Raw genomic sequence first — 57,671 nt, forward strand, 5'->3', positions numbered from 1 at the left:
AATGGTACTTGGACCGCAGGGTCCTGGGAGAGTAGGACGTCGCCAAGCACGAGGAACCAACCGCATGTGATGCGGTTGGTTTTTTGTTGTGCGCAGAAGCGGCGACTTATCTCTCCCAGACGGATAAGGTTAAAGTAAATGCTAACGAACCCTACAAACCCTAATTGTCCTAAATAAGCTTATCTGAGCATGCTAAAGAACTTTGATAGCCTTATTGGTCTTCTGAGTTCCTTAATTTACTTTAAAGCTAGAGAATAGCTACCTCTAGATTCATTAAGTACTCAACTGAGTAGAAAACCGATGAATAGAGATACCTGGATTCGTTAGCCAGAAAGGGGACCAAATGTCCCCGGGGCATGACATGAACTAACGATGATAATACGAGGCTTCCTTGGAGTCGAGCCTTACAACGCCGTCCTTGCGTTGCTTGCGAAGGGCGAAGGATAACATTAGCCTAGGTATCAGAAGCCATAGATGCCAGCATACGATGCTAATCATTAGCGATTCGTTAATCCACGGATACAAGAGGCCGATGATGCAGAGGCCTAGCCAGAACATTTGACGATGAACGCGCCGGTAGACCAGCAGTGTAATATCGCTAGCGGGCTTGAAACCAATCCACGGCGGGTTGATTCTCCAGATCCATTTGCGATCGGCAGCTTCCTCTACTTTAATAAACGTGAGCAGCATAATAACGATATGCAAGACTTGTACGACGGCGAAGCCGAATAGCCATGAGAAGAGCCCGTCTATTTGATACATGAGCATTTGGAAAGCGAGCAATAAGCCTGATATAAGTAGGTGGCTCATGATAAGCTCAGGTCGAATAACCTGGCGTTTAACGAGCATATACTGATAAATTGTAGCGTTTCGTTGATCAGTTAACGATTGGCGCATTCACGAACGTCCTTTCGGTGCGAATCATACATTCTCGTTATTATATCGGCCTTTTGCGCGCGTATATGGAGAGCGAGCATTAAACATTTTTGACTGAGTGGCGGAACCATCTGCGGAGTGGGCGCATACGATATATAAATATTTGAAATGGGCTATGAAACAAGTATAAAAAGATAGATTATGCGACATAATAGTAGCTATATAGGCAGGCATCAGAAAGCGGGGATTATAATGAATGATAATCGCGATCTTCATTGCATTATTTGCGGTCAACATAAGGCCGAGGGCGAAGGAATTCGAATTGTATCCGAATTTATTTGTACCGACTGTGAGAACGAAATGGTGAGAACAGACGTGAAGGATGCGAAGTATCCTTTCTTCATTCACCAGATGAAGCAAATCTTTATTGAAAAAAATGCATGAGCAGTCTCTTTCTACAGAGAGTTGCTCTTTTTTTTGCGTACCGATAAGCTACAATAGAGCGTATAGAGCATTTTAATCGAACATCTTTGAATGGAAAGGATCGTCTTATTATAATGAAGCCATTTATTGCGCCTTTATTTGAAAATTTAAGGAAGCATGCCAATACAGATCCTGTCAGTCTGCACGTTCCCGGACATCGGGGCGGCAAAGCGATAGCTGGGATGATTAATAGCGATGAGAATGATCAGTCATATATAGCTTATTATAATGAAATAATGAAGCTCGATGTGACGGAGCTATCCTCTACCGATGATTTGCATCATCCTGAGGGTTCTATTCAAGAAGCGCAGCAGCTTGCAGCGAGTTGCTTCGGCTCGGAGGAGACATTCTTTCTTGTAGGAGGCAGTACGTCTGGCAATATAGCGCTGTTGCTTGCTATTTGTGAACCGGGCGATGAAATCATCGTTCAGCGCAATGTACATAAGTCTGTTATAAATGGGTTGAAGCTTGCTGGAGCAAAAGCGATCTTCCTGACGCCGCAATATGAGCAGTATTCTGCTCTAGCAGTAATACCTTCTCTCCAAGATGTTGAACGGGCGCTTCAGCAATATCCTGACGCAAAAGGTGTGTTTCTGACTAATCCGAACTATCACGGGATGGGCGTAGATTTAAGCGCTTATGCTGAAGCTGTACATCGCTGCGATAAGCTGTTAATCGTCGACGAAGCTCATGGAGCGCATTATGGATTGCATCCTGAGCTTCCTTCTTCGGCGATCGCTGCTGGCGCTGACGCGGTCGTGCAATCCACGCACAAGACATTGCCTGCGCTTACGATGGGGGCGATGCTCCATGTACAGGGGGAACGTTTGCCTAGGAAAGCATTAAAGCAGTCGCTGGCGATGATTCAAAGCTCTAGCCCATCGTTTCCAATCCTATCTTCGCTCGATATTTCCCGAGCAATGATTGATCGTTTCGGCCCTTCTCTATTCGCAGGGGCGCTGGAACAAGCTTTGTTATTCCGTAGCTGGGCGAGGGAATATGGCTCTCCTATAGAAGTATTGGATGTATTGACGGATAGAGATCCGCATACCGCTACAATAAGCTATAGCGACCCTCTTAGAATCGTTATGTACGATCGCAGCGGCACTTTGACCGGATTCGAGCTGCTGAAGCAATTGGAGCAGCATGGCTGTTGGGCTGAGATGGCCGATCCGAGACACGTAGTCCTTATTTTCGGTATTCATATCTCTCATGAGCATACGAGCAGGCTGAAAGAGGCTATATCAGCGATTGCCAAGCTGTGCAAGCTATCCTTACCCGATGACGATACAGATCATAAGAAGCCCGACACACCGCCTAACAGCGTGGTGCATACATCTGATTCGGCCGAACGTATCTCACTACCGGTTTCATTGGCAAGATCAATACCTAAGCATGCGAAGCAAAAACGTATATCGTTAAGCGAGGCGGAGAACTATAGGGCAGCGGAGATGGTCATTCCCTATCCTCCAGGTATTCCTATTGTATATCCCGGGGAGAAGCTTACAAGAGCGTTGATCGATCAGATAGCGAAGTTGGCGACTGCAGGAGCTAAGTTTCAAGGTGCGGTTGATCCGGTTATGAATACAATAGGCGTATATGAGTAATTGTTCATTGTACTGGCTGGAACGCTTTGTTAGAATGGAAGGAAGCGGACAATATGCCGCTGTTAGGATAAACAATATTATTTTATGGTTAGGAGAAGCCTTAGATTGAAACAAGGTGTATTCATTACAATAGAAGGCGGCGAAGGCGCCGGCAAGACGACACTGATTGAACGGCTGGCGCATACGATGCTGCAGAGAGGGAAGGAAGTCGTCATTACGCGCGAGCCTGGCGGCATCCCGATAGCCGAGCAGATCCGCACCGTTATTTTGGACCGGAGCAACGTAGCGATGGATGCAAGAACGGAGGCGCTGCTTTACGCAGCAGCCCGTCGTCAGCATTTGGTGGAAAAGGTGCTGCCAGCGCTTGAAGCAGGCAAGGCCGTCATCTGTGATCGGTTTGTTGACAGCAGCCTTGCGTATCAAGGCTACGCACGGGGACTTGGCGTTGACGAGGTATGGAACATTAACCTCTTCGCTATTCAAGATTTGATGCCGCATTTGACGGTGTACATGGATATCTCTCCGGAAGTAGGTCTAGCACGGATCGCGCAATCGGCGGAGAGAGAAGTGAATCGGCTCGACCTGGAGAAGCAGTCTTTCCATGAACGTGTACGCGAGGGATATATGCAGTTGTTGCAGAAGTACCCGGATCGTATGGTGCGAGTGAATGCCGAACAAACGCCTGAAAATGTGTTTATGGACGTTTTGGATGTCGTTGATCGTCGTTTTGAAGGATTTTTTGCAACCGATGTCAAACTTTAAGAAGATCAATAAGTATGAAATAACGTAATCTAATAGTAATCAAGGGGGAATGAAGATGAAATTAGTTATTGCGGTTATTCAGGATAAGGACAGCAATCGACTGTCGAATGCTCTTGTTCGTGAAGGCTTTAGAGCGACGAAGCTGGCAAGTACGGGTGGATTCTTGAGAGCGGGCAATACGACATTCATGATCGGTATCGAGGACGAGCGTGTTCATGAGGTGCTGCAGGTCATTGGATCGAACTGTAAGGTGCGCGATCAGTTGGTTACGCCGGTATCGCCTATGGGCGGCTCAACGGATTCTTACATCCCATTCCCTGTTGAGGTACAGGTTGGCGGCGCAGCAGTATTCGTCATACCGGTCGAGCGATTCGAACATTTCTGATTGGGCGTGATTAAACGATGAAGATAGATCATGGATTCCGACCCGTCGGACAGAATCGAACGAATGCGGACCAAACTTCTAAGCCGGTGCAGGCGAAGAGCTTCGGTGATGTGATGGTGCAGCAGAACGACCAGCGCACGCAAGAGCAGATGCAGCAGAAGCTGCAGGACATTCATCGCCAAGGCGAGCGTCTTGCTAAGCTAATGACAGTGCGGGAGCTCAAGCTTTACCGCCAGATGGTGAAGTCATTTCTAGAGGATACGGTCAGACGCGGAGTCGTGTTGAAAGAAATTAAAGGGTTCGATCGCAGAGGACGCGTGAAGCGATATAAGCTTCTCGACGAGATTGATGAGTCTCTGATCGCGATGGCCGAAGAGCTGCTCGAAAGCGAGGAAGGACGAATTGATCTTCTGAGTAAGATCGGCGAGATTCGCGGTATACTGATTAACCTGTTGTTCTAATAGAAAGGTAAGGAGTCGTTATGAGTCTTGATCAAATGAGCGACCAATGGAAAGCGCTGCGTATTCTAAAGCATGCCCTAGGGAGCGGTAAAATATCGCATGCGTATTTGTTCCACGGACCGTCCGGTACGGGACGCATGGCTATGGCTCGCGCCTTCGCCAAAGCGCTATTCTGCACGTCAGACGGAGATGATGCATGCGGACTATGCTTGGAATGCCGTAAGTTCGAGCATGGCAATCAGACGGATCTCATTACGATCGCACCGGACGGTCAATCCATTAAGATTGAACAGATTCGCGAGTTGCAGCGTGATATGTCGTACCGCAATAGCGGTACTAAGTGGAAGATTTATATGATCGAGCAGGCAGATAAGATGACGCAGGCGGCTGCTAACAGCTTGCTTAAGTTTCTTGAAGAGCCGGTATCGCCTGTTGTGGCCATATTAATAACCGATAATGGACAAGCCGTATTACCTACGATTCGCTCACGGACGCAGTGGGTTCCTTTTCTACCTATGTCACCAGAGGCTATGCTGGAAGCACTAGTTGCGGAAGGGGCGCCTGCTCTGCTTGCGCGGACGGCTGTTCAGATGAGCTCTGGACTTGACGGCGCTAGACAATTTCTCCAGCAGAATCAGTTTGCAGAAATAAGAAATCTAGTGATACAATTAGGCAAGGAGAGTTCAACCCGATTCACCACGGCGATGATCACTGCCCAGCAACAGTTATTTAAGACAGAACTTACAGAGCATACACAATTGCTGCTGTCGATGTTTGTATTATGGTTTAAAGATTTGATACAGTTCCAAGCCGGAAGGCAAGGAAATATCGTTTTTATAGATCAGTTGGATTGGATTGGCAAGAATGCTTTTCATCGATCATTTGCAGGCTGGGTGTCCTGCATTGAGCATACGCTTGAAGCGAGCAAGCGTATAAGAGCGAATGTTACGCCTCAGCTCGCGTTTGAGCAACTATTGGTAAACCTACAGGAGGGCTAATCCTTGTATAATGTCGTCGGTGTCCGCTTCAAGAAAGCGGGCAAGATCTATTACTTTGATCCGGTCGAGCATCCCGTGAACAAGGACCAGCATGTTATTGTTGAAACAGCGCGGGGGATCGAATACGGTAAAGTGGTGGTGGGACAGAAGCAAGTTGGTGAATCGGATGTCGTCCTTCCTCTTAAGAAAGTGATACGCGTTGCTAACGATGTCGATGCCAAAGTCGTCGACGAGAATCGTGCAGCGGCTAAGAACGCATTCACTACGTGCCTGGACAAGATCAAAGGCCATCAGCTTAGAATGAAGCTGGTTGACGTAGAGTTCACTTTCGATCGCAACAAAATTATTTTTTACTTTACGGCAGAAGGCAGAGTGGACTTCCGTGAACTCGTTAAGGATCTCGCAAGCGTGTTTCGCACGCGAATCGAGCTTAGACAAATCGGTGTCCGCGACGAAGCGAAGATGCTTGGCGGCATCGGTCCGTGTGGACGAGTTCTATGCTGCTCCTCTTGGCTAGGCGATTTCGAGCCTGTATCCATCAAGATGGCCAAAGACCAGAACCTATCGCTCAATCCTACGAAAATATCCGGATTATGCGGTCGCCTCATGTGCTGCTTGAAATATGAGCATGACAATTACGAGAGTGTTCGCGAGGAGCTGCCGGCGATAGGGAAAATCGTCATTACCTCACTTGGTGAAGGAAAAGTAACAGGCATTAATGCGCAAGCGAAGAGTGTATTCGTAAGTTTGTTTGATACACCGGGCAAGCCGAAGGAACTGCCGTTTGACGATGTCGTTATTAAATAGAAGGCATAGGCTGCCAGGGATGCTTATGCTGGAAGCTCTGGGGTGGGAACTTGGAGAAGAAAGATATAATCGTACAGATCGATGAGTTGGATACAAGGTTCGCTAAGTTCCATGAAGAGCTGAATGATCTGAAGCAGAAGATGAAAGAGCTGCTGGAGGAGAATAAACGCTTAAGCATGGAGAACCACCAGCTCCGTAAAGTATTTAAGCGCGAAACTGCGCCAGCGCGAGAAGCGCTTCTGAAGCCTGTCGGCGCTGAACGTGAGCCTGTACTCTTCGAGTCGCAGACTGCCCATGAGGATGTTCTAATTGCGGCAGGCAACGCTGTAGGAGAAGGCCACGATAATTTAGCGCGGCTGTATCATGAGGGCTTCCATATTTGCAATGTGTATTACGGGCATTTGCGGACCGAGGGAGATTGCTTGTTTTGTCTATCCTTTCTAAATAAATAATGCAATCCGTATTGACAAGCCGTCCTTACCGCAAAGGGCGGCATTTTTATTACCACATCCGAATGAGTACTTTAAATTTTAAGGGTTAATAAAGGAGAGGCATTGACGTGTCTGAATCTGTAATCTTGGCGTCTAATGAGCGTCTAGATGATTTAATGACGGAGAATGGGTTAAAAATTATACAGAGCAGAGAAGTGTTCAGCTTCTCGCTTGATGCGGTGCTGCTGTCACGCTTCGCCAATATTCCGAAACGAGGCAAGATTGTAGACCTGTGTACAGGTAATGGCGTTATTCCGATGCTGCTAAGCACACGGACGAAAGCACAGATCGATGCAGTCGAAATTCAGCCGCGATTGGCTGATATGGCAAGGCGGAGTATAGAGATGAACGGGCTGCAGGAGCAGATTCAGGTCATCGAGCAGGATTTGCGGATGTATGCGAAGGAAGCGGGTAATGGCGTCTACGATGCGGTTACGGTCAATCCGCCGTACATGCCTGTAACAGCAGGTGACCAGAACGAGAATGAGCACTATGCAATTGCTAGGCATGAAATTCATTGCACGTTGAACGATGTGATGAAGGCGAGCGCCAGGCTGGTGCGCCCTGGGGGCAAGGTAGCGATGGTACATCGTCCATCAAGGCTGCTTGATATTGTAGAGACGATGCGCAAGTGGAAGCTGGAGCCGAAACGGGTACAATTCGTCCATCCTCACGCGAATGCGGAGGCGAACATGATATTAATAGAAGCAATGCGTGACGGGAAGCCTGATATTAAGCTTTTGCCGCCGATAATGGTGTATGAGAACGGAGTGCAGATCGTATGAACGTACAGAAGAGCTTTGGCACGGACAGTGCCAAACGGCCTTATGGCAGCTTATATCTCGTAGGTACGCCAATCGGCAACTTGGAGGATATGACTTATCGTGCAATTCGGACGCTGAAGGAAGTACAGCTTATTGCAGCCGAGGATACGAGGCAGACGCGAAAGCTTCTAACGCATTTCGAAATCAGCACACGAACGGTAAGTTACCATGAGCATAACAAAAACGCGAGCGGACCGGAATTGATCCGACTGTTACAGGATGGACAGTCCATTGCGCTGGTCAGCGATGCAGGGCTGCCCGCCATATCCGATCCAGGCGCCGATCTTGTGCGCGACGCGATCGATAATGGTATAGCGGTAATTCCGATTCCTGGCGCTAATGCTGCGCTCTCGGCGCTTATTATGTCCGGGCTGCCGACGGACAGCTTCACATTCGCCGGGTTTCCTCCGCGTGACCGCAAATCGCTTACGAAGTGGCTGCAGGAGCGGGGCGGTAAGCGTGACACACTGCTGCTCTACGAATCTCCGCATCGCGTTACGAAGACGCTGGACGTCATATTGGACAGTCTTGGTGATCGACAGATTGCATTAGTTCGCGAATTGACGAAGCGTCATGAAGAAGCAGTGCGTGGAACGGTGAGCGAATGTATAGATTGGTTCGCAGAGCATCCGCCGCTCGGTGAGTTCGTAATCGTTATTGCAGGTTTAAGCGAATCTGAGGCGAGTGAACAAGAAGCAGAAGGCGCTTGGTGGTCTGAACTTGATATTGCCGCGCATGTTGCGCATTATGAGAGAGACATGGATCGCAAGGAAGCGATTAAGAGAGCGGCTGTCGATCGCGGCTTGCCGAAGCGGGATGTCTATAACGAGGTTAATCGCTAGAATCGGGACTGTGGATAAGTGGACAAAAAAAGACCTTCCTGGCCGGGTTCTAGCGCAGGAAGGCATCAAGGAGTATAAAAAGGTTAGAATTAACATGTGGATATAAATGATTATAACCTATTTTTTTTATTTTGTCACAGGAGAAGGCATTTCTGATAAACAAATATGGCAAACTATTTTTCCTTTGAAGTAAGATACGTTCTCTGCATTGCCACAGAAGATACATGCAGGCTCGTATTTCTTCAACATGATGCGCTCTCCGTCCACGTAAATCTCTAGCGCATCCTTCTCTCCGATTCCTAGCGTACGGCGCAATTCAATCGGAATAACAACTCGTCCCAATTCGTCCACTTTACGGACAATCCCTGTTGATTTCATCATGATCTATCAATCCCTCTCTTAGATAAATTGTTTCGCCATCGTTCGACATGTTTCTTAGGTTTATGTCTATAATAATACCAACGATTCCCAAAATAGTCAACCTAAAAATTTACTATAAATATCCGTAATTACGGGCATTTGACTACGAAATGGGGGCATACTACTCTGTAATAGAATACAACAGCTTCGACAATTTGGAAACTATTAAACGACACTATTCGACATTAATTCGACATTATGTGTCGAAAATATGAACGAAGGAGATGATCATAAAATGAGAGAGCCGCTTCAGGAAGAGAAGGTATTCAAGGATCCCGTACACCATTATATATACGTACAAGACCAAACGATTTGGGACCTTATTAACACCAAAGAATTTCAGCGTTTGCGCCGAATTCGGCAATTAGGGACGTCCTACTTAACATTCCATGGCGCAGAGCACAGCCGTTTCTCCCATTCGCTGGGCGTATATGAAATTACGAGAAAAATTATTTCACAGTTCGAACGCAATAGCTTCCATGACTGGCCGAAGGAGGAGCGGCTCGTATCATTATGCGCGGCGCTGCTTCATGATGTCGGTCACGGTCCGTTCTCCCATTCGCTTGAAGAGGTATTCGATACCGATCATGAGGAATGGACGTGCAAAATTATACTCGAGGATACGGAAATCAATCGAGTGCTGCGAGCCGTATCCGAAGATTTTCCGAGCCATGTCGCTGCCGTCATTCAGAAAAAATATCCAAAGCCGATTGTTGTCAGCTTGATATCAAGTCAAATGGATGCGGATCGAATGGATTATTTGCTCCGAGATGCTTATTTTACGGGAGTAAACTACGGAAATTTTGATTTGGAGCGCATTTTGCGTGTGATGCGGCCTTACAAAGGGCAAATTGTGGTTAAGGAAAGCGGCATGCATGCGGTGGAACATTATTTGATGTCGCGTTACCAGATGTATTGGCAGATTTACTTCCATCCGGTTACGAGGAGCTCGGAAATCATTTTGAGGCAAATTTTCCGCCGGGCGAAGGAACTGTACGAGAAGGGTTATTCCTTCTTATGGATGCCAGAATCGGTCAAGCGGCTGCTCGATAATACGATGGCCGTCAGCGATTATTTGAAGCTGGATGAAGCGCTTGCGCAGACGGCATTCATGCAATGGGCCGAAGAGGACGATTCACTGCTGGCCGACCTATGCGACCGCTTCCTGAATCGTCGATTATACAAGTACATAACGATCAATGATCCTGAGCCTACTTTATTAGAAGAAATACGTTTGCTGTTCCTCTCGATCGGCATGAATCCGGAGTACCATATGGAGCTCGATTTCCCATTCGATCTGCCTTACGACGTTTATCGTCCCGACAGACAAGAGGGAGAAAAGAAAGAAAAAGCGCCGATTTTGTTGCTGGATCATCAGGACGAAATAAGTGAAATATCGGCTAAATCCGACATTGTTAGATCGATCACCGGCTTGCATCAGGGACAGTATCATTTGTATTTTCCAGAGGAGCCGCTAAGGATGAATATTTCGCGGATTAGTCCTCATCTGAAACAACTATTTCAGCTTAATGAAGGAGTATAACATCAACATGACATACTTATTTGATACGCATACCCATCTAGACTCACATAAGTTCGACGAGGACCGTACAGAGGTAATTGAGCGAGCGAGAGAAGCGGGCGTTGATCTGCTGCTCAATATCGGTTTTAACAGGGAGACGATCCCTACAACGATTGCACTTGCGGAAGCTTATGACTTTATCTACGCAGCAGTTGGCTGGCACCCTGTCGACAGCATCGATATGACGCCAGACGACTTGGAATGGATCGAACGGCTATGCGATCATCCGAAAGTTGTCGCAATCGGCGAGATAGGCCTTGATTACCATTGGGACACTTCTCCTAAGGATGTGCAGCATCGTGTATTCCGGGAGCAGATTAGACTGGCTCGAAAGGTGAAGAAGCCGATCGTCATCCACAATCGGGATGCGCATGAGGATATCATTACGATCTTGCGCGAGGAGAATGCTGCAGAGGTTGGAGGCGTCATGCACTGCTATTCCGGCAGTTGGGAGACGGCCAAAGCCTGCCTCGATATGAACTTCTATATCTCGTTCGGGGGACCGGTTACATTCCAAAATGCACGTGTGCCAAAAGAGGTGCTGAAGCAAGTTCCAATGGACCGATTATTGATCGAAACGGACGCCCCTTATTTGACCCCTCACCCGTTCCGAGGGAAGAGAAATGAGTCCGCTTACGTCTCTCTTGTCGCCCAGTCGGCAGCCGAGCTATTGGGCAAATCCGTGGAAGAAATAGCCAAAATCACGACCGAAAACGGTAAAAAATGTTTTGGTATTGTTTAAAAACGGTAGGAAACGAGAGATCCAATGACCTTTTGGGCGATAAAACTGGATTTTGTTCAAGAAATCTATAAACTTTTCCGACTTTAACCAGCTTTTTCGCTTAAATCGTCTTTTATCGCTTCTTTACAACAGACCGTCCGTGAAGGTATGATTCATTTCAGAGTTATTACTTTTTGTATTGGATTTCCAGTTTGCGCTTAATCTCCGGAAGGAGAACGGGGGACCCAAGTGCGGGTATTTGAAGGACCGCGCTTTGATCTTTTCAGGGGTGAATTTCGAAGCCATTGCCATGAGCATTGCGATTTCGAATAGGGCAGCTCTCTTGCCCGAATCCGACAGCTAACCTCGTAAGCGTTCATAGAGAGCGATCAACCTCGTGCACCCATTTTTATGATATCTCGTGTAGACACCCGAGAAGCCACGATACAGATCCTCTGTCGACGGCTTCTTTTTATTTTCGAATAATCGGGAAATCGTCGTCATAGGGTTAGTCATGGAGGTGAGAGGATCGAGAAAAGAAGTAGAATTACTGGATTGCGTGCTCGCACGCCAATATACTATAGTCGCGTCAGTTGTAATCATGCGTAACACTTGGCGGCGGGGCTATGAAGGAGGACCGATGAAATGGGCACAATCCAGGTAAAGGACACCCATGGGAAACGATCATCCAGCATGTCTTTCGCAATGCGATGGAAGCATGAAAATTTGCGTTTGATACTACTCAGTGCTATTATCTCAATCGCTATGACTTTCATGTTACTGGTGTTGTTGTACGGAACGGCTGTCAAAAGCGTCTCCGTAGTAGTGAATGGACAAGAAACCGTTGTAGAAACAAAGCAATGGGTCCTGCAACGCCTACTGGATGAACAAGCTATTACGATTGGCGAGCATGACGAGGTTTCGGTGCCTCTGAATGCAGCCATTAAAGACGGCGATCGCGTTGAAATTAATCATGCGGTGGCGGTCAATGTAACGGCGGATGGCAAGACATCAACGGTGTACACGACAGAAGGAACTGTGCAAGCGGCGATCGAGCAATTAAATATTTCTGTTCGTAATCATGATAAAGTAGTACCGTCGCTTAACTCATCTGTCGAAGAGGATATGTCGGTAACCGTTGTACGCGTCGATACGAAAGTATCGGAGAGCGAGCGGGCGATGCCATTCTCTATCGTGAAGAAAGAAGATCCGACGCTGGAGGTCGGCAAGGAGAAGCTGATCCAGACCGGGAAGCAAGGTCTTATCGTTGAGCATATTCAGAAGCAGTACGAGGATGGCGTGCTTGTTTCTAAGCAAATGGTCAGCAAAGTAATCGAGACCGCTGCAGTCGATCAAGTCGTGGCAGTCGGTACGAAGAAGCCTGAACCGAAGGTAACCGTGCTCTCTAACAGTAGTCCTACTGTGGAGACGTTGACGAAGAACGGTGTAACGCTTAAGGCGAAGAGCATCTTGAAGAACGTCACGTTAACTGCGTATTCTGCAGGCGTGGAATCGACGGGCAAGGACGAGAGTCACCCGCAATACGGCATTACGGCGTCCGGAACGAAAGTGACGGAAGGAAGAACGATCGCGGTTGATCCGAAGGTAATCCCGATCGGCTGGTGGGTCTTCATCGAAGGCATCGGATTCCGCCGGGCAGAGGATACGGGAAGCGCAATAAAGGGCAATAAGATCGACGTGTATTTCGGCAGTCAGAAGACTGCGGAGAAGTTCGGACGCAAGAAGGGTTACACCGTGTACGTTATTGGACCGAACAAACCGTCATCCACTTAGTGCTTTATCGGCAGCTAACTGTTTATCATCATCTTATCGTAATGTACAATTAAATATGCCATCATAAGAAGAGGCTTAGCCTCTTCTTTTTGTAGTTTTATTGACGCAATTCAGGCAGCAATTGTTGCAGCTATTTAAAATATAGGAAAGTATAAAATTCACACTTATACTAGGCCTATATTTAACCGCGAAACGTTTGCTTATTGCCGCTTAGGATGGCGATAGCCGTTTACGCTTGAGTAAATGAGGAAGGGAATGATCTTAGTGATTAAGGAGATCATTGTCGTAGAGGGCAAGGATGATACTGTTGCGGTGAAGCGCGCTGTAGAAGCCGATACGATCGAGACGAACGGCTCGGCGATCGGCGATGATGTGCTGCGCCGTATAGCGCTGGCGAATGAACGCCGCGGCGTAATTATATTTACGGATCCCGATCATGCGGGGGAACGCATCCGTAAGATTGTGGCTAGGCATGCGCCGGGCTGCAAACATGCGTTCCTGCCGCAGGAGAAGGCGCTGTACAAGGGCGATATCGGCATTGAGAACGCAAGCCCCGAAGCTATTCGTCAGGCGCTCTCCGAGCTTCGAACGGAGACGACGGATACGGCTGGCGAGGTGACCTGGGAGCACTTAATGGAAGCGGGATTGATCGTGCATCCCGATGCGGCGAATCGCAGATTGCTGGTAGGCAAGCTGCTTGGCATTGGCTATGCGAACGGCAAGCAATTTTATAAGCGTTGTACAAGCTTCCGCATCTCGAAGACAGAGTTCGACGAAGCTATGCGCGAGATGGAACAGCAACTGGAGGGATAGCGATATGAACGGACAAGAAAATACCGCGGCGTCAGGCAGAGCGGCTATTGAAGTGGCAACACCGAAGCGGACGAAGGAAATTATTGCGAAGTACGGCTTCTCGTTCAAGAAGAGCTTAGGTCAGAACTTCCTGATCGATCAAAATATATTAAATAAGATTGTCGAGGCAGCAGAGCTCGACAAGACGAAGGGCGCGCTAGAGATTGGCCCGGGTATCGGTGCGCTCACGCAAAGGCTAGCCGCTTCTGCGGGTACTGTAACGGCAGTCGAGATCGACAACCGTCTTATTCCGATTCTGCGTGACGTATTGTCAGAAGAGACGAATACGGAGGTTATTCACGGCGATGTGCTGAAGCTGGATCTAAAGCAAGTATTTCAGGATCGCTTTAGCGATGTAAGCGGCGTTAGCGTCGTTGCTAACCTGCCTTATTACGTGACAACGCCGATTTTAATGAAGCTGCTCGAGGAGCGCCTGCCGCTGGAGCATATCGTCGTTATGATTCAGAAGGAGGTCGCCGATCGGATGGCTGCCAAGCCTGGCGGCAAGGAATATGGCAGCCTCAGCGTAGCCGTGCAATATTACTGCGTGCCGAAGGTCGTATGCATTGTGCCGCATACGGTATTCATTCCGCAGCCGAACGTCGATTCGGCGGTCATCAAGCTGTCGTTGCGCGAGAAGCCGGCTGTTGACGTGCCGGATGAGGATCATTTCTTCCGCGTCGTTCAAGCCAGCTTCGCACAGCGCCGCAAGACGCTGTTCAACAACTTGACCGCTTTCGTTGGCAAGGACAAGCGTGAGGCGCTGACGGCGCTGCTCACAGGTATTGGAATTGACCCAACGCGCCGCGGAGAGACGCTGTCCTTGGAGGAATTCGCAAGCGTTAGCCGCGCGATGCTGGAAGCGGGCTGGAGAGGCTAAGCCTCTCTCCTGATCTGTCGGCCTCAGCGCATAATAATACTCACCATTCGCCCTGTCTGCCCATAGGATAGACGAAGAGGTGATTTACCCATGAAGCAAGGGGACCTGGTCGTCCGCAAATCGTATGGCGGTGACGTGCTGTTCCGAGTTGAAGCTGTTCGAACACATCATGCCGTCCTGAAAGGCACGGACTACCGATTGCTTGCGGATGCGCCTATTCCCGATCTGTCGGTCGTTCGCGATCCGGAGTCGACAAGAGCGGTTCAGCAAGTTCGTATCAAAGTTAATGATTCGCTGCAGCGCATGCACAATCAGAGAGAACGCCAGGCGGTCGAGACCGTCGATAATATCCGGCTTGCAACGCAGGAGAGCCAGCCCTTCTTCGAAGTGCCCGGAAAGGTGCTGCACCTGGATGGGGACAACAACTACTTGAAGAAGAGCATGCAGCTTTATAACACGATGCATGTGCCCTCACATGGTCTGCACGTCCATGAATCTCAGATGGCTGACGTGCTGTACCGACTGCTTCCCCAAGTGAAGCCGGACATCGTCGTTATAACCGGCCATGACGGCGTGCTTAAAAATCGGATGCAAGAGGACCTATATAGTCTAGGCAGCTACAAAAACTCGCAAAATTTCGTAAATGCCGTTCGCGTCGCGCGGGAATACGAGAAGAACCGCGACGGCCTTGTTGTTATTGCCGGGGCATGCCAATCGCACTTCGAGGCGCTGCTGCAGGCAGGCTCGAACTTCGCAAGCTCTCCCGGCCGCATATTGATTCATGCGCTCGATCCGGTCTATATCGCGATCAAGGCGAGCTATACATCGATACGCGACACGGTTAATCTGTCCGATGTCATACACGGCACGATTAGCGGCATAGACGGCGTAGGCGGCATTGAGACATTAGGGCGTTTTCGCGTTGGCTTGCCGAAGCCCAAGATTACTTCTGTCGGAGCGACATTGAACCCATAATTTTTTTCTTCACGGCGATTTTTGAGGCATATTTCTGATGCGCAGCGTTTACGACAACTTCTTAATATGGATAAAACCAAATAATTTATGCATGGATTTTTAAAAAATGGGTGAAAACACCGTTGACAAGTAAATAATGAGGCTGATATAATATTTTGCTTTGTTTGACAAACCCTCTTTTTTTGGTTATAATGGACAAGGAAAGAGGTGGTAGTGGACAATGGCAAAAAATGCGCTATTGGATATAAAACGCAGTTTGGAAGCTCATGTTGGTTCCAAAATCCGTCTTCGAGCTAACGGTGGCCGACGAAAGACCATCGAACGAACCGGAACGTTAGAAGAAATCTACCCTTCTGTTTTCATTGTCAAGCTGGATGAAGAACAGCACGCGTTCAAGCGTGTCTCATACAGTTATGCGGATATTCTGACCGAATCGGTTGAAGTGACCGTGTGCAATGATGAAGGCCTAGGTCAAGTCCGAATCGCTTATCTTCAACAATAGATTGATATATCTACGCCGTAATCGGCTAGTTGACGCAGATCACATCTGCGTCTTTTTTTTGCCTACTGTTTTATGGACGATGGACAGGCGCTCTGTATGCCGAATGAGCTTCAGCCGTTTGAAGCATACTACTGTCGTAACGCGGGACGTTATTGGAGTTCATCATATTCACAACTTGGAGGGGTAGCGAATGAGCCGCAGAAGACGCAGCGTCATGTCGGAGGAACTGAAATATGAGCTGGCGAAGGATTTGGGCTTCTACGATACGGTACAGCAGGAAGGCTGGGGAGGTATCAAGGCCAAAGATGCGGGTAATATGGTCAAGCGGGCCATTCAGCTTGCGGAGCAGGCTGCTGCCAAGTCCAATCGGCCGTAATACGCTTCACGCCCCGGTTAAAGCTAAGCCTCCTGCGGCCAGTCTATGGCTAGCTTAGAGAGCTTAGCTTTTATTGCGTTCGTTTGCTATAATGAGGGATAAGCTTACGAACGAACGGAGAACGCACCTTTATGAAAATATATGAGAAGGCTTCTGCTAAAATAAACTTAGTGCTCGACGTGCTTCGCAAGCGCGAGGACGGCTTCCACGAGGTCGAGATGATTATGACGATGGTCGACCTTGCGGACCGTTTGGAGATGGAAGAGCTCCCGCGCGATACGATCATCATATCAAGCCAGGTTGGCTATATACCGCTAGATGAGAAGAACCTTGCCTTCCAAGCGGCAAGACTGATTAAAGACCGTTATGACGTGCGTAAGGGCGTCTATATTCATCTAGATAAGAAAATACCGGTTGCTGCAGGGCTCGCCGGCGGCAGCAGTGACGCAGCCGCTGCACTGCGCGGGCTGAACAGGCTATGGAAGCTCGGGATCTCCGAGCAGGAGCTGCGCGAGCTGGGTGCAGAGCTTGGCTCGGACGTGCCTTACTGCGTAACAGGCGGAACGGCCATAGCCCGCGGTCGAGGCGAACTGCTCGAGCATATCGACAACCCGCCGCAATGCTGGGTCGTACTGGCGAAGCCTCCGATTAACGTATCGACGGCTGATGTATACGGCAGGCTGAGAGCGAATGAGCTGAAGGTCCATCCCTCGATTCCGAATATGAGAGATGCGCTTGCTAGAGGCTCATTTAATGACATCTGTGAAGGGCTTGGCAACGTTCTGGAGGACGTGACGCTGGAGGTTCATCCGGAAGTACAACAAATTAAAGAAAGCATGATTCGTCTTGGTGCGGACGGCGTGCTGATGTCGGGAAGCGGACCGACCGTATTCGGACTCGTATCGAAGGAAGCTAAGCTTCCTCGTATCTATAACGGCTTGCGCGGATTTTGCAAAGAAGTCTATGTGGTAAGAATGCTTACATAGGGTTGACGTTCTTCTTGATTAAATCCGTATAAAAATGTTATATTGACATTATATTATTCGGATTTAGTGGGGGGAGATGTGTTTGAAGAAATTGAAACGTAGCGCAAGATTGGTAGAAATGACCCAATACCTGCTAAGTCGTCCCCACACGTTAATTTCGTTGACAGCTTTCGCTGATCGTTATCAGTCGGCGAAGTCATCGATAAGTGAAGACTTAGCCATTATTAAAGAAGTGTTCGAAGAGGAAGGTTTCGGCGAGCTGCATACGCATGCCGGGGCTGCAGGCGGCGTGAAGTATACGCCCAAGATGAAGGAAGAGACCGCTTTATCGATTATGAATGGTATTTGCCGTCAGTTGGAACAACCCGAGAGGGTATTGCCCGGCGGCTATTTGTATATGACGGATATGCTCGGACAACCGGAGATGCTGGCTGACGTTGGCAGAATGTTCGCAACAGCGTTCGCCGACCGCAGAATCGATGTCATTATGACAGTCGAGACGAAGGGGATACCTCTCGCTTACGCGACGGCATCCTGTCTCAATATTCCGGTTGTAATCGTTAGACGCGACAACAAGGTTACGGAAGGGTCTGCTGTTAGTATTAACTACGTATCGGGCTCGACGAAGCGTATTCAGACGATGTCGCTTGCCCGCAGAGCGCTCAAGGAGCAATCGCGCGTGCTTATTATTGACGACTTCATGAAGGCGGGAGGCACGATCCAAGGAATGATGGATCTGCTCTACGAGTTCAAGGCAACAGTAGCCGGTGTCGGCGTATTCGTTGAATCAGGCGAGGTTGAGCTCGAGGAACGGCTGCTCGAAGACTATGTTTCCTTGGCGAAGCTGACGGCTGTGGATATGAAGACGAAGCAGACGACGGTTCTTCCGGGCAACTATTTCAAATAACGGAGAGGCTGTGACAAGCGTGACTGCAAAACAAGTACCGCAAGTAGTAGCTACTGATAAAGCTCCTGCGGCGATTGGCCCTTATTCGCAAGCGATCAAGCTAGGGGGACTATTATTTACTTCCGGACAAATTCCTCTCGATGCGTCCGGCCAATTGGTCGAAGGCGGTATTGAGGAACAGGCTCATCAAGTGTTCCGCAATCTTGAAGCGGTGCTCGCAGCTGCTGGAGCAACGTTCAATGATGTAGTGAAAGCGACCGTATTTATGAAGGACATGAATGATTTTGCAACGGTCAACGGCATCTATGCTTCGTATTTTGGCGACCATAAGCCAGCGCGTTCGGCCGTAGAAGTGGCGCGGCTTCCAAAGGATGTTCTTGTCGAAATCGAAGTCATTTCATCGACAAATGTCGAATGACAACGAAAAACATTCATGTACAAAAAAATATTTTTAAATTAGCATGATTTTACCAAAAAAATAGAAGGATTTTGCACAAAAACGTGGAAGTATACACCAAGTCTCTGATAGGCAAAGGTGGTGAACACAAGTGCAAATTACTGATGTCAGACTCCGCCGTGTAAATTCCGAAGGGCGTATGAAGGCAATCGCTTCCATTACCATTGACAATGAATTCGTCGTTCACGATATCCGCGTGATTGATGGCAACAATGGTATGTTTGTCGCAATGCCAAGCAAACGTACTCCGGACGGAGAGTTTCGGGATATCGCTCATCCGATCTCTTCAACCACCCGGGAGAAAATCCAAGCTGCCGTATTGGCTGAATACGAGCGTGCAGCAGAGGAAGTTGTTATTGAAATCGAAGAAGGCGCTTAATCAAGGGGCTTCACAATTAATATTTTTTTTGGAGGAGAGGGCCATACGGCTCTCTTCTCTTTTGTATACTAGCCGTTCTAATTGTCGGATTGGATTGTGAGCGATAGTTGTCGGCATTCGTATAATGGGATATAGTCATAAAAGAAGTTTGTTAATGAGGCTTGGGAGGTTGTTTACGTTGAAGGTTATGGCGATTGTGCTTGCTGCTGGTCAGGGCAAACGTATGAAATCGAAATTATATAAGGTGCTCCATCCGGTATGCGGCAAACCGATGGTAGGACATGTCGTTGATGTAGTAAAGGCAGCTTCCTGTGAGCGGACGGTTGTTATTGTTGGTCACGGCGCGGAGACCGTAAAGTCGTATCTAGGCGATGCGGCTGAATACGTGCTGCAGGAGCAGCAGCTTGGCACAGGACATGCGGTTCGTCAGGCTGAAGCGCTGCTTGGCGGCGAAGAAGGCACGACGATCGTCATCTGCGGCGATACGCCGCTCGTGAAGGCGTCTACGATAGAAGCGATGCTGGAGCTGCATGCGTCGTCCGGCGCAGCGGCAACGGTGCTGACGGCTTCCTTCGACGACCCGACAGGCTATGGTCGGGTTATTCGCGCCGAAGATGGCGCCGTACAGCGCATTGTGGAGCAGAAGGACTGTTCGCCGGCTGAAGCGGCAGTGAAAGAAATCAACACGGGGACGTATTGCTTTGACAATCGCAAGCTGTTCGATGCGCTGTCTAAGGTAACGAGCAACAACGCGCAAGGCGAATATTACTTGACTGATGTGATCGGTATCTTCCGCGAAGCGGGACAGTCGGTGCAAGGCTACTGCACGACTGACTTGGCGGAAGCCATCGGCGTGAACGATCGCGTGGCGCTTGCCGAGGCTGAAGGCTACATGCGTTCGCGAATTAATCGTGAGCACCTTATTGGCGGCGTAACGATTATCGACCCAGCTTCGACGTATATTGAGGCTGGCGTTCAAATTGGCGCGGATACGATTCTATATCCAGGTACGATGCTGCGCGGCAATACGGTCATCGGTGAAGACTGCGTCATTGGACCGCAAGCAGACATTACGAATAGTGTGCTAGGAAACGGCGCAGCGGTAAAATATTCGGTAGTTGCCGATTCGGTTGTAGGCGATGAGAGCACGGTTGGCCCTTATGCGAACCTGCGTCCCGGCTCGAAGCTTGGACGCGGCTGTAAGATCGGCGACTTCGTCGAGCTTAAGAACGCGACACTGGACGACGGAAGCAAAGTATCGCATCTTAGCTATGTTGGCGATGCGAAGGTCGGCAAGGACGTTAATATCGGCTGCGGCGCGATTACGGTTAATTATGACGGCTTCAACAAAGCGGTTACGGAGATCGCCGACAATGCGTTCGTTGGCAGCAACGTGAACCTTATCGCTCCTGTGAAGATCGGCGAGGGAGCTTACGTCGTCGCCGGCTCGACGATTACGCATGACGTGCCTGCTGGCGATCTGTCTATCGCAAGAGCGCGCCAGGAGAATAAGCCGGGTTATGCGGAGAAGATTCGTTCGCGCGCGAAAGCGAAGAAGGAACGCTCGCAGAAGTAATTTCTCCGGAATGAAACGCGCTGCGCCGCCAAAGGATGGCGACAGCCGTTTCACCTTGACGTATAGGAAAGTATATGAGTTTGCCCATACTTTCTCTATACGTTTCGACGATACGATGGCGTCTATAGAAAAGACGCCGTCAAGCGTTTCTTCTTAGTGATTAATATACGGCATGAATGGGTAAAGCTATATGGAATATCCATTTTAGGAGGATACCCATATGGCGATAGCAATGAAGGCAGACCAAAGGAATATTTCCACGAAAGGCGAGTTGCGCGAGCTGCGGCAGCAAGGTAAAGTCCCAGGCGTTGTCTACGGCAAGCAATTGAGCGCTTCTGCACTTGTGGCGGTTGATGAGAAGGAGCTGCACGGACTGCTTCGCACGCATCCGAATGCGGTTGTGGAAATTGAGATTGGGGCACAAGGCAAACATTCCGTGATGATCTCCGAAGTGCAGAGAGACTCTCTGAACCGTCAATTGCTTCACGTCGATTTCCATCAGGTCAACATGAATGAGGACGTAAGGGCTCATGTCCGAATTGAAGCCGAAGGCGATTCTACGGGTGTTCGCGAAGGCGGCATTCTGCAAGTCATTCTTCATGAGCTAGAGGTGCAATGCTTGCCGGGAGATATTCCGGAGACGATTACGGTTGATATTTCGTCGCTTGGCGTAGGCGAGAGCTTGCTCGTACGCGATCTGCAGCTTCCGCAAGGCGTAGAGGCGAAGTCTGAGCCGGAGATGGTCGTTGTGACCGTCCTTGCGCCTCAGAAAGAGCTAAGCGAGGAAGAGAGAGAGGATGCGGCGGTCGAACTGGCCGAGGCGGAATCGAGATCGAAGGAAGCGCAACTGGAGGATTTGAAAACATTCTAGTTGTTTACGGCTTCAAGAAGCTGTCCTGGGGTAATGCTCAGGGCAGTTTTTTCATGCGCATAGAAAGCTTAATGAAATAGTAAAACGATACGATAGCTTGCGTAAACGTGAAAATAATCTTATGATTCGTTTAAAAGGGCCGTTTACGCTGGGCTATCGCTATTATGGTTTCGAGATAAAGGAGTACAGCTAACGATGAAGTGGATCGTAGGACTAGGCAATCCTGGAACGCAATATCAAGGGACACGCCATAATGTCGGTTTCATGGCTATCGATGAACTGGCTAGACGCTGGGGAATCTCAGTCACGACGAACAAATGCAGGGCGTTAATCGGAGAAGGTAACGTGCAAGGCACGAAGGTTGTGCTTATTAAGCCAATGACGTATATGAATCTGTCAGGGGAGTCGGTACGGGGGTTCCTTGACTATTTCAAGGCCGATCCGGCAGAAGGATTGATTCTGTATGATGACCTGGATACGGAGATCGGCAAAATTAGGCTTCGCTATCAAGGAAGCGCAGGCGGACACAACGGCATTAAGTCGCTTATTCAGCACTTGGGCACACAATCATTCAATCGAATCCGCATGGGCGTATCGCGTCCGCAGCCAGGAATGAACATTGCCGATTATGTGTTGTCCAATTTCCCGAAGAGCGAGCAAGATAAGCTGGCAGCGATGATTGAGCAGACCTGCGATGCTGTTGAGTTCGGGCTTAAGGCTCCCTTCGAGGAGACGATGGCAAAGTTTAACCGCTAGCCTGTTAGAATCTGCCCCTGCTGGGCATACTGAAGGGTAATAACGACTCTTCAGGAGGCATACATATGGCTGTAAACTATATTTGCCGGCATTGCAAAACATCGATCGGCACCATATCGACGGCGGAAATAACGGAGCAGCAGCTCGGTTTCCATTTCTTGACCCCCGAGGAGCGCAGCGATATAATAGCGTATGACCCAAGCGGGGATGTAACCGTTAAGGTCGTATGTGATTACTGCCGGGAGGCGCTTGATGCTAACCCGGAGCTTTCTCTCGTAACGAGCCCGCTGCAATAATGGGTTGGCTGATTGGTTGTAGATGAGACAGACAAGAGCCTTGACCATGGTTAAGGCTTTTTTTTGAAATATTTTTCGTCTTATAACCAGACTTATATTTTCTGGTCATGACGTCAATGGCAATTGTCGTTGATGCTCCATATTCAAGACAATCACTTCGCCGCCTATATGACGGCGAAGTCATTTAGGGTTGAATTCATGTTGAGCGCTTGTAGAGACGGCTGCAGCTGTCATCTACTATAGATGCGTACTCATTCCTTGCAAGTCTGCTGTGTTAATGCAATCGGAGGTTTGAAGCAGGTTGAGCGGATCACGTTCCTCTCAGCGCTTCATGGCCAGCCGATCGCGTATAGAAACGGGGTGCCGCAAACGTTGAAAGCGCTGATTAAAGCTTTTGCCGCGGATTCGGATGTACAGTCAATTATTTCCGGTATTCGCAAAGGCATGCGCGAACAGATGATTTCGGGGCTAGCCGGATCTTCCCGTCAGGTGCTCATTGCAGCGCTGCAGGAAGATGTGGGCCGCCCGATGCTGGTCGTGACACATAATATGTTCTCCGCTCAGAAGATTGCGGAGGATCTGCAAGAATGTCTCTCGCAAGAACAAGTATTGTTATATCCCGCGAATGAGCTTATGGCTGCCGAAGCAGCGATCTCGAGTCCCGAGACGCTGGCGCAGCGCATGGATGTGCTGATCAAGCTGTCCAAAGGCTATCGCGGGATTGTTGTCGTGCCATTCTCCGGCGTTCGCCGCTACTTGCCGATCAGCAGTGTGATGGCTGAAGCGCAAATAGAGGTTAAAGTAGGAGATTCAATTCCTCTTGAGGCGTTCCTGCGTCAAATGATGTCGCTCGGTTATGTGCGCGCCGATCGCGTAGAGTCGCGCGGCGAGATGAGTGTACGCGGCGGTATTGTGGACTTCTATCCGCTAACGACCTCCCAGGCGTACCGAATTGAATGGTTCGGGGACGATATTGATTCGATCCGTACGTTCGATCCCGCAGACCAGCGCTCACAGGATCGGCTGCAAGCGTTTATCGTGCCGCCTTGCCAAGAAATATTGGCGGACGATAAGCGGATGGAAGCGGCGGAGCGCCATGCGCAAGGGCTGCTTGAGCAGCAGCTTGCTAAGATGACTGACCGTATGGCGAAGGAACGTCTGCGCGCGGAGATTGGCGGCGAGCTGGAGCGTCTGCGCGAGCATGTGTATTTCCCTGAAATTTATAAATATATTTCGTTATTGTACCCGGAACGTCAGACGATTCTTGACTATATGCCAAGCGATACGCTGCTATTGCTAGACGAGCCGACGCGGTTAATAGAGACGGCTAAGCAGCTCGAGCGGGATGAGGCGGAATGGTCGCTGCATCTGCTGCAGAACGGCAAGTCGTTGCCTGGCCTTTCGCTTGCGCGCGCTACGGAAGAGATTCTTCATACCCGTCCGTTCCCTACCTTGTTCTTATCGCTGTTCCTGCGCCAAATTCCGCACACGCAGCCGCAGAACATTTTGAATATGACGAGTCGTTCGATGCAGAATTTCCACGGTCAGATGAATGTGCTGAAGGCGGAGATGGATCGCTGGAAGAAGACCGGTGCGAACGTGATTATGCTTGCCGGAGGCGCCGAGCGGATGGATCGCATGCGCCGCGTGCTGCAAGATTACAGCATTGAGCCGCCGATGCTCATTGAGGGCAACCTGCAATCGGGCTTCGAGCTGCCTTCTTCGCATTTGGTCGTCATTACAGAGGGCGAGATGTTCTCGCAGAAGCAGCGCAAGGCGCGCCGGATTGACAAGAAGGTAGACAACGCCGAGCGGATTAAGAGCTATACAGAGCTTAAGGTCGGCGACTATGTCGTTCATCAGAATCACGGGATAGGCAAGTACGTTGGCATCGGCACGCTTGAGATTGCCGGCATTCATAAGGATTACCTCCATATTCTATACGCTGGCGGCGATAAGCTGTCTGTTCCGATTGAGCAAGTAGATATGATTCAGAAGTATGTCGGCTCGGAGGAGCGGGAGCCGAAGGTTAATAAGCTTGGCGGCAGCGAATGGACGCGTGCGAAGAATAAAGCCAGAGCGTCGGTGCAGGATATTGCCGATGATTTGATCAAGCTGTATGCGCAGCGTCAGGCAGCGCCTGGTTATTCCTTCGGACAAGATACGTCTTATCAGCAGGAATTCGAAGCGATGTTCCCTTATGATGAGACGCGCGATCAGCTCCGAGCAATCGAAGAGATTAAGAAGGATATGGAGAAGAGCCAGCCGATGGACCGTCTTCTGTGCGGCGATGTCGGATACGGCAAGACAGAGGTTGCGATCCGCGCGGCGTTCAAAGCGGCGATGGACAGCAAGCAAGTCGCTGTGCTTGTTCCGACAACGATCCTCGCTCAGCAGCATTACGAGACGTTCAAGGAGCGCTTCTCCGGCTATCCGATCAACGTACAGGTTATGAGCCGCTTCCGTTCCCGCAAGGAGCAGAACGACACGATGAAAGGGCTGAAGGACGGCCGAGTCGATGTCGTGATCGGGACGCATCGCTTGCTGTCGCAAGATGTAATCTTCAAATCGCTAGGCTTGCTTATCGTCGATGAGGAGCAGCGCTTCGGCGTGTCCCATAAGGAGAAGCTGAAGAAGCTTAAGACGAATGTGGACGTGCTAACGCTGACTGCGACGCCGATTCCGAGAACGCTGCATATGTCCATGCTTGGGGTGCGCGATCTGTCGGTCATCGAGACGCCGCCTGAGAACCGTTTTCCGGTGCAGACTTATGTTGTCGAATACAGCCCTGCCCTTGTGCGGGAGTCCATCGAGCGCGAGCTTGCGCGCGGCGGGCAAGTCTATTATCTCTATAATCGTGTACAAGGCATCTATCAGATGGCTGAGCAGATTAACGCGCTTGTGCCGGATGCTAGAGTGGCAGTCGGCCATGGACAGATGTCCGAGCAGGAGCTGGAGAAGACGATTCTCGACTTCCTTGACGGGGAATCCGACGTGCTGGTAAGCACAAGTATCATTGAGACAGGCGTCGACATTCCGAATGTCAACACGCTTATCGTGCATGATGCGGACAAAATGGGTCTATCGCAGCTGTACCAGCTGCGCGGACGTGTAGGCCGATCCAATCGAATCGCTTACGCTTACTTTACTTATCAGCGCGATAAGGTGCTGACGGAAGTAGCGGAGAAGCGCCTGCAGTCCATCAAGGAGTTCACCGAGCTTGGCTCGGGCTTTAAGATCGCGATGCGCGATTTGTCGATTCGCGGAGCGGGCAATCTGCTAGGTGCCGAGCAGCATGGCTTCATTGCATCGGTCGGCTTCGATATGTATTCGCAGATGCTGGCGGATGAGATTGCCAAGCGTAAGGCGGAGATGGAAGGCGTTGAGATCGTAGAGGAGAAGCAGGTCAGCACGCTGATCGATGTCAGCATAGACGCGTATTTGCCTTCAGATTATATCTACGACAGCATTCAGAAGATCGAGATCTACAAGAAGGTGGCGACGATTCGTTCCTTCGAGGAATCGGATGATCTCGATGCCGAGCTTGTGGACCGCTTTGGCGACTTGCCGCAGGCTGTTCAGAACTTAATGGCTGTCGCAAGGTTGAAGGTATACGGCAGCCTGTACGGCATTGAGCAGATTAGTCAGAAGGGCGACGATCTGACGCTTAGGTTCGCTGCGAGCGAGAAGCGGCGTATCGATCGGACGAAGGTCGACAAGTTATGTCATACGTTCGAGAACCGCTTCAAGCAAGGCGGGGAGCAGGATGAATATCCGACCGTCATGCTGCGGGGCAAAGGTCTCGCGATGGAGCAGAAGCTTCATATGATGGAACAATTTTTGCAGGCATTCAAGGACGTGCTTCGCGCGCAAGTACAGTTGCAGAATGTGACACCATAGGGGAGAATTCGCTTTTTGAGTTCCTTTTCTGATACAATACAAACAAGTTCATAATTTGAAAGGGGATTCAACATGTTGCAAAGTTCACGCAAATCGGCATGGCGCAGAAGCGCACTGCTCGTTATTTCAGTGGTGCTTGCTACGACGGTTATGGCGGCATGCGGCAAGAAAAACGACGATTATACCTTGGAATTCAAGGGAGCAGGTAAAGGTGACGTAGTCGCAACCTATAAGGATGGCGGCCAGGTTACAGCGGAAGAGTTCGACAATTACTTGTCTGTGTTCAAAATTATGCAGCCTACTTACGCGCAGATCATCGATGCTTACCAGCCGTTCAAGGAGCAGCTGCTTGAACAATTCGTATCGTACAAGATCATTGCTTCGCAGGCTTCCGAAGACACGCTTAAGAAGGCTCGCGAAGATGTCGCTACGCAAATGAAGGATTATGAGACGGCATTGAAAGATAATCCGGATCTAAAAACCGCTATCGAAGAGCAAAAAGTTTCCGATGACGATATGTCCACATACGTAATGTTGACGGCTACCGTTGTCTCTCATATGAATTCCAAAGTAACGGACGAAGAGACGAAAGCCGAGTATGAGGCGAATACGGCTGATTACACGACGATCAGCGCTCGTCACATTCTAGTGGCTACAACGACGCAGGATCAAACGACTGGCGAGGAGAAAGAGCTTCGCACGAAGGAAGAGGCGCTTAAACGCGTTAACGAAGTGAAAGAGAAGCTTAAAGCTGGCGGAGATTGGACTGCGCTTGCGAAGGAATATTCCGACGATCCCGGTTCTAATCAAACAGGCGGCCTGTATGAGAACGAGGTTGCAGGCAAATGGGTAGAGCAGTTCAAGGAAGCGGCGTTCAAGCAAGAGATTGGCGTGCTTGGCGAACCGGTTGAGGTTGAATACGGCTACCACCTGATCCAAGTTGAGAAACGCGATGTGAAAACATTCGACCAACTGGACGAAACAACGAAGGACTCCGTGAAGAACGCTGTCGCATATGCGCATATGGACAAGTTCATGACGGATGAATTGCCTGGCTACGAAGTGAAGGTAACTCTTCCTGAACCGCCTGCGGCAAGCGATGCTCCTGCAACGAGCGACGCTCCAGCGGCAAGTGACGCACCGGCAGCAACGGATGCTCCGAAAGCAACCGAAGCTCCAGCAGCGAAATAATAATGCAATAGAATAAGCCACATAGAGCTGTTCCATGATTTCATATCATGGGGCAGCTTTTTTTTGTGTGGCTGTATAGGAATGAGCGCTTACAAATACACGATCGTTCGGAATTTGATCATACAACCACGACTGAAGTCATATATATGTTAGTTAATATTACACAAACTAAGCATTTCATTAGCAATCAGCACCCTTTTTTGGTAACTTGGACTCATTTAAAACTTTTAATGTAAACTATATTGACATCAAAGCTGAGGCCATATTATGATAAGGATGCGAACGATGGAAATCAAATCCATGGAAACGTTCGGAAAATAGAGAAAAATTAAAGAGAACTGGGGAGTGGAGAGATGAAAAAAAGGTTGTTTTATCAATTCGGCTTATTATTAGTGGCATTGACGTTGGTGCTGGCAGGATGCGGCAATAACAATGAGCCGGCTGCGACGAATGAAGGGTCGTCGGAGGGTACGAATGCTCCGGCTGCGGCAGAGGATGGCATTAAAGTTGGTATTCTTCACTCCCAGAGCGGCACGATGGCAATAAGCGAAGTTTCGGTAATCGACGCAGAAATGATGGCAATCGATGAAATCAATGCAGCAGGCGGAGTACTAGGCAAAAAAATCATTCCCGTTCTTGAGGACGGCGCATCCGATTGGCCGACCTTTGCAGAGAAAGCCCGCAAGCTCATCTCAGAAGATAAAGTAGCAACCGTATTCGGCGGGTGGACATCGGCAAGCCGGAAAGCGATGAAGCCGGTATTCGAGGAGCTTAACGGACTTCTCTGGTACCCGGTGCAATACGAAGGTCTTGAAGCTTCTCCGAACATCTTCTATACAGGGGCTACGACGAATCAGCAGATCGTACCATCGGTATCGTGGCTGCTCGAGAATCGCGGCAAGAAATTCTACTTGCTCGGCTCGGATTATGTATTCCCTCGCACGGCAAACCTCATTATTAAAGAGCAATTGAAAGCAGAAGGCGGAGAGCTTGTAGGCGAAGAGTATACGCCGCTCGGCCATACGGATTATGCAACAATCATCAGCAAGATTAAGGAAGCGAAGCCGGATGTCGTGTACAACACGCTTAACGGCGACAGCAACGTAGCTTTCTTCAAGCAGCTTAAGGATGCAGGCATTACATCGAAAGATATTACAACGTTATCCGTATCGGTCGCTGAGGAAGAGATTCGCGGTATCGGCGTCGATGTGCTGGAAGGCCATCTGGCTGCTTGGAACTACTACCAAACGACAGATACGCCAACGAACAAAACGTTCGTTGAGAACTACAAAAAGAAATACGGCGACGAGCGCGTAACAGCGGATCCGATCGAAGCGGGATACACAGCCGTTTACCTGTGGGCAGCAGCGGTTGAGAAAGCAGGCTCAACTGACGTAGCCAAGGTCAAGGAAGCGGCGAAGGATCTGGAGTGGGATGCTCCGGAAGGTAAAGTGAAGATCGACGGTGAGACGCAACATATTTACAAAACGGTGCGGATTGGCGAAGTTCAGTCGGATGGACAGTTCAAGGAACTGTGGAACTCGGGCGAAGCGGTTAAACCGGATCCATACCTGAAAGGCTACGCTTGGGCCGCAAGCATACAACCTACCGAATAGGGTATCAGTAACGTCTTCTATGCTTAGACGCAGCAGTACACGGGGGAGTATTCGGAAGCTTCGAATGCTTCCCCTCTGTTTTTAATAACCAAGATGACAACCAAGGGGCGGTATTATGGATGTGTATCTTCTGCAGTTATTCAATGGGCTGAGCATCAGCTCGATTCTACTGCTGGTCGCTCTTGGGCTCGCGATTACGTTCGGCCTTATGAAGGTCATTAATATGGCGCATGGCGAGCTTATAATGATCGGCGCTTATTCCACGTATTTAACCCAAAATCTCTTCAAGGATTATCTCCCTTCGTCGATGTTCGATTGGTACTTCGTGCTTGCCATTCCGATAAGCTTCGCAATCGCATTCGTATTCGGCCTTATTCTCGAAATGTCGCTTATTCGCTTCCTATATGGCAGGCCGCTCGATAGTTTGCTCGCTACATGGGGTGTCGGCCTCGTGCTGCAGCAGCTCGCTCGCTCGATCTTTGGCGCGCCGAATGTTGCTGTAACGAGCCCTTCCTGGCTCGATGGAGGATTGCAGATTATGGACGGCACGCTGTTGCCGTACAAGAGGCTGTTCATTATTGGGCTCGTTATTGCCTGCCTCGTCGCCATGTACTTCTATATTTATCGCAGTCATGAAGGCAGAAGAATGCGAGCGGTTATGCAGAACCGCGATATGGCTGCCTGTCTCGGCGTATCGACCCGCCGTGTAGATGCGATGACATTCGCAATCGGTTCGGGTATTGCTGGCATTGCAGGCTGTGCGCTCACGCTGATGGGCTCGATTGGGCCTTCCCTCGGCACGTATTATATCGTCGATGCTTTTATGGTCGTCGTCCTTGGCGGCGTAGGCAAGCTGGTCGGCACGGTGCTCGGTGCAATGGGAATAGGCATGTTCAATACACTGTTCGAATATTGGACCAACGCATCGCTAGGCAAAGTGCTCGTGTTCGTCTGCATCGTAGCTTTCCTGCAATGGAGACCAATGGGATTCGTCGCTATGCGCTCGCGCTCACTCGATTAAATACGGATAGAAAGGCGGAAACCATATGCTGCAGCAAAAATGGACACCTCAGCGCATTTGGTTATTAGTCGGATACGCAGCAGCGGCAGCGGCGTTATTCTCTGCTCCGATGTTCGCAAGCGATTTTCGACTCAACTTACTGGCGAAATTTCTGGCCTTTGCGATTGTGGCGCTCGGCCTTGATCTCATATGGGGCTATACCGGCATCTTAAGTCTCGGTCACGGCATTTTCTTCGGTCTTGGCGCTTATGCGATGGGCATGTACTTGAAACTGGAGGCAAGCGGGGGCAAGCCGCCTGACTTCATGGGATGGAGCGGCCTGCGAGAGCTTCCGTTATTTTGGAAACCGTTCGAGAACTTCGGCTTTGCGGTCGCCATGGGCATACTCATTCCATCGGTTCTTGCGCTTGTGCTCGGCTATGTTACCTTCCGTAATCGGATTAAAGGCGTGTACTTTACGATTCTGACCCAAGCGCTCGTTATTATTACGACGACGTTGCTCGTGGGACAACAAGCCTACACAGGGGGTACGAACGGGATTACGGGTTATTCGACGATTCTGGGCGCATCCCTTGGATCTGCGGATACGAAGCGTGTGCTGTATTGGATTACGGCAGCCGTGCTGATCGCTGTATTTATCCTATGCCGTTATATTGTCGGCAGCCGCTTCGGTAAGGTGCTGCGCGCGATTCGTGACGGTGAGAACCGCGTACGGTTCATCGGTTACAATCCGGCTATTTACCAAATGGTTATCTTCACGATCTCTGCGGGCATCGCAGGTATTGCAGGTATGCTGTTCATCCTTCATGTCGGCATTATTTCTCCGTCCATGCTTGGCATCGTGCCGTCGATCGAGATGGTGCTATGGGTAGCTATTGGCGGTCGGGGCACCTTGATCGGTGCTGCGCTGGGAGCTATCGTCATGAACTGGGCAAAAAGCGAATTCAGTACCGCATATCCGGAAGGCTGGCTGTTCTTCATGGGTGGATTATTCGTTATCGTCGTCGTATTTATGCCAAAAGGCATTTCGGGCTTAATCAGCCAAATAAAATTCCGCAACAAAAGGAAGGAGAAGGAGCATGAAGGAGTCCGCAATCCTGCAGTGTGATGATGTGACGGTGGAGTTTGACGGCTTCAAGGCGATTCAAGGAATGGACCTCAAGCTGGAGAAGGGAGAGCTTCGTTTCTTGATCGGGCCTAACGGAGCGGGCAAGACGACGATGCTGGATGTGATCTGCGGCAAAGTTCGCCCGTCCAGCGGCAAGGTGACGTTCGACGGCAAGGTCGACATTACGAGGAAGAAGGAACATCAAATTGCCGAGCTCGGCATCGGGCGCAAGTTCCAAGCGCCATCGATTTTTCCTTCCATGACGGTGCACGAGAATTTAGAGATCGCGATGCGCCAGAGACGATCTGTGTTTGCAACAATGTTCGCGAAGATGGGCGATGACGAGCGATCGCGGATCGATCATCAATTAGAGATGATCGGTCTGCAGAGCAAGGCGTCCTGGCGTGCCGGGGGCTTGTCGCATGGAGAGAAGCAGTGGCTGGAGATCGGCATGATGCTGCTCCAAGAGCCGGAGATTTTGCTGCTTGACGAGCCTGTAGCCGGAATGACCGATAAGGAAACGGATAAGACGGGCGAGTTGCTGCATGAGATTGCCCGCATGCGTTCAATCGTAGTTGTAGAGCACGACATGGAGTTTGTCCGCAACTTCGCCAGCAAGGTGACGGTTATGCACGAGGGCAGGCTGCTCAAGGAAGGTTCGATGGATGAGGTACAGCGCGATGACCGGGTAGCGGAAGTGTATTTAGGGAAAAGGCGGGATGCCGATGTTAGCCGTTCAACAGCTTGAGGCGGGTTATGGCGAAAGCATTATTTTGCGCAATGTGACGCTTAAGGTTAAGCCGGGGCAAGTTGTTTGTCTGCTCGGCCGCAACGGCGTCGGTAAGACGACACTAATGAAGAGCATTATGGGGTTGTTAAAAGCGCGCGGCGGCTCTGTTGCCTATAATGGAGCGGATCTGACGAAGCGTGCGCCCGGGCAGCGGGCGAAAAGCGGCATTGGCTACGTTCCGCAAGGCCGTGAAATATTCGCGCAGCTATCGGTGTATGAGAATCTGCTGCTTGGACTGGAAGCGTCGAAGACGAAGGTGACGTCGATTCCCGAAGAAGCGATTGCGAAATTTCCGATATTGCCTACCATGTACACGCGCCGCGGCGGCGATCTAAGCGGCGGACAGCAGCAGCAGCTTGCGTTCGCAAGGGCGCTGGCCTCTAAGCCGGAAGTGCTTCTGCTTGATGAGCCATGCGAGGGTATTCAGCCGTCAATCGTCGATGATATTCGCGACGTTATCCGCTCGATCAAGTCTGACGGCAAGACAGCTGTGCTGCTCGTGGAGCAGAGCTTGGAGTTCGTCAAGAGCATCGGTGACTACTTCTACATTTTGGAGAAGGGCGCTATCGCTTGGGAAGGCGGACTGGATGCTTTGAATGACGAGGTTGTTCGCAAATATTTGACGGTATAATCATGGTGAGAATAGGAAGAGCGCCGCTCCTTGGATTGGAGCGGCGCTCTTTGTTTTTTTGGGGAAGCTGATCATAAATGCTTGTCGATAATGGCTTGATAGGCAGCTTTCGGCCGCAGCCCAACCAGCTTCTCCATCGGCACTCCGTCTTTGTAGAGAATAACGGTCGGCATGCTCATCACCCCAGCTTCCGACGCGGCGCCGGGTAGATCGTCACAGTTTACTTTTATGATGCGGATGGAATCAGCGTAGGCTACGTCTAGCTCCTCCAATATAGGGATCAATGGTTTGCAGGGCGGGCACCAAGGTGCGTTATAGTCGACAAGAGTAACTCCTTCGTTAATAGTTTCGCGTAGAACGGTTTCATTTTCGGCATTCAGAAGCCCCATTGTAATCACGTTCCTTTCAATAAAAGATGGTTATGTTGTTGTTGTATCCTGCTGAAGCGAAGCGATTCGATCGATCAAATTCGCTTTAATTTGATTAAGCTCAACAATTTGACGCTCGATTTCTTCCAGCTTACGCTGATAGATCGGCATCACCTGTGTGCAGAACGCCTCCTTATTCTGAAGGACGCACGTAAGAAAGCTGGCTATCTGTTCCGTCGACAAGCCTAAATTCAAATACAGCTTGATCGTCTCAACGGTTTGGGCGGTAAGCGGTGAGTATTCGCGATAGCCGTTTGTTTGGCGGATAGGCGTAATAAGCCCTTTTTGCTCGTAGTAGCGCAAGGAACGGATGCTGACTCCCGTCTCACGCGATAATTGACCAATTTGCATCATAAAAAGCCCCCGGGGTATGACGTTCCAAGCAATTAGGCATCTAAAACGCCTCATGCCTGGAATGGTTTAATGTAAGTATAAACGCTGACATTAATGTCAGGGTCAACAGATTTTTTTGCCGGCTATCGGCGTCACTTATTGCACACGAGCTCCCGCTCTGGCTACAATAGCGAAAAACCCTTTCGCTATTTGCACCAATCGAAGCCACTACGCCGAAATAGCGAAACAAAATTTCGCTATTCGCGAGCAACCGAGCTCCAACTACTCACCAAGCCCCCGCCTTGGCCGCAATAGCGAAAAAACTTTTCGCTATTTGCATCAACCGAAACCTCTAAGCCGAAATAGCGAAACAAAATTTCGCTATTCGCGCGCAATCGAGCTCCAATCGCGCTTCCAGCCCGTCCTTGGCTACAATAGCGAAAAACCCTTTCGCTATTTGCACCAATCGAAGCCACTACGCCGAAATAGCGAAACAAAATATCGCTATTCGCGCGTAATCGAGCTCCAACTACTCACCGAGCCCCCGCCCTGGCCACAATAGTGAAAACCCCTTTCGCTATTTGCACCAATCGAAGCCACTACGCCGAAATAGCGAAACAAAATTTCGCTATTCGCGCGCAAACGAGCTCCAACTACTCACCGAGCTCCCGCCTTGGCCTCAATAGCGAAAACCCCTTTCGCTATTTGCATCAACCGAAACCTCTAAGCCGAAATAGCGAAACAAAATTTCGCTATTCGCGCGCAATCGAGCTCCAACTACTCAACGAGCTCCCGCCTTGGCCGCAATAGCGAAAACCCCTTTCGCTATTTGCACTAACCCAAGCCTCTACGCCGAAATAGCGAAACAAAATTTCGCTATTCGCGCGCGATCGATCCCTAACTACTCACCGAGCACCCGCCTTGGCCGCAATAGCGAAACCCCTTACGCTATTCACCAGCAATTAATTTGTTCAACCAAATCATTTGCAACTATTTGTAAAAAGTGATATCATAAAAATATCAAAACAATATGATCACAAGGGGTGGCGCTTTTGAAAGAGAAAAAGTCGTGGTACGTAAGCGGATATATGGCATTGCTGGTCTCGATAATAGCTGTGATTGGCGGCATTGTTCTGTTCGTTAATGAAGCACCTGTCGATGACCCGTCTGAACTGCTGATCGGCATCGGAGTATTTCTTGTTTTTTTTGCGATAATCTGTTTGTCATCTTTAATGATTGTGCAACCGAACGAAGCTAAGGTTGTTACTTTCTTCGGTACGTATAAGGGAACGGTTGTGGAGAGCGGCTTGTGGATGGTACTGCCACTAACGAACAAGAAGAATGTGTCGCTTAAGGTGCGCAACTTTAATAGCCAGACGCTGAAGGTCAATGATGCCGAAGGCAATCCGGTCGAGATTGGCGCAGTCGTCGTCTTCAAAGTACAGGATACGGCGAGCGCGACATTCGACGTCGATAATTACGAGCGCTTCGTCGAGATTCAAAGCGAGACGGCGGTGCGGCATATTGCGGCTCAATACCCGTATGACACCTACGGCACGGATGACGTGTTATCGCTGCGCGGCAATGCGGATGAAGTAGCGGCTGAGCTGCTTAAAGAGCTGCAAACAAGGCTAGTTGTTGCAGGCGTACAAGTGCTGGAGACGAGACTTACGCATCTTGCTTATGCGCCTGAAATTGCAAGCGCCATGCTGCAGCGGCAGCAGGCAATGGCTATCGTAGCAGCAAGGCAGAAGATCGTCGAAGGGGCGGTCGGTATGGTGGATATGGCGCTTAAGCAGTTGGAGGAGAACGGAATCGAGCTTGATACGGAGCGGCGCGCGGCAATGGTCAACAATCTGATGGTAGCGATCGTATCGGATCGTTCGGCTACCCCGGTAATTAATACGGGATCGCTCTACACCTAACGGGCTAATCGAATGGGAAAAGAAAAGAAAGCATTCGCGCTCCGATTAGATCCCGAACTCCATCGCGCGCTTGAGCTGTGGGCTGCGGATGAATTCCGCAGTGTGAACGGCCATATAGAGTTTCTGCTGCGCGAGGCGTTAGGTAAGGCAGGCCGGCTCAAGGCTGTACGTCCTCCTATGCCTCCGAGCGATTCAGATGATGAGCATCAAGCTTGAAATTGAATGAGAAGACAGGTGACCGAAACCTAATCGGTCACCTGTCTTTTTTATTTTCAAATATTGGAGCGGACAAGCATTACATTATTTCCGCATATTGCAAAGGCCCCGCAACAATACTATTTAGGTGTATGTGGGAAACCGAAGTCGACCTAAAGAAAACACACCTCTTATCCTAAGTTCGCGCATTGTAAGGGGTTGCAGATCAGAGCATAATGAACACATCCACAAATAAGGGGGATACACAAATGAACAAAATGAATGGCATATTGAAAGTTGCTATGGCAGGTACGCTGGCACTTAGCCTTGCGGCATGCGGCGCTAACAACGGCAACAACGAAGGCGCGAACACTGGCACGAACGGTGGTACTGACAACGGCGGCGGCAAGAAAGACAACATTACAATCACGTTCCAAAACATTTATCCGGACCCTACCGATCCGAAAAACGGCATGATGAAAAAAATCGTAGCTCAATACGAAAAAGATCATCCGGGCGTGAAGATCGAACTCGACTCGCTAAATACGGACCAACAAAAAGTGAAGCTCAAAACACAAGCAGCTTCGCGTGAAGTTCCAGACATTACGGTCGTTAACCCTGCTGCGCAAATGCAACCTTTCGTAGAAGCGAAGCTGTTCGCTCCTCTGAACGACATGGTAGCAGAGAATGGCCTGAAGGATACGTTCCAAGAAGGTATTCTTGATTTCTACTCGTTCGACGACAACCTGTACGCTTTGCCGGATGGCAACAACATCGGCCTTGTGTACTACAATAAAGAGCTGTTCGACCAAGCTGGCGTAAAAGTGCCAACAACGTTCGAAGAAATGGTACAAGTCGTTAAAGATTTGAAAGCTAAAGGCATTCAGCCAATGGCAATCGGCGAGAAAGACACTTGGACAGGTTCGTTCTTGTTCATGAACGTATTGTTACGTACGAACGGCCCTGGCTTCCTGCAAGAAGTTGTTGACGGCAAGAAAACGTTCGAAGATCCAGCATTCACGGAAGCTGTTGATGCTTTCCAAAGCTTGATCCAAGCTGGCGCATTCCAAGAAGGCGCTACATCGTTCGACTACAATGCCGGCGAGAACCTGTTCAAAACAGGCAAAGCGGCTATGTACTACATGGGCAGCTGGGCAACTGGCGGTATCGAAACTTCGTCCGTTAACGGCAAAGTGGGCGTATTCAAATTCCCTACTGTAAACGGCAAAGGCGATCCTAACGAATTCATGCTTGCACCAGGCAGCGGGTTCGCGATCGCCGCAGACAGCAAACACCTGGAAGAAACAAAAGATTTCTTGAACTACTTCATGCTGAACTTCCCTAAAGAAGCTTTCGAAGTTAAAGGCGCAGTAGGTCTTGCACAAAAAGTAGAAGGCGACTTCAAAGCTGCCGGCTACTCCGACATGGCAATGGAAGTTCTGGGCATGTTCAAAGACGTTAAAGGCGGAGACCTTGCGTTCGATAACACGATGAACCCTGGTACGGCTCAAGGCCACTTGACTAGCATCCAAAACCTGTTCGTTCAAAAAGTGGAGTCCGCAAAAGTATCCAAAGAGCATCAATCGGCTTACGAAAGCAACAAGAAATAAGATTAAGCTTTGAACAAAAAAAGTAGAGATAACGCGGAGCGGAGGGGTTCTTGCTTAAGACCCCCTCCGTTATCGTGTATACACATTTCGCCAGTAAGCGAACCATAACTGTGATGATTGTTTTTGTCATTTTTTTATAAGGAGGAGCGCGAGATGAACGTACTGAAGGTTTCTAAATTTACAATTGCGCTGTTCGTACTGCCATGTTTGCTGCTATACGTACTGCTTGTATTTGTACCCATAATCGTATCGATGTACAGCGGCTTGCTGGATTGGAACGGTATTGGAGAATCGAAGTTCGTTGGCTTGGCCAACTTTAAAACGATGTTTTTTGACGATGCCGTATTCTGGCCGTCTGTGCGCCGCACCTTGATGTTCGCCGTATTCTCCATGGCGGAGATTCCAGTCGTGCTGTTTATTGCTATATTGTTGAACCGTTATGTGAAAAAACCGAATTTCCTCGTATCGAGTTATTTTCTGCCGATTATTTTGTCGGTCGTTATTATCGGGCAGCTATGGAAAACCATCTATAACCCGGCTTCGATGGGCGGTATGCTCAATCAGGTTCTAGAAGCAGTTGGATTAGGCTCTTGGACGCAGGCTTGGCTCACGGATCCGAGCATTGCGATGTACAGCTTGTATTTCGTAGCTTTGTGGCAATACTTCGGCTACCACTTGCTCATTCAATTTACTGGTATTCAGAACATTCCGGCCGATGTGTACGAGGCGGCTAAGATCGATGGCGCCGACGGGCTTAAAGCCGACTGGTACATCACCTTCCCAATGAATATTCCGATCTTTAAGATATCGATCGTTCTTGCATTTATAGGTTCCCTACAAGCGTTCGACTTGACGATGGTTATGACGGGCGGCGGTCCAGCGCATGCGACCGACCTCATCTCGACACACATGTACAACATGTCGTTCCTGTCGATGAAGTACGGTTACGGAAGTGCTATTGCGGCATTCCTCGTGCTTGTCTGCTTGGTCGCAACGTTCATTATCAACTTCGTCTTCAACAAAGTAGAACGGAAATACACGTAAGGAGGGAACAACCATGAGTCAATCAATCGGGGCCGGCGCAATTAAACCACAGGCGAGAGTGAGAGGGAAACGGAGCTTTAGTATCGGCAAAATCGTATCGTATATTTTGTTCGGCATTCTGCTCGTTACCCAGTTGTATCCGCTTCTGTGGCTAGCCATATATTCGCTTAAGAGTAATGAGGAAATATTGGCGGGCAGCTTCTTCGCCCTTCCGGCATCGCCGCAGTGGGTCAACTTCACCAATGCAATTGAATCAGGAAATTATTTCAAATACTTGTACAACAGCTTGTTCGTTACGACCATTACAATGGTCGGGGTATTGCTGTTAGCCTCGCTCGTATCGTTCGCAATTAGCCGCTTCCGTTGGAAATACGGGCAGGCGGTCATGCTGATCTTCTTGATCGGGATGATGATTCCGATGCAAGCGACGCTTCTACCGCTGATGTTGATTTTCAAAAACATCCACATTCTCAATACGCACGCATCGATCATTTTGCCGTATATTGCATTCCAAACACCGATTGCCGTGTTCATTCTCAGCGGCTTCATGAGAACCATTCCTCATGAAATCGAGGAATCGGCCGTTGTCGACGGAGCGGGCGTGTTCCGAATTTTTTGGAACATCATCCTGCCGGTATCGATACCGCCGATGATGACCGTATGTATCTTAACGTTCATCAACATCTGGAACGAATATATACTCGCATCCACATTCATTTCGTCCGAAGCGCTTAAGACGCTGCCGTTCGGGGTGAACAGCTTCGTTAGCCAATATTCCGTCAACTACGGTGCCATCGGGGCGTTCCTCGTACTCGGCGCGTTGCCGGTAATCATTATCTACTTCCTGCTTGCCGACAAGATTACGAAGGGCATGGTAGCAGGTGCGGTGAAGGGTTAATCCCCTTCGCCGTTTTTGTCGTTTCAGCAAGACTGCGAGTCGCACATGTCGTGCGGCTTTCGTGCAAATATAAGATAGTATAAAATTATGTTCAATACGTTGGATATTACAGCAATAGAGAGGGGGAGCGGACATGTTGCGAAGGTGGAACCGGCATTCAATTCGAAGCCGGCTGTTTCTGTTATTTCTCATATCGACGATGACCCTCCTCATCCTCGTATGCGTGCTATATTACCAGAAGACAACCCAAATCATTCATTCCAAGATCAGCGATCTTGCTGAGAAAAATATTTCGCAGACGGTTGGACTGTTCAATCTGCTGTTGGAGGGTTATGACAGCGTCACGAAGTCGCTGAGCAGCAACTCCGAGCTGACACGGCTCATTATGGAGAAGGATAAGGAAGACGTTAACGGCGAGGTTGGCTTTATTAGCGAACGATCGATTACGAATTTGCTCGGGGCGGCGTATTATTCGCGGGATGATATTATCGGCATTCATATTATATCGGCGGGCGGCAAGGTATACAGCTATGAACGCCGATTCGCCGGCATCGTCGATCGGAACTACAGCTCGACCGATTGGTACCGGAAGCTCGTCGAATCGAACGGGAAAATGGTTTGGCTCGGGTTGTCGCAGGGATCGTTGATTAATAGCATTTTGCAGCAGGATACCGTATTCGTTTTTGGTCGTCAGCTGTATGACTTCAACAATTACAAGCCAATCGGCATCCTTCTAATCGAGACCGATCCGAAGCCGATTATGTCTGCCTTGTCTAATGTTACAATCAGTCCCAATAGTAGAGTTTATATCGTAGATCCTGATAATCGTGTCATTGCGACGACCGATCCAGGTATCTCGACCGATGATGATAAGCAGAAGCGGTATCCGTCCTTCAACGGGTTGCCTAGGCCAACCGATAATGAAATCGTCATCGACAACGGAACGGATCAGCTTATTGTATCGGCTAACGCGGCGATGGCTAATTGGACCGTATTCGGATTAACCCCGAAAGCGGATATAAGCGCGGAGCTTGCACAGACTAGACTATATTTATTGATCGTTATAGCGGCCGTCATCGTTCTGTCTACAGTGCTGGCAAGCTTAATCTCCCGCAATATCGCGAGGCCCCTCAAGCTGCTCATTCGTGAGATGAGACAAGTAGAGATGGGGAACTTTCGCGGTGCGGTGAACGTCAATTCGTACGAGGAGATCAACAGCCTCGTATCGTCCTTCAATCGGATGGTGCTGCGGATGGACGAATTGATCGAACGAATAACTCTCTCCTCCATTAGTGAGAAGAACGCAGAGCTGCAGGCGCTGCAGTCGCAGGTGAACCCGCATTTTCTATATAACACGCTTGATATGATTTACTGGATGCTGGACGAGCGCGAGAATGACCTTCTCGGGCGCGTGATTCTTTCTTTGTCGCAAATGTTCCGCTACAGCAGCCACTGGGAGGAAGCATCCAAGACGACACTGCGTCAGGAGCTTGATCAGATGCGTCATTATATGACGATTATAGAGAATCGACTTGAAGGTCGGGTGACGACGGAGATCGATGTCGAGGACCGGTGGCTGGACGCGCCGATGCCGAAGATGACGCTGCAGCCGATTATCGAGAATGCGGTGAAGAGCGGTCTTGAACCGCTTGATCAGGGGCGGCCGGGTATATTGCGGGTATACGCGGAGGCGGATGAGGAAGCTAGAGAGCTGCGCATCGTTATATCTGACAACGGAATAGGCATGAGCGAGGAAACGCTTGAACATATTAGACGATTGATTAAAGAGCCGGTATTCGGCAGAAGTACGCAGAGCGAACCGGGAATCGAGCCGGTAAGGCGGGGAATTGGCCTTCCGAACGTTCATCATAGGCTGGTCATTATGTTCGGCGAGTCTTACGGGCTTCGCATTGATAGCGTACAAGAGGAAGGGACGACGGTTGTAATCGTTATGCCGCTTCCCGTCTTATAGGAAGGAGGATGGTAAGATGAATATTTTGATTGTAGACGACGAGAAGGTGATTAGGGAGGGGATCAAGCGGACGCTTGAGAACCACTTTAAAGAACATGCCGTATTTCTGGCAAGCAACCCGGAAGAAGCGGTGATGCGGCTGCGCAGTAATCGGATCGATGTCGTGCTAACCGATATATTGATGCCGGGCATGTCGGGTCTGGAGCTGATGAAGCTGACTGCAGACAGCTATTCGCATATGAAGTGGGTCGTCATCTCGGCTCATTCCGAATTCGCATATGCCCAGGAAGCGGTTCGGCTTGGCGCAAAAAATTATTTGCTGAAGCCAATCGGTAAAGAAATATTGATTGAGATGATCGAAAAGCTGAGCGAGGAAATTATGCGTGAGAAGGAATTGACGCAGGACGCCGAGCTTCTGAAAGTGAACCGCAACTACTTGCGCGAGGCGGTGTTCCAGCGATGGGCATCGGGACTCGACATTGGGCGTATCGATGTAAACCCGTTCATGGAAAGCCATCCTCACTTTCATCTCATTATGGTGAAGATGGATAGCGAGAAGGTAGTCCACTTGGAGCATTTCATTATCGAGAATGTGCTTAGCGAGCTGATTGGTCGTTACGGTAAGGGTTTCGTGACTATTCATGATAATAAGAGCTTGCTTGGTCTCATTACGCTTGAGGAGGGGCATACGCTGGCCTCGCTGCTCGAGGAATTGCGCTCACACCTCATCAAATACTTGCGCGTGCCTTTCCAGATCATGCATACGGAGCAGATCGAGGATGTGAATGCGATACCGGCCGAGGTGCACCGGATGAGGCAGGCTTCCTCGACACAGGTATATGAGCATTATGCGAGCGGCGGCGATCAAGCCATTGAAGTCGCCCAGCAATATATCCGGACTCATTACCATGCCGATCTGTCGCTGGAGAAGGTGGCGTCTATCGTCTACTTGAATCCGGTCTACTTCAGCCAGCTGTTCAAGCAGAAGACGGGCCTGGGCTTTAAGGAATATGTCATCGGACTGCGAATGGAGCAGGCGAAGCAGCTGCTGCTTAATCGGAAGCTTAAGCTTGCCGACATCGCGGAACGCATTGGATATCAGGATATTCGTCACTTCTCCCAGCTATTCCGCAAGAAATACGGCGAGACGCCTTCGGAGTTCAGGCAGAAAAGCGAGCATGCGGTGCATACGGAATAGCGTAGAGATCACTTAGAAGCGTCCATCGAAGGGAATCGATGGACGCTTCTTTTTGCCGCCAATATTAAGAAGTTCTTCATAATTATTGTGAAGGGATATTAAGAAATCTCGATTACTATTAAAATATGGAAAGAGAATAGCTGCGGGGAAAGCGAGGAAGGGCATGGAGCAGTACGTTGTGCTTGTTGTGGACGATGATCAGGAAATACGCGATGCGATCGAGATTTATTTGAAGAACGAGGGCGTCTCCGTACGCAAGGCGAAGGACGGTATGGAAGCGCTGGATGTAATTAATGAGCATCCTGTTCACCTTATTATTTTGGACATTATGATGCCTAGATTGGACGGAATAGCTGCTACCTATAAGATTCGCGATAAAAAGAATATACCGATTCTTATCTTGAGCGCTAAGAGCGAGGATGTCGACAAAATATTAGGGCTTCACGTTGGGGCGGATGATTATGTGACGAAGCCGTTTAATCCTATGGAGCTTGTAGCCCGCGTAAAGTCGCTATTGCGCAGATATGTGAACTTAGGGGCTTACGAAGGTATACGCAAAGCGATTGAATTGAATGGACTTGGCCTCGATAAGGAGGCTAAGGCAGTGACGGTTCACGGTGATCCGGTCAAGCTGACGCCGATCGAATATAAGATTGTGGAGCTGCTTATGACAAATGCCGGACGGGTTTTCTCCATTAACGAGATTTACGAACGCGTATGGAACGAGCAAGGCTACAATGCTGAAAATACGGTTGCCGTACATATCCGCAAAATCCGCGAAAAAATCGAAATCGATCCCAAAAATCCGAGATACTTGAAGGTGGTGTGGGGAATTGGATACAAAATGGAGAAGTAGATTAACCGTATTTGTCTACGCGCTGTTATTCATTGTCGGTCTAAGCGGACCGTTGACATTGATCTCCTTGAGCGACAACTATGTGTATCGCGATTATTACCATACGCCGGAATTTCAAAAACAGCTGGACGGGTTCGCTCAATTTTTGAACTTGTTCGAGCTGAATGCGGTATCGCCCGAGGATGCGAAGTCGTCTATTGCGGTTAGCGAGGATGAGATTTACGAGTATCGCAACGGGCTTGGTTCGTTCACTGATACGATGGCTAATCTTAAGCTCGAATACGGGCCTCGGATTGAAGAAGCGCTGGCGGCCGACAATCAAGAAGCGGTGGATTTCTACACGGCGGAGCGGGATCAGAGAATAAAAGAAGCCACAAGGGCCTTCCAAGATGACGAGTATGTCAGATCGGTACTCATGAAACAAAAGGAACAAAGGATTGAGTTTTATTATGAGGAGCGGGAAAACTTCCGCGGCGAATATAACGACTTCAAGATGCAGTTCGATTATTTCTTCAAAAATAGCATGAACGGAAAAGTTGTTACGAATCTTGGCATTCTGCAGGAACAACTAGCTAACCGCAAGATGATTGCTGACGATAAGAGGTTCACGACCAGCTATACGGTATCTTCGAATCTATCCTTTCATGAATGGATTTCGAACCATGATCTGATCCAACTCCCACTCGACTCGTATGAAGGCATTGTAGGGGTGTCGGATAAAAGTCGCTTTGTTGACGAAGCAGATCGTTATCGGCAGGAGCAAATCCTATTGCTACTCTATGCCGTATTCGGCTTAGCTGCGTTTATCGGATGTGTCTATCACTTCAAGAAGGTGAAGGCAATTCCGGCAGAGCAAGGAAGCTGGGCGCTCTATTACAGCAAGCTGCCTATCGATGCCAAAGGTCTGCTGCTCTTGGCAACGGGGTTACTCGCAATGGGGCTGCCCGTTGCCGTGTCGGATCAATTCCAAATGATATTCGAGCAGCCATGGATCTACGGCAGGAAGCTTACCGTCATTATCATAATTGCCTCCGTATGCTGGGCTGCTGTAATCATGCAAGCGCAGTTGCTGGCGGCAGAGCGAATGGATAGAGAGAGTGTCAAGCATCAATGGAAGCAAGGCTTGTCGTACCGGATGGGCAAGCATGTGAAATCTTACGTCATACACCTATATAATGGTATGAAAGATGCCTTTCTCATCAAAAGCACAGGCGTGCTGCTCATGATTTTGTTGCTGATTGTATTTGGTTTGGGCGCCGCCAGCAACCTGCTGTTCTATGGCAGCTATTTTAAATTAGATTCCGCGACGGCAACTGTTTATTTAGCTCTGCTTGTGTTCATAGGGATTCCCGTTGTTATTGTTCTCGTGAAGAAAGTAAGCTACCTGAACCGAGTAGCGAGAGCGGCAGACGAGTTGGCAGCCGGCAGCATGGGACAGGAGCTGCCGGTAACCGGAAAATCGATGCTCGCCGCGATGGCTGCCAATATGAACATATTGAAACGAGGCGTTCGGACGCTGCAGAATGAACAGGCGCGGAGCGAGCGGCTTAAGACAGAGCTAATAACGAATGTAAGCCATGATCTGCGGACGCCGCTTACATCGATAATTACGTATACGGGACTATTGAAAGCGGAAGACGTATCGAGCGAGGAGAGATTGGCTTACATCGATATCATCGATCAGAAGTCGAAGCGGCTGAAGGTGCTGATCGACGATCTGTTCGAAGTGTCGAAGATGGCAAGCGGCAACGTGGAATTGACCCTTGCGCAGGCCGATCTTGTCCAGTTATTGCAGCAGGCGCTGGGTGAATATAACGATGTCATCGAAGGCTCCAGCGTTCAATTCCGCATTTCTATGCCTGAAACGCCGGTGTATGCGAGGGTGGATGGACAGAAGCTATGGCGCGTGTTTGACAACTTGATCGGCAATATGGTGAAGTACTCATTGGACCACTCGCGAGCATATATAGCGATACGTGCAGAAGACCATCAACACGCACATGTCACGTTCAAAAATATATCGAAATACGAATACAGCGAGGATGGCGAGGAGCTGCTTGAACGGTTCAAACGCGGCGACACGTCCCGGCATACGGAGGGCTCGGGGCTTGGTCTGGCAATCGCCAAGTCAATCGTGGATCTCCATGAGGGGCGTCTCGTTATCGAGACAGACGGAGACCTGTTCAAGGTTATTGTCATTCTGAAGCTGGAAGGTTAATGAAAAAGACGCGTCTGCACTAATTCCGCTTCAAGCGGAATATGCGCAGACGCGCCTTTTGAATTGATAAGCTAGCCCGCCTCAGGGAACTGCACATCGACGCCGTCAATGTTGTTGTTCCATTGCACCTTGGCTCCGAACGCTTGCGCCAGGAAGCGGAGAGGCACGTAGGTCCTGCCCTGATAGGAGAGCGGCGCTGCAGGCATCACAACGCTCTTGCCATCGAGGGTCGCTTTCGTGTCGTACACTTTGAAGGCAAGCAGCTGCTTGCGGTAAGAGACGGTGACGTTATCGTAGCTGTAGCCGATCTTCGCGCCAATCGATTCGAATAAAGAGCGAACCGGCACGAAAGTCGTCCCTTTCGTCTGGATTGGGCCGGGATCGGAAACGATGAACTTGCCGTTGATCCGTAGGGACAGCTGTTTTTGAGAGGGCTTAGCGTTGACGTTAGTCAGCAGTTTCTCTGACGTTTCTTGGTATGGAATGTTGGTGCGGGCGCCCCATGTCCATACTTTTCCGTATTTATCCAAAGCCGTACCGCTATTATAGGCGACAGCCGCAATCTTAATGATATCCTTGAGCGGAGCTATGCGCCGTGCAGGATCTTCACTCCAGACCGAATCTCCCCATACGGTACCGTCTTTGTGCAAGAGAAGCTTATAGCTGCCTCCATAGCCTTGGCTCACCTGTACATAGTTACCCGCATTACTCGAGATGTCATTAGGAATGGTGATGTAGGTGGAGTAACCGGTATAATCTTTGTCGTAACCGTCAAAATCGACGACCGGTTTATCGAAAACACGTTCATACATGCCGTAACTCATACCTGTGGTATTCCCGTACACCTTAACCGTTTTGCCGTCGGCCATTAGAATCATTATATATTGCAGGGATGCTTTAATCCCTTTCGCTCCCTCAATGGCAAGCTTGGGTATGCTCGCCAGCTTATCATCGGCCGGAGTTGGGCTGTTGTGGTAGGCGTTAGCACATAGACCCCAATTATCCTCAAAGTCAGGTCTTATGAGAGAAGTAAGGCAAGTATTGCCCCAAACGTAAACCTGCCCCTTGTTGTTAATAGCCATGCTGGCATCTCGTGAGCTTATAGCTTTAATACCAGACAATTCGACAATACGCTTCGGCGTATCCCCGGCGTTCTCCCATGTCCATACTTCGCCGGATGAGGTAAGAATAAGCTGACCGGAAATTTTAACAGCGCCGGGAACTTGCGGGCCTCTTATGGCTGGTTTGCTGCCGTTACCAATCCAAATGGTTCCGTCGTTTTGAAGCGCGTAGAAATTGTCGGCATGGCTTCGGTCATCGATATCGATGATGCCAGTGAGTGGCATTGCGGTGATCATCGTTGTCTTCGCGGCGTTCACAATGGTGCTGTACCCGCTAGAGAGCAAGGAGGCTGAAAGAAGGATAGCGATTAGTACGTATAATTTTCTCATGTGGTCTCCTTAAATTAACAAAATTGGATACGTGTATAGACGCGAGGTTAGCCTAATAAGTTGCGATGTGCGAATTTAATTCATAATGTCAGACTATCTTTCCTCTACTCCCTCAGTTTCAAATGAAATAGATGCGGCTTCTTCGGCTCAGACTTCCCCACTTGGATATATCTTGACGAAAAAATCCGCCTATCTGATAATAAGGAAAAAGAAGGGTGTCATGAAAGATGACATGCCGATACTGGAAAGGGGATTTCAATTGCATATACCTGACGGATTTTTGGACGCAAAAGCATGGATTACGACGACAGCGGTAGGGGCTGCGGCGGTAGCCTACAGTTTGAATAAAACAAAATTAGCGGTATCGTCGTCCAAGCAGGTGCCGATGGTGGCGCTGATTGGATCTTTTGTTTTCGCGGCGCAAATGATCAACTTCCCGATTGCCGGTGCGACGTCGGGGCATTTTCTGGGCGGAGCGTTAACGAGTATTTTGTTCGGGCCTTGGATCGGGACGATCGTCATGGCCGCTGTATTAATTATTCAGGCCCTTGTATTCCAAGACGGTGGCATTACGGTGCTTGGCGCGAACATTTTGTGTACGGGCTTCATCGGTTGTTTTGTCGGTTATGGCGTATATAAGGCAGGCATGAAGCTCTTTGGCGGCAAAGGTCGGATATTCATTACGTTCATCGCTTCATGGTTGTCTATCGTAGCGGCTTCGGCAGGGGTAGGGCTGCTGCTCGCTTGGTCTGGCACGTTTGAGCTTGGCTTAGCCTTGAAAGCGATGGTTGGCTGGCATATGCTGATCGGCATCGGAGAAGGTCTCATTACGACGCTCGTAACAGGCTATTTGCTCGAGCGCAGCAAAGTGCAAGTGAAGGGAGCGGCATTGCAATGAGCGAATTTCAAATTACGGGAAGTAAGAGCAAGTGGATCGTGCTGCTCGTCGTTACACTCGTTATAGCGGGACTGCTGTCGCCTTGGGCATCGCCGCATCCGGACGGTCTGGAGCGGGTGGCGGAAGACCATGGATTCATTGACCAAGCGGGTGCTGTGCATGAATGGGCGCCGATTCCTGATTACGAGGTAGCGGGCATTCCATGGACGGCGGTTCGTGTTGGATTAGCAGGTGTGATCGGTGCGGGCATTATGGCCGTCGTTCTGTGGGCTTCCATGAAGGGGCTGGCGTCACGGAGGGGGAAAGCGAATGCACAGTCATATGGAGATGGAGCGAGACAGCTCTAAAGCAACACGATCTACTTTACGGCAGGCAAAGCGGAGATTATTGACGGTATTCGGGTTATTAGTTGTAGCTGTATTGTTGAGACATCCTGCGGCTCTAATGGGGGCGGCAGGATGTTTTCTATTTGGGCTGCTCTGGGCGGGGGTCTCGCTTCGGACAATCGTGAAGCGGCTGCTGCTCATTATTCCTTTTGGCCTTGGCGCGGTCGTGCTTCTGCCATTCCATACGGCTGGAGAGCCGGTGTTCACTTTATTCGGTCAGACAGCGAGCACGGAAGGCATTCGCCAAGCGGAATTGATTTTATTGAAGATTGTTTGCGCTAATCTGCTCATTACGTATTTGAGCGCAACGACGCCTCAGTTTCTATTGATTAAGAGCTTGAGGGCTGTCGGCATTCCGGCTGTGCTAATCGAAATTATTAGTCTGATGCTGCGCTACTTCTACTTGCTTAAAGCGGAGGCCCAGAGCATGGTGAAGGCGCAGCGCTCACGAGGTCTTGTGCTTGACGGCTGGTTATGGAGCCGTAGAACGTATAAGCGTTTCGGAGAGCTGCTCGGCGTCCTTTTTCTTCGCTCGCAAGGACGGAGTGAGCGGATATACCGCTCAATCCTAGCGCGCGGCGGGTTCGCCGGCCATGAAGATGCAAGCGAAAGGGGAAGATGGGGCATGCTGGAGAGGGGAGACAAGGAGGCGGCTATTGAGGTGCTCGGCGTTTCCTATCGATATGGCGCTGTAGAGGCGCTGCATAACGTCAGCTTCCGTATCGAACAAGGGGAGAAGGTTGCCTTGATGGGACCTAACGGAGCGGGCAAGTCAACGCTCATATCCTTGCTCAGCGGGCTTGAGCAGCCGTCTGAGGGATCGGTTAGGCTGCTGGGAGAATTGTTGGCCGAAGGCGGAGTGAAGCGGCTTAGAAGCCGACTCGGCGTTGTATTCCAGGATCCTGACGATCAAATATTTTCGACTACCGTCGAGGAGGACGTAGCATTCGGTCCGGGCAATATGGGGCTGACGGATGAGCAGATCAGGCAGCGTGTGGAGAAGGCTCTAGGAGCTGTTCATATGCTGGAGTATCGTCATCGGTCACCGTTCGAGCTCAGTTACGGTCAGAAGCGGCGGGTGGCAATTGCAGGCGTGCTTGCGATGGAGCCGGACATTATCGTGCTTGATGAGCCGATGGCCTTCCTCGATCCGAAAAGCAGGGATGACCTTCAGGAGCTGCTTGAAGCGATGCATGAAACAGGCATCACGCTTATCGTCGCAACTCATGATGTTGATTTTGCCGCCGAATGGGCGCAACGTGTGCTGCTGCTTAAGGACGGCGGACTGCTGGCCGAAGGGACGACCGATCTGCTATTCGACGACAGCTTGCTGTCGAAGGCCGACCTTCATCTTCCGCGGCTTGCGCGGCCCTTCCGCGTGCTTCAGGGCACAGGCGGCTTGAAGCCAAAGACGGTGCTTGAAGCTGCGCAGCACATTTGGAAGTTGATGGTGAGGAACGAGCAGCAGGTACAGCACAATGCGGGGGATAAGCGGGATCAGCAGGTTTCACAGCAGGATAAATCGAAGTGACTTCCCTAGGCGGGCTGTACTAGCGCTAAGCCTTGATTTTCCAGCACACTAATCCAGACAATAAAGCCGTGATAACAGGCTTAAATCGAGCCTTTTGCAGAAATATGGGGCCATTGGCTGCAACCGAGCGGCGTGCATAAGAATATGGGAGTCGATGAATACTATGGTCAGATTCAAAATCACTTTCAAGGATCTTTCCTCTTCGTTATAAACGAGCAGCAGATGTCCAGTAGACTCAAAATCCTCTAAGGAAAGCGGGGCAACATGAAATGAAAGCAACTGGAATTGTACGTCGCATCGATGATCTCGGGCGTGTGGTGATTCCGAAGGAGATCCGCCGTACATTGCGTATTCGCGAGGGAGACCCTCTGGAAATATTTGTAGACCGAGATGGAGAAGTTATATTGAAGAAGTATTCGCCGATTGGCGAGCTTGGCGACTTCGCGAAGGAGTATGCCGAGTCATTGTTCGAGGGCACGAACCATATAACGTTGATTACCGATAGAGACACGGTCATTGCCGTGGCCGGCGCGTCTAAAAAAGAGCTGTTGGACAAGCAGATCGGCTCGGTGCTGGAGAGCTGTATGGAAAACCGGAAAACGCTCGTTGAAGCGAGCGGAGGCACATTCGAAGTTGTGAAGGATTTGCAGGAGGCATATACCTCTATCGTAGCGGCACCGATCATCGCGGGCGGCGATCCGATCGGCACGGTTGTCTTGCTCAGCAAGGACGAATCGGTTAAGATGGCGCAAATGGAAACGAAGATGGCGGAGACAGCGGCGGGCTTCCTAGCAAAACAAATGGAGCAGTAGCAGCAGTAGCCCAGCCTCTCTGGGTTGCAGATGGAGCAGCAGCGGCTCCTCTACAGCTAGGCAGAGGGTTGGAACATAGTCAGCCTTGTTGGCTGGATGGTGGCCGGGGGCTATACAGAATAGAAAGCGGCGTACAAGCACATAAGCGGGCGAGAGAACAGCTTCTTCGGAACAGAGCAATCTGAGCCGGAGGGCTTTTTTTTCTATTTAGCTTTGAAAAAGGGCTGGGTTGGCTGCGAAAGCGGCTGCGGTACTTGCTGAAAAGCGATAAAATAACGGGAAAATCTCCTGTTATTTATCGAGAAAATGCTAAGAATTAAATAATAGAGGGAAATGGTCCAGTTAACATGGTTACGTGGCGGGTTAGGGTTGAGTTTTGCAGAAAATAACAGGATATATTCCAGCTAATGTAGATCGGAGGAGGGAAAATCCTGATTTTAACAGGGGATATTCCTGTTATTTCATGAAAAAGACGTTCGGCTAACCGTTGTTGCTTTGCTCATAACCCCCTTTTGTGAGGTATAATAGGCTTTAACTAACTATACTGGATCGACAGGCGGGGGCGTGGAACAATGGATCGTAAGCCGGCCGGCAGGTTTTGGAAGAACGGCGTCATGCTTATGGCCGGGGCGGCCCTTTTATCCAAGCTTATCGGAGTATTTCAGAAAATACCGTTGCAAAATATCGCAGGGGACAGGGTATTCGGCATTTATAACGCTGTTTATCCTTTTTACCAGCTTGCGGCTGTGCTGGCAACGGCGGGTCTGCCTACGGCTGTATCGCTGCTAATTGCAGAGAGGCTTCGCAGAGGCGAGGATATCGGCAGAGTACGGGGAATTTTGCAAGCGGCGATGCTGCTGCTTGGATGTACGGGCATTATCGTATTTGGTCTGACATGGGCGGCAGCGGACGAGCTGTCCCTGCTGATAGGAGACAGGGAGACGGCGAGGGCGATCCGCGCGGTGTCGACTGCGTTGCTGTTCGTTCCGTTTGTTGCAGCTTTGCGAGGTTACGTTCAAGGATATGGCCGAATGTCTTTGTCGGCGATGTCGCAGCTTGTAGAGCAGCTTATTCGTGTTGGCGTTATGGTATTCGTATTATGGCTGAGCTGGACGGCAGGGTGGGGAGAAGCTGATATCGCGGCGGGTGTGATGAGCGGTTCGGCCGTTGGAGGTCTCGCAGCGCTTCTGTTCCTGGCGTTGTACGCATGGCGCGACGGAAATAAGAAGCGGATTCCGCGTGAAGGCGGAACTCTTTGGCGAGATATGAAGCGGCTGGCGGTTGTTGCAATGCCTGCGGCGTTAGGCGCGATCGTTGTGCCGGCGGTTGGCGTGGTGGACGCGTTCACTGTACCGAGATTGCTGCATGAGAGCGGCATGTCCGAGGCGGAAGCGATGAGCGTATTCGGCGTCTACAGTCGAGCGCAGCCGCTCGTCCAGCTCGTTGTCATGATGGCGGGAGCGGCTGCAGCGGCAATCGTGCCGGGTTTGGCGCTTGCCAGAATGCGCGGGGCGTATGGGCAGTTAAGCCAGCAGCTTGCCGTAACCATGCGCGCGGCTTGGGGAATAGGAGCTGCGGCTTGTCTTGGTCTAGTCTTGTTGGCAGAGCCGCTTAATGTTATGCTGTATGCCGATTCGAAAGGAACGGTTATATTCATGCTCGTAAGCGTTACGGCGCTCGCTGGCAGCGTCAATGCGGTAGCTGCGCCGGTGCTTCAAAGTCTCGGCGCTGTGCGGGCTCCGGCGCTGCTGCTGTTAACCGCAGCGCTGTTCAAGGTTGGCTTTAATGCGGCGCTTGTGCCCGCATATGGAGCAGAAGGTGCGGCAGCTGCCGGCATTGCCGCACTTGGCGCGACGGCGCTGCTGAGCACTGCTGCGGTGCGCCATGCCGCCGCGCAAGCAGGCGCGCAGATCGGCTGGCGAATGTTCGCCGCCGGAAGCGCAGGCAGCGCGCCGATGTCGGCGGCGCGCGCAGCAAGGACAAGGGACGGCGTGCGTTCCGCCGCCGCCCTTATGCTCGCGCTCGCGGTCATGGCCGCGGCGCTCGTGCTGATCGAGCGCGTGCTGGGCGCCGCGCTCGGAAGCTTGCTGCCGCCTCGGGCGGCAGCGGCTGCGCTTGCGCTGACGTGCGTAGCCGTCGGCGCTTGCGCCTTCGGCGCCGCGGCATTGCGCGGCGGCGCTGTTAGCGCGCGCGAATGGCGCGCGTTGCCGGGCGGCGGCGAATGGGCCGCCCGGCTGAGGCGCTGGCGGCTGATCCCGCCAGCGCGCTAGCGCTATTCCGCCCAGCCGAGCTGTCTCAGCCGAAATAACGAAACAAACTTTCGCTATTTACCGTCAAGCACGACCATCATCACCATCACCGACACGCAGCGACAACTAGTTACATCCGCCATCAATAGCGGGTGTTGACCATCGTTGCCGCTTCACCATACGTTTCACAATACGATCTGAACTTAGGAGGCTGATACATATGGCAACAACTTCAATTACGGTCATCGGGCTTGGCTCGGGTGATCCCGATCAACTGACGCTCGGCGCATTCCGCAGGCTGCAGCAAGCGGAGCGCCTCTATGTCCGTACCGCTGAGCACCCGATGATGGCGATGCTGCGAGATAACAATATCCAATTCGAGTCATTCGACTCCATCTACGAGCAGCTTGAATCGTTCCCGGATGTATACGCAGCCATTGCCGACACGCTTATACGCGAGGCGAGTGCGGGAGTTCCGATCGTATACGCCGTTCCCGGTCATCCTATGGTAGCCGAGCGTACCGTTCAATTGCTGCGCGAGAACTGTCCGCAAGCAGGTATTGAGCTGCAAATTCTAGGAGGCGAGAGCTTCCTCGACCAAGCATTCGTGAGCCTTGGATTCGACCCGATTGAAGGATTCGCGCTTCTCGATGCGACCGATTTGCAGCCGTCAATGGTGCAGCCGCAGTTGCATACTGTTATTGGACAAGTGTATGATGCTTTTACTGCTTCCGACGTGAAGCTTGCCTTAATGGAGCGCTATCCCGACGATTTTGAAGTCGTCGTAGGCCATGCTCTTGGCGTATCCGGCCAGCAGCAGATCATTCGTGTTCCGCTCTATGAGCTTGACCGCACGCCGGGCTTCGGCAATCTGTCGCTCATCTGGATACCGCGTTCGGACGACGCCTCGCTTCGCAACCGCTCGTTTGAGCGGCTGCATGAGATCGTGTCGATTCTTCGCAGTCCCGGAGGTTGTCCATGGGACAGAGAGCAGACGCATCAGTCGATCCGGAAAAACTTTATCGAGGAGCTTTACGAGGCGCTTGAAGCGATCGATAACGACGACCCGGACGGCATGCAGGAGGAATTCGGCGACGTTATTCTCCAAGTGATGCTGCATAGCCAGATGGAAGAGGAGATGGGCGCGTTCTCCGTTTACGATGTGATCCAGTCGTTGAACGAGAAGCTCATATTCCGCCATCCGCATGTGTTCGGCGACGAGAACGCGGACGATGCCGAGGAAGCGCTAGGCAATTGGGAGCAAATGAAGGCTGAAGAAAAGCGGATGAAAGGGACCGATACTAGCCGCAAATCGGTGCTCGACGGCATTCCGTCCGATCTTCCAGCTCTTATGAAGGCTTATAAGCTGCAGAAAAAAGCGGCTAAAGTCGGTTTTGATTGGGATGAGCTCGGCCCTGTGCTTGCTAAGATCGAAGAGGAGCTCGCTGAGCTTCGCGAAGCGATTGCGGACAAGTCGCAGGAGGAGCAGGCTGCGGAGCTCGGCGATCTATTGTTCGCCGTTGTGAACGCATCGCGATTCATCCATGCCGATCCCGAGGAGGCTCTCTCTCGTACGAACAAAAAATTTTATAGCAGATTTTCGTATATTGAGGAGCAGCTTCGTATAAGCGGCAAACAATTTGACCAAACTGATTTAACAGAAATGGATCGCTGGTGGGAAGAGGCAAAGCGCCAATCATAGCTCTCGAATATAAGAGAAAGTATAGATTTGGTGTCTATACCGTGCTTATATTTCTTGCGAAACGATAGCTTATGCCGCCAAATTCGGCATAGCCGTTTACGCTCGAATTCTATGCATTTACAAGCTTAGCTTTCATAATTGCCATAGAATTCTACGCGAAACGATAGCTTGTTTCGTCACAAATCGCCTTTATTCCTCACTATGTACAAAAAAATTTCAAATAGCGGCAGGATTTTTTTGCTCTCGAGCAGAATATGTATTCTGCATGTGGAGTAAAAATTTCCAACCATGGCGGCGTGCAGAACGCTGACCCCAAATAACGGTATGAAATTAGGAGGATTTAATGATGAACAAAACAGACCTGATCAACAACATTGCAGAAAAAAGCGGATTGACTAAACGTGACGTAGAAGCTGTGCTTAACGGCTTTCTTGGCGAAGTAACAGACGCACTTGCTGGCGGCGACAAAGTACAATTGATCGGCTTCGGTACTTTCGAAACTCGCAAGCGTTCCGGCCGCGTTGGCCGTAACCCGCAAACTGGCGATCCAATCACGATCGCTGAAGCGAAAATCCCTGCTTTCAAAGCAGGCAACAAGCTGAAAGAAGCTATCAAGTAGTCTAATGCGCCTTGATAAGTTTCTCAAAGTGTCCCGATTGATCAAACGCCGCACCGTTGCGAAGGATGTATCCGAGCAGGGTCGCGTATGGATCAATGGCCGCGAAGCGAAAGCAAGCAGCGCCGTTAAGGTGGGGGATGAGCTCCAAATCCAGTACGGGCAGAAGATTGTGACGGTACGCGTTGAGCGAATCTCGGAATCGACCCGGAAGGATGAAGCCGGAGAGCTGTACACTTTGGTGAAAGAAGAGCAGCGCCCGCGCGAGAATGTTCTTGAGTGGGAGAAATAAGACGATAAGCGCTTATGCGCACGGAACCGCCTGGTAAACTTTACGTTTGCCAGGCGGTTTTTTTATACCTCCAAGCGCCGAAGTCTCTGTAGTGGCATTTTGTCGAACTAAACTAGAGCGAATTCGAAATATGCGGTGAATAGCTGCATTTCATCGAACTAATTTTCACTTTCCCGCCTACTAAGCCGAAGAACTCGAATTTAGCGTCCCCAAATCGAACTAAACGACAGCTGCCAACCGCATACCCCCAATTAGTTGCCCAAAATGCCATTAAAGTTAAAATTCAGCTGTCACCCCGTTGCCACCAGCCAATCGGTCTCCCCTCCCACAAAAAATGCGACTTCTTCCCTTACGCAGCGTACTCCCTACTTGTGGAACAGCGTAAGCATGTAAGAAAAGGAGGAGCAGAGCAACCATGCAGACTATTAAAAAAGCATTTCGCTTTTTCGTTCATTTTGGCTGGCAGGAGGCGTTGTCCTGTTTGTTTCCGGTCGTGATTTTTGCGGCTATGGCATTCACGAAGGTGGTTGATGTCCCGTACATCCCTCGTTACGACTTCCTTTTGCTCGTCTGCCTATTGATGCAAGCGGTTATGGTGCTTACGAAGTTGGAGACGTTCGACGAGCTGAAGGTCATATGCGTATTTCATCTCATCGGTCTTGCCCTTGAACTATATAAAGTCCATATGGGCTCGTGGTCATACCCCGACGAAGGTTGGACGAAGCTGTTCGGCGTGCCGCTCTATTCGGGGTTCATGTATGCGAGCGTCGCAAGCTACCTATGCCAGGCTTGGAGACGATTGGACCTGAAGGTCACGCGCTGGCCGCGCTCCTACTTGGCTGTACCGCTCTGCGTAGCGATTTACGCTAACTTTTTTACACATCATTACTTACCTGATTTCCGCTGGCTACTGACGGCGGCGCTTCTGCTCGTGTTCTGGCGGACGACGGTTTCCTATACGGTGGATAAACGAATCTATCGGATGCCGATGGTGTTGTCATTCGCTCTCATCGGGCTGTTCATATGGATTGCCGAAAATATATCAACGCTGCTGGGCGCATGGACATACCCCGATCAGCAGAAGGCGTGGACGATCGTCCATGTGAGCAAGATCAGCTCCTGGTTTCTGCTCATCGTCATCAGCGTCATCATCGTGGCCCAGCTTAAGCATGTCAAAGCTAGTTCTAAAACTCGTCCCACGCCCATAAGCTAGTCTCAAGCGTAAACGGCTGTCGCTGTCCTTCTGCGGCAAAGGCTAACGTTTCGCGGTGAATTCTATGACATTTATAAGTGTGAAACTTGTAAATGATTAGAATTTAAAATATAGCGATTAGCGGAGGACGAGTCTATGGTGGACCAAAGCAAGAGCCAGAAGCGTCAGGAAGTGAAGATGTTAAACCGCAAGCTGCTGGAGCTGACCGGCGTCATTAACGTAGAGAGCTTTGATAGCGAAGAGTTTCTGCTGGAGACCGAGCTAGGCTTCTTGACGGTCAAGGGACAGAACCTGCATATGAAGCATTTAAGCCTTGAGCAAGGCCTTGTAGCCATCGAGGGACTCGTCCATTCGCTCGCCTATCTGGACGGCAACGCCTCTACGAAGACCAAAGGCTTGTTCGGCAAGCTGTTCAAGTGACCTTAACCGTGCAATGGATGACGATGGCCGCCATGCTGCTGTCGGGGATTGGAATGGGCGTCGTCTTCGACGGATATCGCGTCGTATCGAACGAGCTGAAGTTCCCTCGCTGGTGGCTGCCGGTGCTCGACATCGTGTATTGGATGGCCGCGGCGCTGGCCGTATTTCGGGTACTGTACGCAAGCAACAATGGCGAGGTGCGGGCGTACGTATTCATTGGACTAGCTATCGGCGTCATCGTATATTACTTTTTACTGAGCAAAATGGTGATCGCCATTGTCAAATGGCTCGTTCGCGCAGT

General features: G+C 50.2%; 59 protein-coding genes and 1 riboswitch (1 of these 60 running past the window's edge). Of the genes, 54 read left to right on the forward strand and 5 right to left on the reverse strand.

Going from position 1 to position 57,671, the window contains the following annotated elements; translation table 11 throughout:
* Positions 1-366: 366 nt before the first annotated feature.
* Positions 367-849, reverse strand: coding sequence for a transposase (locus V8F51_RS24325; RefSeq protein ID WP_337103109.1), 483 nt, complete (start codon positions 847-849; stop codon positions 367-369).
* A gap of 279 nt (positions 850-1,128) precedes the next feature.
* Here V8F51_RS24325 and V8F51_RS24330 point away from each other — a divergent pair, with 279 nt between their 5' ends.
* From V8F51_RS24330 to rsmI, 10 genes are all read left to right on the forward strand, one after another.
* Complete coding sequence (locus tag V8F51_RS24330) at positions 1,129-1,320, forward strand: sigma factor G inhibitor Gin (protein WP_337103110.1); 192 nt, start codon at positions 1,129-1,131, stop codon at positions 1,318-1,320.
* A gap of 113 nt (positions 1,321-1,433) precedes the next feature.
* Positions 1,434-2,966: an aminotransferase class I/II-fold pyridoxal phosphate-dependent enzyme gene (locus tag V8F51_RS24335; RefSeq protein ID WP_337103111.1), complete on the forward strand. Its 1,533-nt coding sequence runs from the start codon at positions 1,434-1,436 to the stop codon at positions 2,964-2,966.
* A gap of 105 nt (positions 2,967-3,071) precedes the next feature.
* Complete coding sequence (gene tmk / locus V8F51_RS24340; RefSeq protein WP_337103112.1) at positions 3,072-3,728, forward strand: dTMP kinase; 657 nt, start codon at positions 3,072-3,074, stop codon at positions 3,726-3,728.
* 55 nt (positions 3,729-3,783) lie between these two features.
* Positions 3,784-4,113 carry a cyclic-di-AMP receptor gene (locus tag V8F51_RS24345; RefSeq protein ID WP_337103113.1) on the forward strand — a complete coding sequence of 110 codons (330 nt, stop codon included), beginning with the start codon at positions 3,784-3,786 and terminating at the stop codon, positions 4,111-4,113.
* A 17-nt stretch (positions 4,114-4,130) separates the two neighbouring features.
* Positions 4,131-4,574, forward strand: a complete 444-nt coding sequence (locus tag V8F51_RS24350; protein ID WP_337103114.1) for a YaaR family protein — start codon at positions 4,131-4,133, stop codon at positions 4,572-4,574.
* Positions 4,575-4,594: 20 nt separating this feature from the next.
* Complete coding sequence (gene holB / locus V8F51_RS24355) at positions 4,595-5,572, forward strand: DNA polymerase III subunit delta' (protein WP_337103115.1); 978 nt, start codon at positions 4,595-4,597, stop codon at positions 5,570-5,572.
* Positions 5,573-5,575: 3 nt separating this feature from the next.
* The gene (locus tag V8F51_RS24360; protein WP_337103116.1) at positions 5,576-6,379 is read left to right on the forward strand and encodes a PSP1 domain-containing protein; all 804 of its coding nucleotides are present in this window, start codon (positions 5,576-5,578) and stop codon (positions 6,377-6,379) included.
* Between the two features lie 50 nt (positions 6,380-6,429).
* Entirely contained in the window at positions 6,430-6,831 is a 402-nt protein-coding gene (locus V8F51_RS24365) for an initiation-control protein YabA (RefSeq protein ID WP_337103117.1), read from the forward strand.
* Positions 6,832-6,986: 155 nt separating this feature from the next.
* Positions 6,987-7,655 carry a tRNA1(Val) (adenine(37)-N6)-methyltransferase gene (locus V8F51_RS24370; protein ID WP_337103190.1) on the forward strand — a complete coding sequence of 223 codons (669 nt, stop codon included), beginning with the start codon at positions 6,987-6,989 and terminating at the stop codon, positions 7,653-7,655.
* On the forward strand, positions 7,652-8,536 hold the full coding sequence (gene rsmI / locus V8F51_RS24375; RefSeq protein WP_337103118.1) for a 16S rRNA (cytidine(1402)-2'-O)-methyltransferase: 885 nt from the start codon (positions 7,652-7,654) through the stop codon (positions 8,534-8,536). Before V8F51_RS24370 ends, rsmI begins: the two co-directional genes overlap by 4 nt.
* 126 nt (positions 8,537-8,662) lie before the next feature.
* Here the strand turns inward: rsmI and V8F51_RS24380 are convergent, their stop codons facing one another.
* The gene (locus tag V8F51_RS24380; protein WP_012772023.1) at positions 8,663-8,917 is read right to left on the reverse strand and encodes an AbrB/MazE/SpoVT family DNA-binding domain-containing protein; all 255 of its coding nucleotides are present in this window, start codon (positions 8,915-8,917) and stop codon (positions 8,663-8,665) included.
* Positions 8,918-9,191: 274 nt separating this feature from the next.
* Between V8F51_RS24380 and V8F51_RS24385 the strand changes: the two genes are divergently transcribed.
* From V8F51_RS24385 to urtE, 24 genes are all read left to right on the forward strand, one after another.
* Positions 9,192-10,499, forward strand: a complete 1,308-nt coding sequence (locus V8F51_RS24385; RefSeq protein WP_337103119.1) for an HD domain-containing protein — start codon at positions 9,192-9,194, stop codon at positions 10,497-10,499.
* 7 nt (positions 10,500-10,506) lie between these two features.
* Positions 10,507-11,280, forward strand: a complete 774-nt coding sequence (locus tag V8F51_RS24390) for a TatD family hydrolase (protein WP_337103120.1) — start codon at positions 10,507-10,509, stop codon at positions 11,278-11,280.
* A gap of 184 nt (positions 11,281-11,464) precedes the next feature.
* Positions 11,465-11,650: riboswitch (cyclic di-AMP (ydaO/yuaA leader) on the forward strand.
* 254 nt (positions 11,651-11,904) lie between these two features.
* Positions 11,905-13,053, forward strand: a complete 1,149-nt coding sequence (locus tag V8F51_RS24395; RefSeq protein ID WP_337103121.1) for a ubiquitin-like domain-containing protein — start codon at positions 11,905-11,907, stop codon at positions 13,051-13,053.
* Positions 13,054-13,317: 264 nt separating this feature from the next.
* Entirely contained in the window at positions 13,318-13,866 is a 549-nt protein-coding gene (gene rnmV, locus V8F51_RS24400; protein WP_337103122.1) for a ribonuclease M5, read from the forward strand.
* 4 nt (positions 13,867-13,870) lie between these two features.
* Positions 13,871-14,785 carry a 16S rRNA (adenine(1518)-N(6)/adenine(1519)-N(6))-dimethyltransferase RsmA gene (rsmA, locus tag V8F51_RS24405; protein WP_337103123.1) on the forward strand — a complete coding sequence of 305 codons (915 nt, stop codon included), beginning with the start codon at positions 13,871-13,873 and terminating at the stop codon, positions 14,783-14,785.
* Between the two features lie 90 nt (positions 14,786-14,875).
* Positions 14,876-15,760: a sporulation peptidase YabG gene (gene yabG / locus V8F51_RS24410; RefSeq protein WP_337103124.1), complete on the forward strand. Its 885-nt coding sequence runs from the start codon at positions 14,876-14,878 to the stop codon at positions 15,758-15,760.
* A 220-nt stretch (positions 15,761-15,980) separates the two neighbouring features.
* Positions 15,981-16,262 (forward strand): biofilm formation stimulator Veg, encoded by a 282-nt coding sequence (veg, locus tag V8F51_RS24415; RefSeq protein ID WP_307208015.1) that lies wholly within the window; start codon positions 15,981-15,983, stop codon positions 16,260-16,262.
* Between the two features lie 190 nt (positions 16,263-16,452).
* Positions 16,453-16,638 carry a small, acid-soluble spore protein, alpha/beta type gene (locus V8F51_RS24420; RefSeq protein ID WP_337103125.1) on the forward strand — a complete coding sequence of 62 codons (186 nt, stop codon included), beginning with the start codon at positions 16,453-16,455 and terminating at the stop codon, positions 16,636-16,638.
* A 131-nt stretch (positions 16,639-16,769) separates the two neighbouring features.
* On the forward strand, positions 16,770-17,624 hold the full coding sequence (ispE, locus tag V8F51_RS24425) for a 4-(cytidine 5'-diphospho)-2-C-methyl-D-erythritol kinase (protein ID WP_337103126.1): 855 nt from the start codon (positions 16,770-16,772) through the stop codon (positions 17,622-17,624).
* 82 nt (positions 17,625-17,706) lie between these two features.
* Positions 17,707-18,531 carry a pur operon repressor gene (gene purR, locus V8F51_RS24430; RefSeq protein ID WP_337103127.1) on the forward strand — a complete coding sequence of 275 codons (825 nt, stop codon included), beginning with the start codon at positions 17,707-17,709 and terminating at the stop codon, positions 18,529-18,531.
* Positions 18,532-18,550: 19 nt separating this feature from the next.
* The gene (locus V8F51_RS24435) at positions 18,551-18,949 is read left to right on the forward strand and encodes a RidA family protein (protein ID WP_337103128.1); all 399 of its coding nucleotides are present in this window, start codon (positions 18,551-18,553) and stop codon (positions 18,947-18,949) included.
* Between the two features lie 130 nt (positions 18,950-19,079).
* Positions 19,080-19,367 (forward strand): septation regulator SpoVG, encoded by a 288-nt coding sequence (gene spoVG / locus V8F51_RS24440; protein ID WP_307208009.1) that lies wholly within the window; start codon positions 19,080-19,082, stop codon positions 19,365-19,367.
* A gap of 178 nt (positions 19,368-19,545) precedes the next feature.
* Positions 19,546-20,943, forward strand: a complete 1,398-nt coding sequence (gene glmU / locus V8F51_RS24445) for a bifunctional UDP-N-acetylglucosamine diphosphorylase/glucosamine-1-phosphate N-acetyltransferase GlmU (RefSeq protein WP_337103129.1) — start codon at positions 19,546-19,548, stop codon at positions 20,941-20,943.
* Positions 20,944-20,953: 10 nt separating this feature from the next.
* On the forward strand, positions 20,954-21,100 hold the full coding sequence (locus V8F51_RS24450) for a hypothetical protein (protein WP_337103130.1): 147 nt from the start codon (positions 20,954-20,956) through the stop codon (positions 21,098-21,100).
* A gap of 63 nt (positions 21,101-21,163) precedes the next feature.
* A complete protein-coding gene (locus V8F51_RS24455; protein WP_337103131.1) occupies positions 21,164-21,814 on the forward strand; it encodes a 50S ribosomal protein L25/general stress protein Ctc in 651 nt (216 codons plus the stop codon).
* A gap of 195 nt (positions 21,815-22,009) precedes the next feature.
* Positions 22,010-22,570: an aminoacyl-tRNA hydrolase gene (pth, locus tag V8F51_RS24460; protein ID WP_337103132.1), complete on the forward strand. Its 561-nt coding sequence runs from the start codon at positions 22,010-22,012 to the stop codon at positions 22,568-22,570.
* Positions 22,571-22,635: 65 nt separating this feature from the next.
* Entirely contained in the window at positions 22,636-22,866 is a 231-nt protein-coding gene (locus tag V8F51_RS24465; RefSeq protein ID WP_337103133.1) for an anti-sigma-F factor Fin family protein, read from the forward strand.
* Positions 22,867-23,238: 372 nt separating this feature from the next.
* Entirely contained in the window at positions 23,239-26,766 is a 3,528-nt protein-coding gene (gene mfd / locus V8F51_RS24470) for a transcription-repair coupling factor (protein WP_337103191.1), read from the forward strand.
* A gap of 72 nt (positions 26,767-26,838) precedes the next feature.
* Positions 26,839-27,957, forward strand: coding sequence for a peptidylprolyl isomerase (locus V8F51_RS24475; protein ID WP_337103134.1), 1,119 nt, complete (start codon positions 26,839-26,841; stop codon positions 27,955-27,957).
* Positions 27,958-28,310: 353 nt separating this feature from the next.
* Positions 28,311-29,573 carry an urea ABC transporter substrate-binding protein gene (gene urtA, locus V8F51_RS24480; protein WP_337103135.1) on the forward strand — a complete coding sequence of 421 codons (1,263 nt, stop codon included), beginning with the start codon at positions 28,311-28,313 and terminating at the stop codon, positions 29,571-29,573.
* Positions 29,574-29,688: 115 nt separating this feature from the next.
* A complete protein-coding gene (gene urtB / locus V8F51_RS24485; protein ID WP_337103136.1) occupies positions 29,689-30,594 on the forward strand; it encodes an urea ABC transporter permease subunit UrtB in 906 nt (301 codons plus the stop codon).
* A gap of 25 nt (positions 30,595-30,619) precedes the next feature.
* Positions 30,620-31,702: an urea ABC transporter permease subunit UrtC gene (gene urtC, locus V8F51_RS24490; RefSeq protein ID WP_337103137.1), complete on the forward strand. Its 1,083-nt coding sequence runs from the start codon at positions 30,620-30,622 to the stop codon at positions 31,700-31,702.
* Positions 31,674-32,450 (forward strand): urea ABC transporter ATP-binding protein UrtD, encoded by a 777-nt coding sequence (urtD, locus tag V8F51_RS24495; protein ID WP_337103138.1) that lies wholly within the window; start codon positions 31,674-31,676, stop codon positions 32,448-32,450. Before urtC ends, urtD begins: the two co-directional genes overlap by 29 nt.
* A complete protein-coding gene (gene urtE, locus V8F51_RS24500; RefSeq protein WP_337103139.1) occupies positions 32,428-33,123 on the forward strand; it encodes an urea ABC transporter ATP-binding subunit UrtE in 696 nt (231 codons plus the stop codon). The genes urtD and urtE overlap by 23 nt, the downstream gene beginning before the upstream one ends.
* A 71-nt stretch (positions 33,124-33,194) precedes the next feature.
* Here the strand turns inward: urtE and V8F51_RS24505 are convergent, their stop codons facing one another.
* Together V8F51_RS24505 and V8F51_RS24510 are read right to left on the reverse strand one after the other, a co-directional pair.
* Positions 33,195-33,512, reverse strand: a complete 318-nt coding sequence (locus V8F51_RS24505) for a thioredoxin family protein (protein WP_337103140.1) — start codon at positions 33,510-33,512, stop codon at positions 33,195-33,197.
* A 30-nt stretch (positions 33,513-33,542) separates the two neighbouring features.
* Entirely contained in the window at positions 33,543-33,902 is a 360-nt protein-coding gene (locus tag V8F51_RS24510; protein ID WP_337103141.1) for a MerR family transcriptional regulator, read from the reverse strand.
* A 1,034-nt stretch (positions 33,903-34,936) separates the two neighbouring features.
* Between V8F51_RS24510 and V8F51_RS24515 the strand changes: the two genes are divergently transcribed.
* The 9 genes from V8F51_RS24515 to V8F51_RS24555 all read left to right on the forward strand — a co-directional run bounded on the left by V8F51_RS24515 (position 34,937) and on the right by V8F51_RS24555 (position 45,800).
* Positions 34,937-35,809: an SPFH domain-containing protein gene (locus V8F51_RS24515; RefSeq protein WP_337103142.1), complete on the forward strand. Its 873-nt coding sequence runs from the start codon at positions 34,937-34,939 to the stop codon at positions 35,807-35,809.
* Positions 35,810-35,821: 12 nt separating this feature from the next.
* Positions 35,822-36,025, forward strand: a complete 204-nt coding sequence (locus V8F51_RS24520) for a toxin-antitoxin system HicB family antitoxin (RefSeq protein ID WP_337103143.1) — start codon at positions 35,822-35,824, stop codon at positions 36,023-36,025.
* Between the two features lie 248 nt (positions 36,026-36,273).
* A complete protein-coding gene (locus tag V8F51_RS24525; RefSeq protein WP_337103144.1) occupies positions 36,274-37,614 on the forward strand; it encodes an extracellular solute-binding protein in 1,341 nt (446 codons plus the stop codon).
* A gap of 153 nt (positions 37,615-37,767) precedes the next feature.
* Complete coding sequence (locus tag V8F51_RS24530; protein WP_337103145.1) at positions 37,768-38,658, forward strand: carbohydrate ABC transporter permease; 891 nt, start codon at positions 37,768-37,770, stop codon at positions 38,656-38,658.
* Positions 38,659-38,671: 13 nt separating this feature from the next.
* On the forward strand, positions 38,672-39,556 hold the full coding sequence (locus V8F51_RS24535) for a carbohydrate ABC transporter permease (RefSeq protein ID WP_337103146.1): 885 nt from the start codon (positions 38,672-38,674) through the stop codon (positions 39,554-39,556).
* A gap of 133 nt (positions 39,557-39,689) precedes the next feature.
* On the forward strand, positions 39,690-41,528 hold the full coding sequence (locus tag V8F51_RS24540; protein ID WP_337103147.1) for a sensor histidine kinase: 1,839 nt from the start codon (positions 39,690-39,692) through the stop codon (positions 41,526-41,528).
* A 16-nt stretch (positions 41,529-41,544) separates the two neighbouring features.
* The gene (locus V8F51_RS24545; RefSeq protein ID WP_337103148.1) at positions 41,545-42,726 is read left to right on the forward strand and encodes a response regulator; all 1,182 of its coding nucleotides are present in this window, start codon (positions 41,545-41,547) and stop codon (positions 42,724-42,726) included.
* A gap of 163 nt (positions 42,727-42,889) precedes the next feature.
* The gene (locus tag V8F51_RS24550; RefSeq protein ID WP_337103149.1) at positions 42,890-43,582 is read left to right on the forward strand and encodes a response regulator transcription factor; all 693 of its coding nucleotides are present in this window, start codon (positions 42,890-42,892) and stop codon (positions 43,580-43,582) included.
* Positions 43,560-45,800: a sensor histidine kinase gene (locus tag V8F51_RS24555; RefSeq protein WP_337103150.1), complete on the forward strand. Its 2,241-nt coding sequence runs from the start codon at positions 43,560-43,562 to the stop codon at positions 45,798-45,800. The genes V8F51_RS24550 and V8F51_RS24555 overlap by 23 nt, the downstream gene beginning before the upstream one ends.
* A gap of 71 nt (positions 45,801-45,871) precedes the next feature.
* On the opposite strand, the gene V8F51_RS24560 is transcribed toward V8F51_RS24555, so the two are convergent.
* Positions 45,872-47,251 (reverse strand): stalk domain-containing protein, encoded by a 1,380-nt coding sequence (locus tag V8F51_RS24560; RefSeq protein WP_337103151.1) that lies wholly within the window; start codon positions 47,249-47,251, stop codon positions 45,872-45,874.
* 220 nt (positions 47,252-47,471) lie between these two features.
* Here V8F51_RS24560 and V8F51_RS24565 point away from each other — a divergent pair, with 220 nt between their 5' ends.
* The 11 genes from V8F51_RS24565 to yabQ all read left to right on the forward strand — a co-directional run.
* Positions 47,472-48,149 carry an energy-coupling factor ABC transporter permease gene (locus tag V8F51_RS24565; RefSeq protein WP_337103152.1) on the forward strand — a complete coding sequence of 226 codons (678 nt, stop codon included), beginning with the start codon at positions 47,472-47,474 and terminating at the stop codon, positions 48,147-48,149.
* Positions 48,146-48,496: a PDGLE domain-containing protein gene (locus V8F51_RS24570; protein ID WP_337103153.1), complete on the forward strand. Its 351-nt coding sequence runs from the start codon at positions 48,146-48,148 to the stop codon at positions 48,494-48,496. Before V8F51_RS24565 ends, V8F51_RS24570 begins: the two co-directional genes overlap by 4 nt.
* On the forward strand, positions 48,459-50,066 hold the full coding sequence (cbiQ, locus tag V8F51_RS24575) for a cobalt ECF transporter T component CbiQ (RefSeq protein ID WP_337103154.1): 1,608 nt from the start codon (positions 48,459-48,461) through the stop codon (positions 50,064-50,066). Before V8F51_RS24570 ends, cbiQ begins: the two co-directional genes overlap by 38 nt.
* A gap of 269 nt (positions 50,067-50,335) precedes the next feature.
* Positions 50,336-50,878 (forward strand): stage V sporulation protein T, encoded by a 543-nt coding sequence (spoVT, locus tag V8F51_RS24580; RefSeq protein WP_337103155.1) that lies wholly within the window; start codon positions 50,336-50,338, stop codon positions 50,876-50,878.
* A gap of 572 nt (positions 50,879-51,450) precedes the next feature.
* Positions 51,451-53,148, forward strand: a complete 1,698-nt coding sequence (locus tag V8F51_RS24585; RefSeq protein WP_337103156.1) for a polysaccharide biosynthesis protein — start codon at positions 51,451-51,453, stop codon at positions 53,146-53,148.
* Positions 53,149-53,347: 199 nt separating this feature from the next.
* Complete coding sequence (gene mazG, locus V8F51_RS24590) at positions 53,348-54,829, forward strand: nucleoside triphosphate pyrophosphohydrolase (RefSeq protein ID WP_337103157.1); 1,482 nt, start codon at positions 53,348-53,350, stop codon at positions 54,827-54,829.
* Between the two features lie 346 nt (positions 54,830-55,175).
* The gene (locus V8F51_RS24595) at positions 55,176-55,448 is read left to right on the forward strand and encodes an HU family DNA-binding protein (RefSeq protein ID WP_307207965.1); all 273 of its coding nucleotides are present in this window, start codon (positions 55,176-55,178) and stop codon (positions 55,446-55,448) included.
* Between the two features lie 4 nt (positions 55,449-55,452).
* Positions 55,453-55,737: an RNA-binding S4 domain-containing protein gene (locus V8F51_RS24600; protein WP_337103158.1), complete on the forward strand. Its 285-nt coding sequence runs from the start codon at positions 55,453-55,455 to the stop codon at positions 55,735-55,737.
* 415 nt (positions 55,738-56,152) lie between these two features.
* Entirely contained in the window at positions 56,153-56,950 is a 798-nt protein-coding gene (locus tag V8F51_RS24605) for a DUF817 domain-containing protein (protein WP_337103159.1), read from the forward strand.
* A gap of 135 nt (positions 56,951-57,085) precedes the next feature.
* Positions 57,086-57,370 (forward strand): sporulation protein YabP, encoded by a 285-nt coding sequence (yabP, locus tag V8F51_RS24610; RefSeq protein WP_307207963.1) that lies wholly within the window; start codon positions 57,086-57,088, stop codon positions 57,368-57,370.
* Positions 57,367-57,671, forward strand: the start of a protein-coding gene (gene yabQ, locus V8F51_RS24615) for a spore cortex biosynthesis protein YabQ (RefSeq protein ID WP_337103160.1). Its footprint extends 316 nt past the window's final position; only the first 305 of its 621 coding nucleotides appear in the window; it begins with the start codon at positions 57,367-57,369; the stop codon falls past the right edge of the window. Before yabP ends, yabQ begins: the two co-directional genes overlap by 4 nt.

Source organism: Paenibacillus sp. YIM B09110 (assembly GCF_037167145.1).
GTDB lineage: Bacteria > Bacillota > Bacilli > Paenibacillales > Paenibacillaceae > Pristimantibacillus.

Excerpts from the sequence above, each read along its gene's own strand:
- mazG (WP_337103157.1), top strand. The coding sequence starts at position 53,348 with ATGGCAACAACTTCAATTACGGTCATCGGGCTTGGCTCGGGTGATCCC.
- V8F51_RS24510 (WP_337103141.1), bottom strand. The coding sequence starts at position 33,902 with ATGCAAATTGGTCAATTATCGCGTGAGACGGGAGTCAGCATCCGTTCC.
- V8F51_RS24600 (WP_337103158.1), top strand. The coding sequence starts at position 55,453 with ATGCGCCTTGATAAGTTTCTCAAAGTGTCCCGATTGATCAAACGCCGC.
- V8F51_RS24570 (WP_337103153.1), top strand. The coding sequence starts at position 48,146 with ATGAGCGAATTTCAAATTACGGGAAGTAAGAGCAAGTGGATCGTGCTG.
- V8F51_RS24450 (WP_337103130.1), top strand. The coding sequence starts at position 20,954 with ATGAAACGCGCTGCGCCGCCAAAGGATGGCGACAGCCGTTTCACCTTG.
- V8F51_RS24325 (WP_337103109.1), bottom strand. The coding sequence starts at position 849 with ATGCTCGTTAAACGCCAGGTTATTCGACCTGAGCTTATCATGAGCCAC.
- V8F51_RS24550 (WP_337103149.1), top strand. The coding sequence starts at position 42,890 with ATGGAGCAGTACGTTGTGCTTGTTGTGGACGATGATCAGGAAATACGC.
- pth (WP_337103132.1), top strand. The coding sequence starts at position 22,010 with ATGAAGTGGATCGTAGGACTAGGCAATCCTGGAACGCAATATCAAGGG.
- V8F51_RS24595 (WP_307207965.1), top strand. The coding sequence starts at position 55,176 with ATGAACAAAACAGACCTGATCAACAACATTGCAGAAAAAAGCGGATTG.
- V8F51_RS24560 (WP_337103151.1), bottom strand. The coding sequence starts at position 47,251 with ATGAGAAAATTATACGTACTAATCGCTATCCTTCTTTCAGCCTCCTTG.
- V8F51_RS24380 (WP_012772023.1), bottom strand. The coding sequence starts at position 8,917 with ATGATGAAATCAACAGGGATTGTCCGTAAAGTGGACGAATTGGGACGA.
- holB (WP_337103115.1), top strand. The coding sequence starts at position 4,595 with ATGAGTCTTGATCAAATGAGCGACCAATGGAAAGCGCTGCGTATTCTA.
- V8F51_RS24540 (WP_337103147.1), top strand. The coding sequence starts at position 39,690 with ATGTTGCGAAGGTGGAACCGGCATTCAATTCGAAGCCGGCTGTTTCTG.
- V8F51_RS24345 (WP_337103113.1), top strand. The coding sequence starts at position 3,784 with ATGAAATTAGTTATTGCGGTTATTCAGGATAAGGACAGCAATCGACTG.
- urtE (WP_337103139.1), top strand. The coding sequence starts at position 32,428 with ATGTTAGCCGTTCAACAGCTTGAGGCGGGTTATGGCGAAAGCATTATT.
- V8F51_RS24545 (WP_337103148.1), top strand. The coding sequence starts at position 41,545 with ATGAATATTTTGATTGTAGACGACGAGAAGGTGATTAGGGAGGGGATC.
- V8F51_RS24390 (WP_337103120.1), top strand. The coding sequence starts at position 10,507 with ATGACATACTTATTTGATACGCATACCCATCTAGACTCACATAAGTTC.
- urtB (WP_337103136.1), top strand. The coding sequence starts at position 29,689 with ATGGATGTGTATCTTCTGCAGTTATTCAATGGGCTGAGCATCAGCTCG.
- V8F51_RS24535 (WP_337103146.1), top strand. The coding sequence starts at position 38,672 with ATGAGTCAATCAATCGGGGCCGGCGCAATTAAACCACAGGCGAGAGTG.
- yabG (WP_337103124.1), top strand. The coding sequence starts at position 14,876 with ATGAAGCAAGGGGACCTGGTCGTCCGCAAATCGTATGGCGGTGACGTG.
- rsmI (WP_337103118.1), top strand. The coding sequence starts at position 7,652 with ATGAACGTACAGAAGAGCTTTGGCACGGACAGTGCCAAACGGCCTTAT.
- veg (WP_307208015.1), top strand. The coding sequence starts at position 15,981 with ATGGCAAAAAATGCGCTATTGGATATAAAACGCAGTTTGGAAGCTCAT.
- yabP (WP_307207963.1), top strand. The coding sequence starts at position 57,086 with ATGGTGGACCAAAGCAAGAGCCAGAAGCGTCAGGAAGTGAAGATGTTA.
- V8F51_RS24520 (WP_337103143.1), top strand. The coding sequence starts at position 35,822 with ATGGGAAAAGAAAAGAAAGCATTCGCGCTCCGATTAGATCCCGAACTC.
- V8F51_RS24330 (WP_337103110.1), top strand. The coding sequence starts at position 1,129 with ATGAATGATAATCGCGATCTTCATTGCATTATTTGCGGTCAACATAAG.
- urtC (WP_337103137.1), top strand. The coding sequence starts at position 30,620 with ATGCTGCAGCAAAAATGGACACCTCAGCGCATTTGGTTATTAGTCGGA.
- V8F51_RS24505 (WP_337103140.1), bottom strand. The coding sequence starts at position 33,512 with ATGGGGCTTCTGAATGCCGAAAATGAAACCGTTCTACGCGAAACTATT.
- V8F51_RS24350 (WP_337103114.1), top strand. The coding sequence starts at position 4,131 with ATGAAGATAGATCATGGATTCCGACCCGTCGGACAGAATCGAACGAAT.
- urtD (WP_337103138.1), top strand. The coding sequence starts at position 31,674 with ATGAAGGAGTCCGCAATCCTGCAGTGTGATGATGTGACGGTGGAGTTT.
- V8F51_RS24465 (WP_337103133.1), top strand. The coding sequence starts at position 22,636 with ATGGCTGTAAACTATATTTGCCGGCATTGCAAAACATCGATCGGCACC.
- rsmA (WP_337103123.1), top strand. The coding sequence starts at position 13,871 with ATGAACGGACAAGAAAATACCGCGGCGTCAGGCAGAGCGGCTATTGAA.
- V8F51_RS24395 (WP_337103121.1), top strand. The coding sequence starts at position 11,905 with ATGGGCACAATCCAGGTAAAGGACACCCATGGGAAACGATCATCCAGC.
- ispE (WP_337103126.1), top strand. The coding sequence starts at position 16,770 with ATGAAAATATATGAGAAGGCTTCTGCTAAAATAAACTTAGTGCTCGAC.
- V8F51_RS24585 (WP_337103156.1), top strand. The coding sequence starts at position 51,451 with ATGGATCGTAAGCCGGCCGGCAGGTTTTGGAAGAACGGCGTCATGCTT.
- V8F51_RS24455 (WP_337103131.1), top strand. The coding sequence starts at position 21,164 with ATGGCGATAGCAATGAAGGCAGACCAAAGGAATATTTCCACGAAAGGC.
- V8F51_RS24370 (WP_337103190.1), top strand. The coding sequence starts at position 6,987 with ATGACGGAGAATGGGTTAAAAATTATACAGAGCAGAGAAGTGTTCAGC.
- V8F51_RS24385 (WP_337103119.1), top strand. The coding sequence starts at position 9,192 with ATGAGAGAGCCGCTTCAGGAAGAGAAGGTATTCAAGGATCCCGTACAC.
- V8F51_RS24475 (WP_337103134.1), top strand. The coding sequence starts at position 26,839 with ATGTTGCAAAGTTCACGCAAATCGGCATGGCGCAGAAGCGCACTGCTC.
- V8F51_RS24530 (WP_337103145.1), top strand. The coding sequence starts at position 37,768 with ATGAACGTACTGAAGGTTTCTAAATTTACAATTGCGCTGTTCGTACTG.
- V8F51_RS24565 (WP_337103152.1), top strand. The coding sequence starts at position 47,472 with ATGAAAGATGACATGCCGATACTGGAAAGGGGATTTCAATTGCATATA.
- V8F51_RS24420 (WP_337103125.1), top strand. The coding sequence starts at position 16,453 with ATGAGCCGCAGAAGACGCAGCGTCATGTCGGAGGAACTGAAATATGAG.
- V8F51_RS24335 (WP_337103111.1), top strand. The coding sequence starts at position 1,434 with ATGAAGCCATTTATTGCGCCTTTATTTGAAAATTTAAGGAAGCATGCC.
- cbiQ (WP_337103154.1), top strand. The coding sequence starts at position 48,459 with ATGCACAGTCATATGGAGATGGAGCGAGACAGCTCTAAAGCAACACGA.
- V8F51_RS24605 (WP_337103159.1), top strand. The coding sequence starts at position 56,153 with ATGCAGACTATTAAAAAAGCATTTCGCTTTTTCGTTCATTTTGGCTGG.
- urtA (WP_337103135.1), top strand. The coding sequence starts at position 28,311 with ATGAAAAAAAGGTTGTTTTATCAATTCGGCTTATTATTAGTGGCATTG.
- spoVT (WP_337103155.1), top strand. The coding sequence starts at position 50,336 with ATGAAAGCAACTGGAATTGTACGTCGCATCGATGATCTCGGGCGTGTG.
- V8F51_RS24525 (WP_337103144.1), top strand. The coding sequence starts at position 36,274 with ATGAACAAAATGAATGGCATATTGAAAGTTGCTATGGCAGGTACGCTG.